Source organism: Pseudoalteromonas sp. SG41-2, from assembly GCF_014164535.1.
Taxonomy (GTDB): Bacteria; Pseudomonadota; Gammaproteobacteria; order Enterobacterales; family Alteromonadaceae; genus Pseudoalteromonas; species Pseudoalteromonas rhizosphaerae.
The window spans coordinates 1-57,671 of the sequence record NZ_JACJFK010000023.1; the positions used below are offsets into that span (position 1 = coordinate 1).

General features: G+C 40.5%; 56 protein-coding genes and 1 riboswitch (1 of these 57 running past the window's edge). Of the genes, 20 read left to right on the forward strand and 36 right to left on the reverse strand.

The genetic code is table 11. The features are described from left to right. Positions 1-30: 30 nt before the first annotated feature. Positions 31-543 (forward strand): DUF2931 family protein, encoded by a 513-nt coding sequence (locus H5186_RS16755; protein ID WP_182739887.1) that lies wholly within the window; start codon positions 31-33, stop codon positions 541-543. A 182-nt stretch (positions 544-725) separates the two neighbouring features. After that, positions 726-1,238 carry a DUF2931 family protein gene (locus H5186_RS16760; protein ID WP_182794707.1) on the forward strand — a complete coding sequence of 171 codons (513 nt, stop codon included), beginning with the start codon at positions 726-728 and terminating at the stop codon, positions 1,236-1,238. A 215-nt stretch (positions 1,239-1,453) separates the two neighbouring features. Here the strand turns inward: H5186_RS16760 and H5186_RS16765 are convergent, their stop codons facing one another. Continuing rightward, positions 1,454-1,936 (reverse strand): winged helix-turn-helix transcriptional regulator, encoded by a 483-nt coding sequence (locus H5186_RS16765; protein ID WP_145235173.1) that lies wholly within the window; start codon positions 1,934-1,936, stop codon positions 1,454-1,456. Positions 1,937-2,106: 170 nt separating this feature from the next. Between H5186_RS16765 and putA the strand changes: the two genes are divergently transcribed. Together putA and H5186_RS16775 are read left to right on the forward strand one after the other, a co-directional pair. Further along, positions 2,107-5,910, forward strand: coding sequence for a bifunctional proline dehydrogenase/L-glutamate gamma-semialdehyde dehydrogenase PutA (gene putA, locus H5186_RS16770; RefSeq protein WP_182718365.1), 3,804 nt, complete (start codon positions 2,107-2,109; stop codon positions 5,908-5,910). Positions 5,911-6,018: 108 nt separating this feature from the next. Beyond that, positions 6,019-7,215: an HD-GYP domain-containing protein gene (locus tag H5186_RS16775; RefSeq protein ID WP_182739885.1), complete on the forward strand. Its 1,197-nt coding sequence runs from the start codon at positions 6,019-6,021 to the stop codon at positions 7,213-7,215. A gap of 47 nt (positions 7,216-7,262) precedes the next feature. On the opposite strand, the gene H5186_RS16780 is transcribed toward H5186_RS16775, so the two are convergent. Beyond that, positions 7,263-8,288, reverse strand: coding sequence for a general secretion pathway protein GspB (locus H5186_RS16780; protein ID WP_182718367.1), 1,026 nt, complete (start codon positions 8,286-8,288; stop codon positions 7,263-7,265). Between the two features lie 13 nt (positions 8,289-8,301). Next, on the reverse strand, positions 8,302-9,219 hold the full coding sequence (locus H5186_RS16785; RefSeq protein WP_145235164.1) for an ExeA family protein: 918 nt from the start codon (positions 9,217-9,219) through the stop codon (positions 8,302-8,304). Positions 9,220-9,347: 128 nt separating this feature from the next. Here H5186_RS16785 and H5186_RS16790 point away from each other — a divergent pair, with 128 nt between their 5' ends. Then, positions 9,348-10,454, forward strand: coding sequence for a tRNA nucleotidyltransferase (locus H5186_RS16790; RefSeq protein WP_182739884.1), 1,107 nt, complete (start codon positions 9,348-9,350; stop codon positions 10,452-10,454). 9 nt (positions 10,455-10,463) lie between these two features. Here the strand turns inward: H5186_RS16790 and H5186_RS16795 are convergent, their stop codons facing one another. From H5186_RS16795 to H5186_RS16810, 4 genes are all read right to left on the reverse strand, one after another. Next, a complete protein-coding gene (locus H5186_RS16795; RefSeq protein ID WP_182718369.1) occupies positions 10,464-10,973 on the reverse strand; it encodes a DUF1566 domain-containing protein in 510 nt (169 codons plus the stop codon). After that, complete coding sequence (locus H5186_RS16800) at positions 10,970-12,643, reverse strand: DUF1566 domain-containing protein (protein WP_149981363.1); 1,674 nt, start codon at positions 12,641-12,643, stop codon at positions 10,970-10,972. Before H5186_RS16800 ends, H5186_RS16795 begins: the two co-directional genes overlap by 4 nt. Before the next feature lie 103 nt (positions 12,644-12,746). Then, positions 12,747-13,079 carry a hypothetical protein gene (locus H5186_RS16805; RefSeq protein WP_149981364.1) on the reverse strand — a complete coding sequence of 111 codons (333 nt, stop codon included), beginning with the start codon at positions 13,077-13,079 and terminating at the stop codon, positions 12,747-12,749. A gap of 16 nt (positions 13,080-13,095) precedes the next feature. Continuing rightward, positions 13,096-13,824 carry a DUF2982 domain-containing protein gene (locus H5186_RS16810; RefSeq protein WP_149981365.1) on the reverse strand — a complete coding sequence of 243 codons (729 nt, stop codon included), beginning with the start codon at positions 13,822-13,824 and terminating at the stop codon, positions 13,096-13,098. 246 nt (positions 13,825-14,070) lie between these two features. Here H5186_RS16810 and H5186_RS16815 point away from each other — a divergent pair, with 246 nt between their 5' ends. The 3 genes from H5186_RS16815 to msrA all read left to right on the forward strand — a co-directional run bounded on the left by H5186_RS16815 (position 14,071) and on the right by msrA (position 18,911). After that, a complete protein-coding gene (locus tag H5186_RS16815; protein WP_182794708.1) occupies positions 14,071-15,123 on the forward strand; it encodes an efflux RND transporter periplasmic adaptor subunit in 1,053 nt (350 codons plus the stop codon). A gap of 3 nt (positions 15,124-15,126) precedes the next feature. Continuing rightward, entirely contained in the window at positions 15,127-18,225 is a 3,099-nt protein-coding gene (locus H5186_RS16820; RefSeq protein ID WP_182794709.1) for an efflux RND transporter permease subunit, read from the forward strand. 149 nt (positions 18,226-18,374) lie between these two features. Then, complete coding sequence (gene msrA / locus H5186_RS16825) at positions 18,375-18,911, forward strand: peptide-methionine (S)-S-oxide reductase MsrA (RefSeq protein ID WP_182761524.1); 537 nt, start codon at positions 18,375-18,377, stop codon at positions 18,909-18,911. Positions 18,912-18,999: 88 nt separating this feature from the next. On the opposite strand, the gene H5186_RS16830 is transcribed toward msrA, so the two are convergent. Together H5186_RS16830 and H5186_RS16835 are read right to left on the reverse strand one after the other, a co-directional pair. Beyond that, positions 19,000-20,844, reverse strand: a complete 1,845-nt coding sequence (locus H5186_RS16830; RefSeq protein ID WP_182794710.1) for a TonB-dependent receptor domain-containing protein — start codon at positions 20,842-20,844, stop codon at positions 19,000-19,002. A gap of 33 nt (positions 20,845-20,877) precedes the next feature. Continuing rightward, a riboswitch (cobalamin riboswitch) is annotated at positions 20,878-21,056 on the reverse strand. Between the two features lie 173 nt (positions 21,057-21,229). Next, complete coding sequence (locus H5186_RS16835; RefSeq protein WP_145235145.1) at positions 21,230-21,712, reverse strand: YajQ family cyclic di-GMP-binding protein; 483 nt, start codon at positions 21,710-21,712, stop codon at positions 21,230-21,232. Positions 21,713-21,873: 161 nt separating this feature from the next. On the opposite strand from H5186_RS16835, the gene H5186_RS16840 reads away from it, so the two are divergent. Together H5186_RS16840 and H5186_RS16845 are read left to right on the forward strand one after the other, a co-directional pair. Continuing rightward, positions 21,874-22,227 carry a VanZ family protein gene (locus H5186_RS16840; protein WP_149981373.1) on the forward strand — a complete coding sequence of 118 codons (354 nt, stop codon included), beginning with the start codon at positions 21,874-21,876 and terminating at the stop codon, positions 22,225-22,227. Continuing rightward, positions 22,220-23,122, forward strand: a complete 903-nt coding sequence (locus H5186_RS16845) for a ketopantoate reductase family protein (protein ID WP_182761522.1) — start codon at positions 22,220-22,222, stop codon at positions 23,120-23,122. The genes H5186_RS16840 and H5186_RS16845 overlap by 8 nt, the downstream gene beginning before the upstream one ends. A 29-nt stretch (positions 23,123-23,151) precedes the next feature. Here the strand turns inward: H5186_RS16845 and thiI are convergent, their stop codons facing one another. Next, complete coding sequence (gene thiI / locus H5186_RS16850; protein ID WP_182794711.1) at positions 23,152-24,609, reverse strand: tRNA uracil 4-sulfurtransferase ThiI; 1,458 nt, start codon at positions 24,607-24,609, stop codon at positions 23,152-23,154. A 104-nt stretch (positions 24,610-24,713) separates the two neighbouring features. Then, a complete protein-coding gene (locus H5186_RS16855) occupies positions 24,714-25,364 on the reverse strand; it encodes a TetR/AcrR family transcriptional regulator (RefSeq protein WP_149981376.1) in 651 nt (216 codons plus the stop codon). 250 nt (positions 25,365-25,614) lie between these two features. Here H5186_RS16855 and coaD point away from each other — a divergent pair, with 250 nt between their 5' ends. Both coaD and H5186_RS16865 read left to right on the forward strand, forming a co-directional pair. Then, positions 25,615-26,097, forward strand: a complete 483-nt coding sequence (gene coaD, locus H5186_RS16860; RefSeq protein WP_145235133.1) for a pantetheine-phosphate adenylyltransferase — start codon at positions 25,615-25,617, stop codon at positions 26,095-26,097. Continuing rightward, positions 26,094-27,488 (forward strand): capsule assembly Wzi family protein, encoded by a 1,395-nt coding sequence (locus tag H5186_RS16865; protein ID WP_182784754.1) that lies wholly within the window; start codon positions 26,094-26,096, stop codon positions 27,486-27,488. The genes coaD and H5186_RS16865 overlap by 4 nt, the downstream gene beginning before the upstream one ends. Positions 27,489-28,012: 524 nt before the next feature. Here the strand turns inward: H5186_RS16865 and H5186_RS16870 are convergent. The 7 genes from H5186_RS16870 to argC all read right to left on the reverse strand — a co-directional run bounded on the left by H5186_RS16870 (position 28,013) and on the right by argC (position 34,874). Continuing rightward, entirely contained in the window at positions 28,013-28,546 is a 534-nt protein-coding gene (locus H5186_RS16870; RefSeq protein ID WP_182794712.1) for a hypothetical protein, read from the reverse strand. A gap of 7 nt (positions 28,547-28,553) precedes the next feature. Beyond that, on the reverse strand, positions 28,554-28,763 hold the full coding sequence (locus H5186_RS16875) for a hypothetical protein (RefSeq protein WP_149981379.1): 210 nt from the start codon (positions 28,761-28,763) through the stop codon (positions 28,554-28,556). 274 nt (positions 28,764-29,037) lie between these two features. Continuing rightward, positions 29,038-30,903, reverse strand: coding sequence for an argininosuccinate lyase (argH, locus tag H5186_RS16880; protein ID WP_149981380.1), 1,866 nt, complete (start codon positions 30,901-30,903; stop codon positions 29,038-29,040). A 57-nt stretch (positions 30,904-30,960) separates the two neighbouring features. Beyond that, positions 30,961-32,163 (reverse strand): argininosuccinate synthase, encoded by a 1,203-nt coding sequence (locus H5186_RS16885; RefSeq protein ID WP_182735354.1) that lies wholly within the window; start codon positions 32,161-32,163, stop codon positions 30,961-30,963. Positions 32,164-32,173: 10 nt separating this feature from the next. After that, on the reverse strand, positions 32,174-33,094 hold the full coding sequence (locus tag H5186_RS16890) for an ornithine carbamoyltransferase (protein WP_145235120.1): 921 nt from the start codon (positions 33,092-33,094) through the stop codon (positions 32,174-32,176). Between the two features lie 7 nt (positions 33,095-33,101). After that, positions 33,102-33,863 carry an acetylglutamate kinase gene (gene argB / locus H5186_RS16895; protein WP_182794713.1) on the reverse strand — a complete coding sequence of 254 codons (762 nt, stop codon included), beginning with the start codon at positions 33,861-33,863 and terminating at the stop codon, positions 33,102-33,104. A 6-nt stretch (positions 33,864-33,869) separates the two neighbouring features. Next, positions 33,870-34,874, reverse strand: a complete 1,005-nt coding sequence (argC, locus tag H5186_RS16900) for an N-acetyl-gamma-glutamyl-phosphate reductase (RefSeq protein WP_182758416.1) — start codon at positions 34,872-34,874, stop codon at positions 33,870-33,872. A gap of 214 nt (positions 34,875-35,088) precedes the next feature. On the opposite strand from argC, the gene argE reads away from it, so the two are divergent. Then, positions 35,089-36,237, forward strand: coding sequence for an acetylornithine deacetylase (gene argE / locus H5186_RS16905; protein WP_145235114.1), 1,149 nt, complete (start codon positions 35,089-35,091; stop codon positions 36,235-36,237). Between the two features lie 60 nt (positions 36,238-36,297). On the opposite strand, the gene panP is transcribed toward argE, so the two are convergent. Further along, complete coding sequence (gene panP / locus H5186_RS16910) at positions 36,298-37,926, reverse strand: pyridoxal-dependent aspartate 1-decarboxylase PanP (RefSeq protein WP_182735357.1); 1,629 nt, start codon at positions 37,924-37,926, stop codon at positions 36,298-36,300. Between the two features lie 273 nt (positions 37,927-38,199). Between panP and H5186_RS16915 the strand changes: the two genes are divergently transcribed. Further along, on the forward strand, positions 38,200-40,083 hold the full coding sequence (locus tag H5186_RS16915) for a bifunctional diguanylate cyclase/phosphodiesterase (RefSeq protein ID WP_182718379.1): 1,884 nt from the start codon (positions 38,200-38,202) through the stop codon (positions 40,081-40,083). 55 nt (positions 40,084-40,138) lie between these two features. Here the strand turns inward: H5186_RS16915 and H5186_RS16920 are convergent, their stop codons facing one another. From H5186_RS16920 to folB, 8 genes are all read right to left on the reverse strand, one after another. Beyond that, positions 40,139-40,819, reverse strand: a complete 681-nt coding sequence (locus H5186_RS16920; RefSeq protein ID WP_182718380.1) for a tRNA (guanosine(46)-N(7))-methyltransferase TrmB — start codon at positions 40,817-40,819, stop codon at positions 40,139-40,141. Next, complete coding sequence (locus H5186_RS16925) at positions 40,819-41,586, reverse strand: ABC transporter permease (protein WP_145235106.1); 768 nt, start codon at positions 41,584-41,586, stop codon at positions 40,819-40,821. Before H5186_RS16925 ends, H5186_RS16920 begins: the two co-directional genes overlap by 1 nt. Beyond that, positions 41,587-42,519: an ABC transporter ATP-binding protein gene (locus H5186_RS16930; protein WP_145235104.1), complete on the reverse strand. Its 933-nt coding sequence runs from the start codon at positions 42,517-42,519 to the stop codon at positions 41,587-41,589. Continuing rightward, positions 42,516-43,139, reverse strand: coding sequence for a flavin prenyltransferase UbiX (locus tag H5186_RS16935; protein ID WP_182718381.1), 624 nt, complete (start codon positions 43,137-43,139; stop codon positions 42,516-42,518). Before H5186_RS16935 ends, H5186_RS16930 begins: the two co-directional genes overlap by 4 nt. A 12-nt stretch (positions 43,140-43,151) precedes the next feature. Continuing rightward, a complete protein-coding gene (gene mpl, locus H5186_RS16940; RefSeq protein WP_182739877.1) occupies positions 43,152-44,507 on the reverse strand; it encodes a UDP-N-acetylmuramate:L-alanyl-gamma-D-glutamyl-meso-diaminopimelate ligase in 1,356 nt (451 codons plus the stop codon). A gap of 328 nt (positions 44,508-44,835) precedes the next feature. After that, positions 44,836-45,636 carry an undecaprenyl-diphosphate phosphatase gene (locus H5186_RS16945; RefSeq protein ID WP_182739876.1) on the reverse strand — a complete coding sequence of 267 codons (801 nt, stop codon included), beginning with the start codon at positions 45,634-45,636 and terminating at the stop codon, positions 44,836-44,838. Further along, the gene (gene folK, locus H5186_RS16950) at positions 45,633-46,121 is read right to left on the reverse strand and encodes a 2-amino-4-hydroxy-6-hydroxymethyldihydropteridine diphosphokinase (RefSeq protein WP_182794714.1); all 489 of its coding nucleotides are present in this window, start codon (positions 46,119-46,121) and stop codon (positions 45,633-45,635) included. Before folK ends, H5186_RS16945 begins: the two co-directional genes overlap by 4 nt. Position 46,122: 1 nt before the next feature. After that, the gene (folB, locus tag H5186_RS16955; protein WP_145235093.1) at positions 46,123-46,479 is read right to left on the reverse strand and encodes a dihydroneopterin aldolase; all 357 of its coding nucleotides are present in this window, start codon (positions 46,477-46,479) and stop codon (positions 46,123-46,125) included. Positions 46,480-46,748: 269 nt separating this feature from the next. On the opposite strand from folB, the gene plsY reads away from it, so the two are divergent. Next, complete coding sequence (plsY, locus tag H5186_RS16960; RefSeq protein WP_145235091.1) at positions 46,749-47,363, forward strand: glycerol-3-phosphate 1-O-acyltransferase PlsY; 615 nt, start codon at positions 46,749-46,751, stop codon at positions 47,361-47,363. A 2-nt stretch (positions 47,364-47,365) separates the two neighbouring features. On the opposite strand, the gene tsaD is transcribed toward plsY, so the two are convergent. The 3 genes from tsaD to H5186_RS16975 all read right to left on the reverse strand — a co-directional run bounded on the left by tsaD (position 47,366) and on the right by H5186_RS16975 (position 49,391). Next, positions 47,366-48,379, reverse strand: a complete 1,014-nt coding sequence (gene tsaD, locus H5186_RS16965; RefSeq protein ID WP_145235089.1) for a tRNA (adenosine(37)-N6)-threonylcarbamoyltransferase complex transferase subunit TsaD — start codon at positions 48,377-48,379, stop codon at positions 47,366-47,368. A gap of 72 nt (positions 48,380-48,451) precedes the next feature. Next, positions 48,452-49,042: a YjaG family protein gene (locus H5186_RS16970; RefSeq protein ID WP_145235087.1), complete on the reverse strand. Its 591-nt coding sequence runs from the start codon at positions 49,040-49,042 to the stop codon at positions 48,452-48,454. Next, positions 49,035-49,391: a DUF2007 domain-containing protein gene (locus H5186_RS16975; protein ID WP_182739875.1), complete on the reverse strand. Its 357-nt coding sequence runs from the start codon at positions 49,389-49,391 to the stop codon at positions 49,035-49,037. Before H5186_RS16975 ends, H5186_RS16970 begins: the two co-directional genes overlap by 8 nt. Before the next feature lie 76 nt (positions 49,392-49,467). Here H5186_RS16975 and H5186_RS16980 point away from each other — a divergent pair, with 76 nt between their 5' ends. The 4 genes from H5186_RS16980 to H5186_RS16995 all read left to right on the forward strand — a co-directional run bounded on the left by H5186_RS16980 (position 49,468) and on the right by H5186_RS16995 (position 53,196). Continuing rightward, the gene (locus tag H5186_RS16980; protein WP_149981394.1) at positions 49,468-49,875 is read left to right on the forward strand and encodes a DUF2721 domain-containing protein; all 408 of its coding nucleotides are present in this window, start codon (positions 49,468-49,470) and stop codon (positions 49,873-49,875) included. A 50-nt stretch (positions 49,876-49,925) separates the two neighbouring features. After that, positions 49,926-51,449 carry a DUF3369 domain-containing protein gene (locus tag H5186_RS16985; protein WP_182794715.1) on the forward strand — a complete coding sequence of 508 codons (1,524 nt, stop codon included), beginning with the start codon at positions 49,926-49,928 and terminating at the stop codon, positions 51,447-51,449. A 120-nt stretch (positions 51,450-51,569) separates the two neighbouring features. Further along, positions 51,570-52,457, forward strand: a complete 888-nt coding sequence (locus H5186_RS16990; protein ID WP_149981396.1) for a LysR family transcriptional regulator — start codon at positions 51,570-51,572, stop codon at positions 52,455-52,457. Between the two features lie 118 nt (positions 52,458-52,575). Then, a complete protein-coding gene (locus tag H5186_RS16995) occupies positions 52,576-53,196 on the forward strand; it encodes a 2OG-Fe(II) oxygenase (RefSeq protein WP_149981397.1) in 621 nt (206 codons plus the stop codon). Between the two features lie 2 nt (positions 53,197-53,198). Here H5186_RS16995 and ubiA read toward each other — a convergent pair whose 3' ends face one another. Further along, positions 53,199-54,077 carry a 4-hydroxybenzoate octaprenyltransferase gene (gene ubiA / locus H5186_RS17000; RefSeq protein WP_145235074.1) on the reverse strand — a complete coding sequence of 293 codons (879 nt, stop codon included), beginning with the start codon at positions 54,075-54,077 and terminating at the stop codon, positions 53,199-53,201. Next, on the reverse strand, positions 54,074-54,619 hold the full coding sequence (locus H5186_RS17005) for a chorismate lyase (protein WP_182794716.1): 546 nt from the start codon (positions 54,617-54,619) through the stop codon (positions 54,074-54,076). Before H5186_RS17005 ends, ubiA begins: the two co-directional genes overlap by 4 nt. A 154-nt stretch (positions 54,620-54,773) precedes the next feature. Here H5186_RS17005 and H5186_RS17010 point away from each other — a divergent pair, with 154 nt between their 5' ends. Then, on the forward strand, positions 54,774-55,181 hold the full coding sequence (locus H5186_RS17010) for a flagellar basal body-associated protein FliL (protein WP_145235070.1): 408 nt from the start codon (positions 54,774-54,776) through the stop codon (positions 55,179-55,181). A 21-nt stretch (positions 55,182-55,202) separates the two neighbouring features. Here H5186_RS17010 and glpG read toward each other — a convergent pair whose 3' ends face one another. The 4 genes from glpG to H5186_RS17030 all read right to left on the reverse strand — a co-directional run. Then, positions 55,203-56,024 (reverse strand): rhomboid family intramembrane serine protease GlpG, encoded by an 822-nt coding sequence (glpG, locus tag H5186_RS17015; RefSeq protein WP_182739873.1) that lies wholly within the window; start codon positions 56,022-56,024, stop codon positions 55,203-55,205. Continuing rightward, positions 56,021-56,338: a thiosulfate sulfurtransferase GlpE gene (gene glpE, locus H5186_RS17020; protein WP_182739872.1), complete on the reverse strand. Its 318-nt coding sequence runs from the start codon at positions 56,336-56,338 to the stop codon at positions 56,021-56,023. The genes glpG and glpE overlap by 4 nt, the downstream gene beginning before the upstream one ends. Before the next feature lie 66 nt (positions 56,339-56,404). Continuing rightward, the gene (tdh, locus tag H5186_RS17025) at positions 56,405-57,430 is read right to left on the reverse strand and encodes an L-threonine 3-dehydrogenase (protein WP_145235065.1); all 1,026 of its coding nucleotides are present in this window, start codon (positions 57,428-57,430) and stop codon (positions 56,405-56,407) included. 54 nt (positions 57,431-57,484) lie between these two features. Further along, positions 57,485-57,671, reverse strand: the 3' portion of a protein-coding gene (locus H5186_RS17030) for a glycine C-acetyltransferase (protein ID WP_182794717.1). It continues 1,010 nt past the right edge of the window; 187 of the gene's 1,197 nt are visible here — the last part of the coding sequence; the start codon falls outside the window, past its right edge; the stop codon is at positions 57,485-57,487.

Consider the following 57,671-nt stretch of genomic DNA (forward strand, 5'->3'; position numbering starts at 1 on the left):
GCAATCACAATTAATAAATGGATATAGATTATGGACAAGCTCATAAAATCACTCATCACACTTGCTTTAACATTATTTGTAATAGGTTGCTCGTCAACAGGAACAATTGATTACATGGTTGCAGGTGTCGGCACCAAAAATGGCAATGCAATTTGGGGCCGCTCAATAGTATTTGATGATGAGTGGGGGATCCCTTCCGGTGCAATAGAATGCTGTTACGCACAAGCTGGTGGTACGGTAAGTGTTTACGATAAAAAATTCCCAGAAAAAGTAGCCGTTGAATGGTTAGATAAGTCAGAAAATAGAATTTACTTTGGTGAAGTGGCAATAGATAAAAATGGTTATAGGTTAGCTAAAAATTTACCTTCATACACAGCGCATACAGGTAAGGTTTTTAAAGATGTAAAACCATATTTAATAGTCGGTATGGGTGAATCAGGTGAGATAAAGGTTTGGATTTCAAATACACCATCAGCGGGGTTTACAGGTCGCGTATTACACGAGCTTGGTTCAGGACAAGCCCAATGGCGTGAGAATAAGTAGTAAAGCCACTACCCTAAGCTTATGTTCTATAAAGTATTCGCAGAGGCAGCCCGTAGCTCATGACCCAGAAGAAGACGCTGAATTCACCACTAAAAACCACAGCTCGCGCTTTGTTATAATCAGCCTGCGCAAGCAGAGCTCAGCACACAATGGCAATCACAATTAATAAATGGATATAGACTATGGACAAACTCATAAAATTACTTATCACACTCGCTTTAATATTATTCGCTGTAGGATGTTCGTCAACAGGTAAAATTGATTACATGGTCGCAGGTGTCGGCACCGAAAATGGCAATGCAATTTGGGGGCGCTCTGTGGTATTTGATGATGAATGGGGAATACCGTCAGGGGCAATTGGGTGCTGCTATGGTGAAACTAGAGCGACGGTAAGTGTTTACGATCAAAAATTCCCAGAAAAAGTCGCGGTTGAATGGTTAGATAAGTCAGAAAATAGAATTTACTTTGGTGAAGTGGCAATAGATAAAAATGGTTATAGGTTAGCTAAAAATTTACCTTCATACACAGCGCATACAGGTAAGGTTTTTAAAGATGTAAAACCATATTTAATAGTCGGTATGGGTGAATCAGGTGAGATAAAGGTTTGGGTTTCAAATACACCATCCGCTGGGTTTACAGGTCGCGTATTACACGAGCTTGGCTCAGGGCAAGCCCAGTGGCGTGAGAATAAGTAGCAGAGCCACAGCCCTAACATTCTCTAAATTATGAGTAGAGGCGGCCCGTAGCTTTGGCCCACAAAGTGATGCGAGACAAGCTTTATAAAAAGATTATAAGCATCATAGGTGCTTAATATCAGGCATTACTTTGCAACAATGCCTTTTCTGAATCGATTTTAATTTCAACACCACTCCCATTTTAAGATAATCGGATATATAAATAACTTTTAAATTTAAGTATCGAGTCTGAGCCCTGTGTCTTGTTTAATTTTTTCGATCACCATATAAGTGTGGTGCGTACCAACACCCGGTATATCGACTAAATCACCAAGCACTTGACGGTATTCATCCATATCCGAAACCCGAATCTTTAATAGGTAATCATAGCCACCAGCAACCATGTCGCACTCAACCACTTGCTTTATTTTTAAAATATGTTCACGGAACACTTTAAATACCGCAGTATTTGACGTCACTAACGACACTTGCACATGCGCGACTAAGCTTTGATTAAGTTTGGCTTCGCTCAACTTGGCAAAGTAACCTTCGATGTAACCTTCTTGTTCAAGCCGTTTTACTCGATCAAGACACGGGCTGGGACTTAAGTTAACCTGCTTTGCGAGGTTAACATTAGATATTCTGCCGTTTTTTTGCAGAACGTCTAAAATTGCTAAATCGATACGATCGAGCATGCGTAATCTATTCGGACTTGTCATAACAGAATTTTATGCGGATAAGTTTAAGGTATGCCCTGTAAATTATCGTAAAACGCTAAATTTAACCAGCATATTCTGCTGGATTTTAATTAGAATGCACGCATTACGTACATAAAAATCGGGCAGCGAAATTTTTTAGCTGCAAGACTCCATACACCAGAGGGTTGCTTATGTTATTTGACGGCGATTTGACAACAACGTGTCCAATCAGACAAAAAATCCGTGACTTTTATCGCATTGACGAAAATGCTGTAATTGATCATATTTTACCGCTTGCTGAAGTTGGCGTAAAAGCCCGCAGCCGTGCTTGGGAACGTGCTCGCCAGATAGTTCACACTATTCGTCGCGATCAAGATGGTCAAAGCGGTGTTGATGCGCTACTTAATGAGTTCTCTCTCTCTAGTGAAGAAGGCGTGGTATTGATGTGCTTAGCTGAAGCATTACTTCGCGTGCCAGATAAAGCCACTCAAGACACGCTAATTCGCGATAAGTTAGCCAAAGGCGACTGGAGCTCTCACTTAGGCAGCAGCGACTCACTATTCGTTAATGCGTCATCTTGGGGTCTATTAGTGACCGGTAAAATGGTTAACTACACTGATAAAACCAAAGAACAGCAGTTTGGTGTACTGAAAAAAACCATTGGTCGTTTAGGCGAGCCGGTTATTCGTAAGTCAGTAAACTTTGCCATGAAGATCATGGGTAAGCAGTTTGTTATGGGTCGTACAATTAACGAAGCCATCGAACGCGCTGCAGAAAAAGAGCAAAAAGGCTATGTATATTCATACGATATGCTTGGCGAAGGCGCTCGCACCATGAAAGATGCACAGCGTTATTTCAATAGCTATATGAATGCGATTCATGCTATCGGTAAAGCGGCAAATGGCCGTGGCCCAATTAAGAGCCCTGGTATTTCAGTGAAGCTGTCTGCGATTCATCCTCGCTATGAGTTTACTCATAAAGAACGTGTCATGAACGAAATTGTGCCTAAGCTTAAAGAGCTGGCCATGGCAGCTAAAAGCTACGATATTGGCTTTACTGTTGATGCTGAAGAAGCGGATCGTCTTGATATTTCACTTGATGTAATCGAAGCAGTATTTAGTGATGATGACCTAGCTGGTTGGCATGGTTTTGGTTTAGCTGTGCAAGCGTATCAAAAACGCGCAATTTTTGTGATTGAATGGTTAACTGAGCTTGCCAGCCGTGTTGGTCGTAAAATGATGGTGCGTTTAGTTAAAGGTGCCTACTGGGATACCGAAATCAAAACCACACAACAAGATGGTTTAGAGCACTTCCCAGTATTTACTCGTAAGGCAACCACCGACGTATCTTACAAAGCATGTGCTATCAAAATGCTAGAAGCGCGTGATGTACTTTATCCACAGTTTGCAACCCACAATGCCTACACTGCGGCAACAATTTTAGAAGTTGCTAAAGGTGATAACCAAGGTTTTGAATTCCAACGCCTGCACGGTATGGGTGAATCATTATTCGACCAAATCGTAACTGAAGAAAAAATTCAGTGTCGTGTTTATGCCCCTGTAGGTCAGCACGAAGATTTATTGGCTTATCTAGTGCGTCGTTTACTTGAAAACGGTGCTAACTCATCGTTTGTTAACGCCATTGTAGATACCACGAAACCTGTTGAATCGTTATTACCGGATCCGGTAGAAACACTGCAAGGTTTGCGTAACAAGTACAACACGCAAATTAAGATGCCGATTGATTTATACGGCGCTGAACGTGCTAACTCAAAAGGTATGGATTTAACCGATATCAATGTGATCACGCCATTCAAGGAAAATCTTGATAACTGGTTTGCAGAGCACCGTATTAGTGAAAGCGATATTCCTGAAGGTTCAATTGCAGTTAAAAACCCAGCCAATCATCAAGAGATCATCGGTCATATCAAGCTACAAAATAGCGATGATATGCTCACTCTACTAAGCAATGCAGAAACCGCCTTTGAATCGTGGTCACAAACGCCAGTTAAAGAGCGCGCAAACCTATTACGCCGTATTGCTGATATTCTAGAACGTCATCACGACGAGCTTGTGGCTATCTGTATCAAAGAAGCCGGCAAAGTAGCACAAGATGGTATTGACGAAGTACGTGAAGCGGTTGATTTTTGTCGTTACTACGCAGCTCGCGCCGAAGAGCTAAGTGAAGATGAGCGCTTTGAAGCCCGTGGTGTGATTTTATGTATCAGTCCATGGAACTTCCCATTAGCAATCTTCTTAGGTCAAGTTGCTGCAGCAATCGTAACTGGTAACACTGTTATTGCTAAACCAGCTGAACAAACTAGCTATATTGCGCTGCGCACTATTGAGCTTATGTTATCTGTTGGTTTACCAGAGCATGTGGTACAGCCTGTTATTGCGCGCGGTAGTGAAGTAGGTAAAACTATTGTTCCTGATGAGCGCATTCAAGCGGTTATGTTCACAGGCTCAACTGAGACCGGTACCATCATTTCACAAACACTTGCTGCACGTAATGATATTCAAGTACCGTTGATTGCCGAAACCGGCGGTCAGAACTGTATGATCGTAGATTCAACAGCATTGCCTGAGCAAGTCGTTGACGATGTGATTAGCTCTGGTTTCCAAAGTGCTGGTCAACGTTGTTCTGCACTGCGTGTATTGTTCATTCAAGAAGATATCGCAGATAGCGTAATTGAAATGATCAAAGGCGCGTTAAAAGAGCTACACATTGGCGATCCATCATTACTATCAACCGATATCGGCCCTGTAATTGATGAAAAAGCCTTGAAGAACTTAAACGAACACGTTGAGTACTTAAAAGGCAACGCAACACTGCATTATGAGTGTGATATTCCAGATAATAGCGAAAACGGAGCGTATTTCTTTGCGCCACGTTTATATGAAATCAAAGATCTATCTGTACTGAAACGTGAAGTATTTGGCCCATGTGTACATATCATTCGCTTTAAAGGCACAGAACTTGATAACGTGATTGACCAAATAAATAACACTGGGTTTGGTTTAACCATGGGTATCCATTCACGCATCGAAGAGCGTTGTGAATACTTAGCAAAAATGTCGCGTGCCGGGAACGTCTACGTTAACCGTAATATGATTGGCGCGATTGTTGGCGTACAACCGTTTGGTGGTCGTGGTTTATCTGGCACCGGACCTAAAGCAGGTGGTCCTAACTACTTAACTCGTTTAGTTAAAGAAAAAGCATCACCTGAAAACGTGCAAATGACTAACTTAACACCAGACGAGCTTGACACTCACCACTATTCAGGTGCTGCTGAGCAAGTCGAGAAGTTAATGGCAAACTCAATGCGTGATGAAAAAATTTGGCGCGCAACCCCACTGAACGATCGTGTTTCAGCGGTACGTCAGTTATTAGCTAAAGTTGCCACAGTCGATATTATTGACGAGTTAGCCGACGATTTAGCATTAACACTTGCCGATGCTCGTGCCCAACTTAATCGCCTTGAAAAGCACATGCGTAAGTTTACTACTTTGCCGGGGCCAACAGGTGAATCAAACACCCTTCACCTTGAAGCGCGTGGCTGTGTTGTATGTTATGCCGATAAGAGTACCTCGTTTAACTTCTGGGCTATTTCGATCATCACCGCACTTGCTGCAGGTAATACCGTGATCACCGTAGCGTCGGAGTTATTTTATGACGAAGCGGTGGCCTTTAAAGATAAGTTTATCTCAACAGGTATTGCTGAAGGGGTATTCCAAGTAGCTAAACCGAATCAGTTACAAGCTATTTTGGCGCACCCTCATTTAGCAGGTGCTGTTGTTGCATCGCGCTCATCACGCTTAGGCTACTTCAGTCAACAGCTAGCGCAACGTAAAGGAGCTATCTTGCCAGTGATCAGTGCTGAGTACTACGACACGCTAATCAAGCGCTTATTAACAGAAAAGACCATTAGTATTGATACAACTGCTTCAGGCGGTAATACATCACTAATGACTTTAGTTGAAGATGACGAGTAGAGTTTAAGTAGATATTAACAAAGGGCGCTAATTAGCGCCCTTTTTACTACTTATCCAGTAAGAATTTTGCTAACTTTGTAGTATGTTATTTATTATGAAGTAAACACATTGAAAATTATCCCAATCGATCAGCTTATACCAGGTATGTTTGTACATAGCGTAACTAAACAAACGGGTAAAATTAAAATCAAAAACCAAGGTTGGGTAAAAACGCAAGCTGGCGTACAGCAACTTATAAAAGCCGGTATCTTAGAAGTTGAAATTGATCCTGATAAAACCATCGTTGAACTCACTCCTACTGCCACAACAAACGATATAAAGGTTGAACCGCCTAAACAACGTGATCCTTGGTCTACAACACATAGTGTTGAGCAAGAGATGGACAAAGCATTTAAGCTCTACAGCGAAGCAAAACAACTGCAAAGCAAAGCATTTACCGATATAAAAGCCGGTAACACTATAGATATTACCCCCTTTAAGGAATTAGCTAGCGGCTTTATTGATTCGGTATTTCGTAATCAAGATGCGCTAGCATGCATCACCCGTATGCGTGAAAAAGACGCCTACCTACTAGAACACTCGATCAACGTCTCGATCTTAATCAGTATTTTTGCCAAACACTTAGGTTTTGAACGAGCGCTTATTGAAGAACTTGCCACCGGTGCGCTGTTACATGATATTGGTAAAATTCAGATACCGGATGACATTCTTAATAAGCCGGGTAAGTTAACCGATCAAGAATATAAAGTGATTCAGGATCATGCGCGTTTTAGTAAAGAAATTTTAGAAAAAGCGGGCCTTAAAGGCATTGCCGTCGATATTGCAGGCTTTCATCATGAGCGACTAGATGGCACGGGTTACCCGTTTGGCAAGCGAGCTGATGAAATAAGCCAGTACGTGCGTATGGCATCGATTGTTGATGTCTATGATGCACTTACCGCTGAGCGTGTTTATAAGGCCGGCATGGAGCCAATCAAGGCCTTTAAAATACTCAAAGATGGTTGTCCAGATAGCTTTGATGGCGAGTTACTGACTAAATTTATTCAGTGTATTGGCGTTCATCCAGTTGGCACGTTAGTTAAACTGTCGAGTCAAAAAGTCGGCCTAGTGACCAAAAGCAACCCTAGCAGCCCTCTTAAACCTCAAGTGAAAACTTTTTACAATGCAAAACACGCTCACTATACGCAAGTTCAAGATATAGATCTGGCGCATAACCGAAATCAAGATTCGTTAGAATCCGCCATTAAACCAGCGGATTTCAACATTGATTTAATTAGATTTTTCAAAAATTCAATTTTGCCGTAATGATCACCGAAAACAAAATAGGCCTGCGCGAAGTAGCTATATAATCGTCACTCGGGCCAATCTTGCAGCGCTTTTAAGCTAAATTCATAATCATCAAAACTCAGCACCGTTTGCTCTGGAGTGATCTCTAATACTCTTAAGTCCCCAATGCTATCTCCCTCATATAACTCCCGATTATTGAGCTTTACCCAACGTTTATCAGGTGATGATGAGTAAATATGCGCTTGGTATTTAATTTCTGGCATCAATGCCAACAAAGCATCAGGTAGTAACTCAATCGGCTCAGCATAAGATGAATTTTTAGTGCCTTGCGTTACTTGATGAGATTGGGTGCTTTGAGTATCTTCGATAGCGCGAGCAAAGGCGTTTTTAAGCGCCGTTGGCACAGTTTCAAGTTCTTCATCGCTGACAGTTGCCTCCGGCTTTGATTTCTCACTAGTCGGTTCGCCAATAGGCTTCCCCAATACTTTGTATTTACTCATATCGATATTGCTAGCGCTATTGTTAATCATTGGCTGCATTTGCACTGCATTAGGATTATATTGCTGCTGAGGCGCTGCATATACTTGCTGATAACCATTAGGTGTTTGCACCAGCATTGGCTGACCTTGCGGATAAGCTGGTGCAGTATTTACTGGCACTTGCACCCACTGATATTGCCCTGCTGCTTGTTGGTATTGCTGAGGTTGAACAAATTGCGGCTGAGACATCGGCTGCGTGCTGGCAACTTGGGCTGGGCTAGTTTGTACTGGATTTGTTTGCACCGGTATCGATTGCTCAGGCTTCACTGTGGCAGGTACAGGTGTTTTGTCATCAGCAGGCTCCACTGATTGATCCTGAACAGTCGTTACCACTTGTTCAGGGGTATTAAAATGATTTTTTTGTAACCATTTACCAATTGAAAACCCTGCCATTAAGGTCAGTAAAAAAGCAACCAACAAGCCAAGCGAAATCGCAATAAAACGATAGCGCTGCAGTTCTTGCTGCTGTTTTAATTGCTCAGCGTTTCTGTCATGTGCTGACGCTTCATCATGTTGTTCTGATTGTTTTAAGGCATCTAATAAATACGACATATATGACCATTAATTAAAGAATAAACGACAAACCAATACCCAGACTGAGCACAGTTAAAAATGCCAACGGATAGAGCCAATTAAACGACGACTGCTGCTCTATACTAACGGAACTTAATGCACTCGGCGGTAACGCTTCTTGTGCTGAGCGCATTACTATATCACTATCAATCATCGTTAGCTGCTTAGAAAAAGCGCCCATTAAACAGCGTTCACATAATAAGTTTACTAAACGCGGAATACCTGCAGTAACTAAGTGAATCGTTTTTAACGCATCATTTGAGAATAGTCCCCGATCACAACCTGCAACATACAAACGATGCTTAACGTAAGCAAAAGTTTGTCCTTCAGTTAACGGTAGTAAATGATAACGAGCAGTGATCCGCTGTGCTAACTGACGCAACTCATTACGCTTTAATAAAGCCTGTAATTCTGGCTGACCAACCAATACTATTTGTAGTAATTTTTTATGGTTTGTTTCTATGTTAGTTAATAAACGAAGCTGTTCTAGCACGTCAGGGGCTAAAAGCTGAGCTTCATCAATAATCAAAATAGTGTGGCCACCTGCTTGATGATTCGCTTCAAGATGCTTTTTAATTGCATCTGTTAAGGTTTTTAACGTCGCATTTTGCTCGTCATAAACAATATGAAATTCATCGCAAATACTCGCTAACAGTTCCAATTGTGACAGTGCTGGATTATGGATCAACGCCACTTGTGTGTTTTCAGGTAACTGCTCTTGCAAACTGCGGGTTAAGGTCGTTTTCCCTGTTCCCACCTCACCGGTTAACAATACAAACCCACCGGCTTCACCTAAGCCATAAGTTAAATGCGCCAACGCTTCTTTATGGCGTTCGCTTAAAAATAAGTACTGTGGATTTGGCGCGATTGAAAACGGTTTCTCTGACAAGCCAAAATAGCTTAAATACACCCTAAATTTCCTTACTGATTAAATCACGGCCTATAATGGCAAAAAAACAGCGTAAGTGAAAACCTTGTTAGCGTTTTATTAGTTAAATAACGTAAAATAGTTTGCACAGTTAATATTCAGGGGAAATTATGCAAGTTTATTTGGTCGGTGGAGCAGTTCGTGATGAGCTATTAGGGCGAATCATCAAAGAACGCGATTATGTGGTGGTCGGTGCAACTCCTGAGCAACTGATCAAACAAGGCTATCAACAAGTTGGTAAAGACTTTCCCGTTTTTTTACACCCAAAAACTAAAGAAGAATACGCACTAGCTCGTACCGAGCGAAAACAAGGCCAAGGTTACACGGGCTTTGTCTGCGAGTTTTCAGCAGATGTTACCTTAGAAGACGACTTACGCCGCCGCGATTTAACCGTTAACGCTATTGCAAAAGCACAAGATGGCAACTTAATTGACCCTTATGGCGGCAAGCAAGATTTAGACAACCGCATTTTGCGCCATGTATCTGACGCATTTAGCGAGGATCCACTACGCATATTACGCGTTGCCCGTTTTGCAGCTCGTTATCATTATCTTGGTTTTACGATTGCCGAAGAAACCCAGCAATTGCTAACACAGATGATCAACCAAGGAGAGTTACAAACACTCACCGCAGAACGCATTTGGCTAGAATGTGAAAAATCATTAACGGATGGCGCATTTGCTGAGTTCTTGAATATTTTAGCGCAGTTAGGCGCGCTTAGTGCAATCAGCCCTGCCTTAGCAGGTAACTGGAGCGATGAGTTATATCAACAACTAAAAAACCGTTACGCTTACGCACAAAGCCAAAATATAACCGATCAGGCATTATTGTTTGTACAAGCCACTGCATCATTGACGCAAGAAGAGATTAAAATTCTCAGTCAAACTATTCGTTTACCAAATGACGTACGCGACTTAGCATTACAACTTAATACCCACCAAGCAACCTTAACTAGCCAAACAATCACCGCAGAGCAACTACTCAGTTGCTGCAATCAACTCGATTTATGGCGCCGCCCTGAACGGTTCGAGGCAGTTCTAAAAGCCGTTGAGATTAACCAAGCAGCATCACTGGCTAATCAAAAATTATTATTAACAGCAACCAAAGCAGCTAAAGCAATTAACCCGCAGCAATTTATTACGCAAGGCATTAAGGGCGCAGCAATAAAAACCGCGCTAGAACAAGCGCGGTTAGAGGTATTTCAGCAGTATTTTTAAACGGCGATGTTACTTTTCATAGCGCACTAAGCGTAAATAAACGAACGACTCTTTATCGTGCAAACTGTTAAGACCTCTGTCAAAGGTGTATACCCAAGCTGAAGTTTTATCGCCAATACCTGATGTACTAGTCCAATAGTTCTCACTTAAATTGCCCAAAAACACGGTCTCATTAATACTAGGGGTTACACAGCTATGTTCTAAAATACTGGCAAGCTCTTTATTATTAGGTACTTGCCAATCTTTATAAGCACCTGTGCGGTCGTTTACCGCAGCTCTTAATGCTTCTTGCCAATTAACTTTCACAATGCTGTTTAAACAGCTATTGGTTGTTAGGTCATAGCTTTGTCCATAACTACAGGTTTGCCACATAAGTCCGGTGATATTATCACTCACCGTACCATCGGTGTGCATTGTAAAACGCGCTGTAGCCGTTGTTTGTGTTACACCTTCATAACAGGTCTGCACAGCCATTGCTGCAGGGCTTGCTAACAATAAGCCAATTAATAATGATTTCATTGTGTTGCTCCTGCGGTTCTGACTAAGCGCACAAACGCGGTATCACTTTTAGGATATGCCAAATCATTGCCGTCGCTCATATCAAAAATATACGCTTGTGATAAGCTAGTCCCATCTACCGCAGTTTGTGAGGTCCAATAAATTAGTCCATCCGCTAATAAGTTACTATTAGGCGTATTAGGAAAGTAATTCTCATCGAGCAATATTGATTGTCCATGCTTGCCATAATTAAGTAGCGTTAATAGCTCTGTGTAGCTAGGTACTCGCCAGTTAGTACCGCCACAGTAATCAAGAGCATTTACTTCATTAACATACACTTGTAAGTTACAATTATTATTACTTGGGCAAGTGCTGTTTGGCGTGCCAAGGCTACTCCCCGTTTGCACACCATCTTCACTAGTTAAATACCAAGTATAATGATTTTGTCCTTCACGCAACGCCGTATTTGGTAAAGTGCCTGTATTAGGGCTTTTTACTTCCCAAATCAAACCCGTAACGTTATCGCGAATACAACTAAAATTAGCGGCGCTATCTAATAATTCATCGGCAAACTGGTTAAGTTTTGTAAAATCAAAAGCCTGCTCACCTTTACCCACTTTCTCGATATGCGAGCCAACCCCACTATCGCGGCCAACAGAAGCATCTTGACGCGGAAAATCAGGACTTGTACAGGCTATTTCTTGGGTGTTGTTGTAGCATTTGCTCATCCCAGTATCATTGATAAGACCAAGCGGTTTAGAATTAACCACAATATCAACACTATCTTTATCAGTGCGACCTTTACTATCAGTCACGGTTACTTCAAAAGTATGGGTGTTGACCGCTTCGGTTGCCGGTGCTGTGAAAGAAGTAATACATTGCTGCTGGTTATCAAGCACCGCTGTGCCAGCTGTTTGCTGCCAGTAGCATTTAAAGGTGTCTGTTACTGTTTCGGAATCTGTAGCATCTAAGGTCACTTTTTCCAGCTCAATAACACTTTGATCAATACCAGCATTAGCAATAATGACTTCACTGGTTTTGTTTAAGGTATGAGAATACTGCGAGCTCGACTCGCCCCCCTCATCATCGACAACCGTTAACAGCCAAGTGATCTGCGTGTTGGTATCAAGTAACGGATGAGTGAAACTAATTGTTGCATTGCTATTACTATCTACAGCGAGCGTTGGCCCTGTAATTTGTTGCCAGTTATAGCTATTAATTTGGCCATTTTCATCCGGATCAACTGAACTGGCGCCACTTAAGGTAATTATATCTTTATAATCTGAAGGCAATGTTTCGGGTGCAGTTTGAGTGACAATGACTTGAGGAAGCTGATTATTTGACTCAATTTCGATCAGTAAGTCATCACTAACTAATTGGCCATCGGTGGTTTGATAACTAACACGCAGTAATAGCTCGCTGTTTGCTTTAATATCAGGGGCAGTAATGGTTTGTAGTGCACCAGTGAGGGGAAAGCCGGCAATAATTGGTCCACTTACTCGCTGCCAGGTAAAGGTACCATCAGCAGGCGACCCTTTGGCCTCAATAGTAAATTCACTTTTTTCAATAATGCGCTGATCATCGCCAGCAAATACGGATGCTGCGACTACGGGATTATCGTTGCCGCCTCCGCCACCACCGCATGCTGTCAATACAGCAAACAACGGTAAAACCATTAAAGGGGATTTCATGCACTGATTCCTCATTTAAAACTGAAATTACGTAGCTTTTATATTAATAGCCACGCCAATCAATAAATTAAGCAACAACAATGCCAGATACAAAAAGAGGATGTTATAAATAGCTATCTTGGTGAATACGGACAAATAACTTTGTGCCTATTTTACTATAATCGACCTTATACTCACGACCATCTAACGCCTGAATGAACAGTAAGCGCTTCTCTTCTCCAAATACGTCAGCACTACCTATGTAAACCATTTCTAAATAGCGCTCTTTAGCTTCACGACGATTTTTTGGCAACTCTTCCTTAAATGGCTCTAAACCATGTTGAGTTACCTTGATTTTTGGGTGTATTTCAGAATTCACGATCACTAAATCGAGTTTTTTATCTTTATGGATTATGGTATTTCTGCCACTTTTAATAAAAGATCTATCTTGACTCATCGCTTCATCCTACTAACTAACGCCTATTTTCAGGCGTCTGTCTCTCTAATTGAGATTCTATAAATACGACTGGGTTATTCCGCCATGCATTTAAGCTATGGCTAAAATCCCAAATACTTCTATCTAATACACTTGCGGGTAACAGTAAATCATATCCTGTTAATTGCCGTAGATGTCGCATCCTATTAGCAAACATGGCTATCAAGCCATTAAAACTGCGACCATTCACAGAAGTGTAATGATTATCTTCAACTAACCATTCTGATGGGCAATTGCCATTTTTGCAATGTTTTTGAATTACTTGCATAAATAAATGCCGTTGTTCGATCAATAATTTACCAGCAATTCTTGGTGCTAATTGTAATAAAAATTCATCAGTGTCATTAAGTTTAATACCTACAGCATTTAACTCAAGCGGTTCAAGTTCTTGTTCTACTTTAGGAATACCACTGCGATTTAGATTTTCTTGCTTCAGACTCCAATAGCCATATTTATGTTGATAAGTAAGTTCTTGTTCTGTAATAACTAAACTGTAATATGGCTCTTGAGTTTTTAAAAAACCAACAAAAATAGCAGCCAAACATAAACTCACTAAAAAAGTTTCGAAAATGCTAATTTCGTCGGGCCGCAGTAAATTAAACAGCATTATAAATATCAGCCCCACCGCACCGACAGTGAGAATTTCGATACCATTGCGCGCACCTTGCGCACGCAATTTTAAAACAGTATTTTTGCGTTTAACCATAACGATAAAAAATAATATAAAAAACGTACATAATTATAGTCCAAATAATCAATTTTCGTATTTTCATACAACGCGGACATTTGCTCGTTAACTTCATAACTCTCTCATATACAAACACAAAACAGGAACAAACAAAAAAATAACTTAACTTTTACGCCTAACCGACAGATTTATGAGATACGCGGCCGCCAATTCACGCTGTAATTTTGTACACTAGAGGCAATTAAATTTCCGGTATTTTTAACAATGTATGCAAAGCAATCTGGCAAAGCGCTATTTCCATTTATTATTACTCTACTTCTGGGGCTATGTGTTTATCTTTATTTACCAAGTAGCCAAGGTGAGCAATCCGACTTCACAGCAAGTGCTACCCAAGTAACCGCTCACACTGTAGCAAGTGAAGAAAATGCAGTCCTCATTGAGGCTATCGGCAGTGCCCGCGCTAATCAAGCAATTTATATAAAAAGCGCACAAAATGATTACGTAACTGACATTTATTTTAAAGACGGTGATTTAGTCAATAAAGGTCAAAAGCTCGTACAATTGCAATCGCAGCAAGAAGAACTCACCGTTAAAGAACTGGCAATTAACTTACGTGAAGAAAAACGTCAACTTGAACGCTTAACTGAGCTTTCTCGCTCTCAAGCAACCGCAAAGTCATTGCTCGAAGAGCAACTTTCTCGCGTTGATGCAACCGAAGCGCAGTTTGAAAATGCTAAAACTAAATTGGCTGAAATGACTATTTTCGCGCCTTTTTCAGGCATTTTAGGTAAGCGTCAAATCTCCGTAGGTGCTTATGTAAATAACAGCACAATTATTACAAGTTTAGATGACATAAGCATAATTAAAGTCGATTTCAAAGTCCCAGAAAAATACCTTGCGCAATTAAACGTTGGCATGAAAGTAATGACCCAAAATGATGCTTACCCTGAAAAAACCTTTACCGGTAAAGTAACACACGTTAGTGCACGAATTGATTCAATCACCCGCAGTGTTGAAGTCACAGCCAGCTTCGCGAATAAAAGTGGTTTATTACGCCCAGGCATGTTGCTCAATACAGCATTACAACTGAGCTCAAATCAAGCGATGATGGTGCCAGAAAAAGCGGTGATCCCACAACAAGATAAACATTATGTTTTTCAAATTGAAGACGGAATAGCCACCAAAGTAGAGGTTCACGTTGCAGGTCGTCACAATGGCTGGGTTGCCATTGATGAAGGTATTAGTAATGGGCAGCAAATTGTTACTGAAGGAATTATTAAAATTCGCTCAGGCAGCAAAGTTACAGTGAAGGGGTAAACTGTGAAAATTACTGATACCAGTGTCAAACGCCCCGTTTTTGCAATTGTAATTAACCTACTGTTACTAACCTTTGGTTTAGTGGCTTTTTCGATGTTACCGCTGCGCGAATATCCTGATATTGAATCACCAATAGTCAGTGTAAGCACTGAATATACGGGTGCCTCAGCCGAGATCATAGAAACAAAAATAACCCAAGTACTGGAAAACCGTATTTCCGGTATCGAAGGTATTAAAAGCATTAATTCATCAAGTAGAAATGGTCGCTCAAATATTACCATTGAATTTAATATCAGCCGTGATATTGATGCCGCATCAAACGATGTCCGCGAACGTGTAGCGCGCGCACTAGATAGCCTCCCTGAGCAAGTACGCCCGCCAGAAGTATCTAAATCTAACAGTGATGAAAGCCCTATTGCTTGGTTTTTACTCAATAGCGACACGATGGATTCATTGCAACTGTCTGATTATGCACAGCGCTTTATTGTCGACCGTTTAGCTGTGGTAGATGGTGTTTCCAATGTGCGTGTTGGTGGTGAACGTAAATATGCCATGAAAATTTGGCTCAATCGCCAAGCAATGGCTGCTCGTGGCATAACCAGTAGTGACATAGAAAACACCCTACGAACTGAAAATGTTGAGCTACCAGCTGGTGAAATTGAATCTATCGACCGTGATTTTACCGTACGAACAGCGCGTAGTTATAAAGAGCAGCGAGACTTTAAAAACTTGGTAATTAAACGTGGTGACGATGGTTACTTAGTTCGTCTTGGTGAAGTTGCTGATGTAAACTTAGAAGCCGCTGACGATGAAAGCTTATTCCGTGGTAATGGCCGCAACATGGTTGGCCTTGGTATTGTTAAACAAGCTAAGGCCAATACACTTACCGTGGTCGATAATGCCCGTGCTGAACTTGAAAAAATCAAACGTAATCTGCCAGAAGGCACCACTATTCAAGACAGCTATGACTCGTCAATATTTATTAAAGAATCGATTAACGAGGTTTACAGTACCTTGGCTATTTCAATGGCTTTGGTGGTATTAATTATCTTCTTATTTTTAGGGAACATTCGCGCTACCTTGATCCCAGCGGTAACAGTCCCAGTTGCGTTGGTTGGTAGCTTTATGTTCTTACTGGCGATGGGTTATTCAATTAACTTATTGACACTACTGGCGCTGGTGCTAGCAATTGGCTTGGTTGTTGATGACGCGATTGTAATGCTAGAAAACATTCACCGGCGTATCGAACTGGGCGAACCGGCCCTACTAGCCGCCTATCGTGGCGCCCGTGAGGTTGGCTTTGCAATTATTGCCACCACCTTAGTGCTGATCTCGGTGTTTGTGCCTTTGGTATTTATGGATGGCCATATCGGCGCATTATTTACCGAGTTTGCGATGGCCGTCAGCGCTGCGGTATTCTTCTCTAGTATTACCGCATTAACACTCTCGCCAGCGTTGTGTTCATTAGTACTTAAACCATCCTCAAAAGAGAGTAAATTCAGCCAATGGATGGACCGTATCTTTAGTAAGATTGAGCAAAGTTATAAAAACTCTTTACGCTCAAATATGACGCGTTCAGGTGGTTTAACGATCACCTTACTGCTGGCTGGTTTTGTTAGTTATTTACTGTTCCAACAAATTCCTTCAGAACTTACGCCAAAAGAAGACCGTGGTACTTTCTTTATCATGATGAGTGGCCCTGAAGGGGCTAGTTATGAAAATAACGCCGCCAACATGGCAAAAATTGAAGAACGTTTAATGCCTTATTCCGAAGCGGGCGAACTAAGTCGAGTGCTGGTACGCGTACCTGGCTGGGGTGGCAGCGGTGGTGTAGCAATTGTTGGTATGGCTGACTGGGATGAACGTAAACGTTCAACTTGGGAAGTAATGGATGAGATCAGTGCAAAAATGACTGAAGTCACCGATGTGCGCGCTTTTGCTATTATGCGCCGTGGTATTGGTGGCGGTGGCTCATCACGGCCCATTGAGTTTGTCCTGCAAGGTAATGATTATGCACAATTAGCTGATTGGCGAGACCGGATCATTGAACGTGCAGAGAAAAACCCAGGACTGGTGCGTATTGACCATGACTACAAAGAAACCTTCCCGCAGTTTTTGATCAGTATCGATAAAAACAAAGCGGCGGATTTAGGGATTTCAGTTTCGGATGTTGGCCGCACCCTTGAAACCATGTTAGGCCAACGCCGTGTTACCACCTTTATTGACCGTGGTGAAGAATACGATGTGATCTTAAAAGGCACCAAAGCTGACTTTGCTGATCCTACTGATATATCAAATATTTACTTAAAATCACGCAGTGATGAACTGGTTCCTCTAGATAGCTTAATTAGCTTGAAAGAAGAAGCCACTGCATCAAGGCTAAATCGTTACAACCGAATGCGTGCTATTACTTTGAGCGCTAACCTCGCCGATGGTTATACCCTTGAAGAAGCGCTTAACTTTTTAAATAAAGTGGCAATGGAAGAAAACGAAATTGATGGCGCCATTGATTATAAAGGTGAATCGCAATTATATTATGAAGGTGCCTCAGCGATGACGTATGTTTTCATTCTAGCGCTTACTGTTACCTTCTTAGTTTTAGCCGCTCAGTTTGAAAGCTTTATGCACCCCTTTGTGATCATGCTCACTGTGCCACTGGGTTTGATGGGCGCAATGTTTGGTTTATGGGTTGCAGGACTAACCATAAACATTTACAGCCAAATAGGCATTGTAATGCTGATTGGTCTTAGTGCTAAGAACGGTATATTGATTGTCGAATTTACCAATCAATTGCGCGATAAAGGCGTAGAGTTTAGTGAAGCTATTTTACAAGCAGCAACCCAAAGATTGCGACCAATTATTATGACCTCTTTGACTACGGTAATGAGTGCGGTGCCACTAGTGCTAGCCTCAGGCCCTGGTGCAGAGAGCCGTATGGTAATTGGTGTAGTGGTGTTTACTGGCGTTATTGTCGCAACCATACTTACGCTATTTGTTGTTCCTGCGGCGTACTATGCGCTGGCTCGCAATACTCAGTCTCCTGAGTTTTTACAACAAAAGCTCAACCAACAAGAAGCTGAAAGGCCGCTAAAAGAGCTTTAATCTCATCGTAGCGTTGCAAACCCATAGCAACGCTACTTTTCACTTCCACACACTTCCCTGCTGTAATTAAATGAAATAATAAACCACCTTGCTCGTTCTTCTGATACGCTAGATCATCCGTGTAATTTAACAGCTTTAAGGAACAACTAATGAGTATAACAAATGAAACAGCAACATTTGGTGGTGGCTGCTTTTGGTGTATTGATGCCGCGTTTAGGCGCGTGAAAGGCGTTTTACAAGTAAGCTCTGGCTATACTGGCGGCAAAACAACTAAGCCTACGTATAAACAAATTTGCACTGGCCTCACCGGCCACGCAGAGGTTGTACAGATTAAGTTTGACAGTAGCCTGATAAGCTACGAAACCTTACTGGCGATGTTTTTTACCCTGCATGATGCCACTCAGCTAAACCGCCAAGGTAATGATATAGGTACCCAATATCGAAGTGTGATTTATTATCATGATAGCGAGCAGCAAGCGCAAACTAATCAATATATTGCAAAATTACAAAGCCAAATACGCGAAGATATCGTCACTGAAGTTAGCCCTGCAACCACTTACTACCCTGCAGAGCAGTATCACCAAGACTACTACAACGAAAACCCTGAGCAACGCTATTGCAGTTTATTGATAGCACCAAAGCTGAAAAAGTTTGAAAAAGACTATAAACAGTTTTTAGTAAACTAAGCAAAGTGCTAAATAAGCATTTTCATCTAAATATAAAAAAGCCCGACAAACAAAGGTGTCGGGCTTTTTTATTTAAGCTAGAACGAGATCAGAACTGGTAGCTTGCGCCAACAAAGAAGCGACGGTCAACTGTATTGTAGTAAAACACTTCGCCAGTTGCATAATCCATACTTGAGTCAACCGCGTTGTATTGCTTATCAAATAAGTTTTCAACACGAGCAGAAAATGAAAGCGCACTGTTAAATTGATAATTTGCAGTTAAGTTCCATAACGTATAAGAACTAAGCTCTGTTACTTTACCTTGACGATCACTACGGTACTGCATATCAAAACCGGCATCAAAATCGCCCCACTGCTTCGCAACAGACCAGTTCACAGTACGTGGTGAAACATAAGTTTGTGCTACACCCGTTTCAGTATTTTCAGCATTTAAATAAGTAAAATTAAACTGATTATCAAAACCAAGTACTGTATTGGCAAAGCTAAACTCAACACCCTCATGGCGTGCTTCATTTATATTTTCTGGCTGCCATTTACCTGCTGCATTAGGTGCCCATGCAATTAGGTTTTCAATATTATTTCTGAATATTGATATATCAAGCTTTGCCTGAGAAAAGTCTAAACTCAAACCTAACTCTTGGTTAGTTGATGTCTCTGGTGCTAAATTTGGATTACCTGGAGATAAAGGGTCAGGAAAATAAAGATCATTAAATGTTGGCGCTTTAAAGCCCGTGCTTTGGCTCAATCTAAGTGTTGCACGCTTATTTAAGTGATAACCAACAGCTGCGGCGTAAGTTGTTTCATTACCAAACTGCTCATCATCATCTAAACGCAATGCTAAATTTGCAATGACTTTATTGTCATCAAAATAGCCCCCAAGAAATGCAGCTTTAGCTACTTTGCTATCCGCTAGATAAGCCTTACCATTGGTATATATTTCATCTTTATACCAATTAAGCCCGCCATTAACGGTTAAAACTTGGCTTGCATTATAACTGCCGTGGTAATCAAATTGTTTACGTTTTGTTTTATAACTATTAGTAACAATCGCACCAGTGTAATCATAGCCTTTGTTGTCAGAATCATCGGTTGCAATAGCAACATTAATTGAGTGCTTATGATCGGTAAAGGATTTATCCCAACCCAGCCCTAGCTGATAATTTTCAAATTCATTATTTTCTACGATACTATCAATAGGCGAGAAAGCATTGTCGTATTGTGCATTACCTTCACTGTATTGACCCAGCGCTTTAAGCTCACCTAACAGCTCATCTGCATAGTGAATATTAAATCCTAAATTTTTGTTCTCATAACCATCTTCATCCGGCGCTACGCCTTGCAATACGTCAAAGCCATCCGTTTTTTCAAACCCAGCATTAAACGACGCTTTAACATCATCAACTACCGTTGTACCTGCAACTTGATAATTTTGATAAGCATCAGTACCAAATGTTGCATCTAGGCTGACGGATTCCTTTGTACGAGTAATAATATTGATCACACCAGCGAGCGCATCAGACCCATAAACTGCAGCACGAGAGCCTTTAACAATTTCAATGCGCTCTATTGAATTAAGAGGAATATTACTAATTGATTTATAACCAAGGGTTGCAGAGCCCGTACGTACGCCATCAACCAAAATAAGTGTATGTCGCGAGCTTGAACCGCGAAGTGACACGCCAGAACTTTGTCCAAAGCCACCATTGGAATTTATTTGAAAACCAACTTGGGTTGCTAGTAAACTCGGTAAATCACGGACATTACTTGTTTCAATATCACTGCGCTCAATAACAGTTACACTGGCAAGTACATCAGTAATTGATTGCTCAAATTTATTAGCGGTAACCGTCAGGCGTTCAATTGATTGCTCTGCAGACACAGAAAAAGACAACGCAGCGGCAATTGCTACGCCTAGAGTAGATTTGTTTAACATGATATCCCCTGACCCGCGCCCACCGCACAAGTGATAGTAAATTGGCTTCAAGGCCGGTCTCCGGACTTAACATAACTCGCTAATAAATTTAGCTAAAAGTATGTATCACCGTTGCGGGGGCAGTGTTGGACTTCGTTTATATCCTATAAACGCCACCAACTTCCCGATTATCTTGCCGTACTTAATCAACAACCTTGAAAAGTAACCACAAGCACCTTGAAAATAGGCCGCTATTGTGATTATTTTAAGCACAAAAGTCAATGGACGGCTATACATCTAAATACTCTAGGTTCTAGGAATAATCATAAGTTCTAAACTAAAAAAGCCAAACTACATTGCTGCAATTTGGCTTTTTCTAGCACCTAGAAACCTAGCTCCTAGCTTTCTAATCTCTAAAGTTTTTAAACTGAAATGGTTGCCCTAAATCAGCACTGCGTACTACTTGCATGGCTTCTTGTAGGTCATCACGTTTTTTGCCCGTTACACGTACTTCTTCGCCTTGGATCGCGGCTTGTACTTTCACTTTAGAGTCTTTAATGGCTTTAACTACTTTTTTAGCCATATCTTTTTCGATACCTTGCTTTAGCGCAACATTACGGTAAACATTTTTTCCCGCACGTGAAATATCTTGCAGCTCTAAACTTGATACGTCCATACCGCGTTTTGATATTTTGCTCGCTAAAATATCAAACAACTGCATAACCTGTGAATCAGCTTCTGCTTTTAGTTTAATGGTTTTATCATTAAGCTCTATTGACGCATCAACGCCTCTAAAATCAAAGCGAGTTTCTAGCTCACGGTTGGCATTATCAACAGCATTTTTTGCTTCGTTCATTTCGACTTCCGAAACAATGTCAAATGAAGGCATAAGTCTCTCCTAGCAAGATATTTTTAATTCAAATTTATATTGTCGATAATTATACTATATAAATTTTATAAATCTTTACACTTTTCTATGCTTTGTTCAGCTGCGATACGAAATTTGTTTGATATACTACGGCTCTATTTTTAAACGATTTAGGATTTTTCGTGACTCGGCGTGTTTATCAAACCCTATTTTTAATCAGTATTCTGGTATTTACCTTTTTGTTTGCCCGCGATTTTAGGGGCGTTGGGGTATCGTCACTGCCTCACCTAGATAAGTTAGTACATTTTACTATTTTCTTTGTTCTGGCAGCCGTCATGGTCAGAGCATTCAAGCTACCTGTATTCGTTCACCTCGTGTTATTAGCATTTTATGGCATTGCTATTGAGCTAATGCAAAGCACAATCCCTTATCGTAGCGCCTCTGTTGCTGATGTTGTTGCTGACTTTTCTGGGGCTGCTAGTTTCTTTTTGTTGTTCGGTATTTATTCTCGTTTTAAAAAGAATCAAAATGGCTAATATATTCGTCGTTGGCGATGGTGCCATTGGGCTGCTCTATAGCCATTATTTGAGTCAACAGCACAGGGTCACCCTACTTACCAAGCATGCTATTGACGAACCTCGTTTTTATCAACAAGCAAACGCGCCAAAACAAACAATTAATTGCCAACTGACAAACCTGACTCAATTATCCGAGCACGGCCAAGTCGATGTTATTATTTTTACTGTTAAAGCATATCAAGTTGCCACCGCATTTAGGCAACTAAAGCCTTTTTTAAGCGCTCAATGCCAATTGATTTTATCTCACAATGGCATGGGTAATGTAGATGAAATAAATAGCGAACTTACAAAACAACAAGGACTATATTTTTTAACAACACGTTTAGCGGGCTACAAAGATACACCTTTTAGTGTGTTGCATACTGGTATCGGGAGCAGCATTTTAGGTGATTGTAACCAGCAAGCAAAAACACAACTCGCTGAAGTTAAAAATCTACTAAACGCTATTCCTGAATTAACAACCACAAATAATATACAACAATTACGCTTTGAAAAATTACTCGTTAATATTGCCATTAATCCACTCAGTGCGCTGCACAATGTGAAAAATGGCGCACTGACTGCACCGCAGTTTAGTGGCATAATTTTAAATATCTTAAACGAAGCGTGTACCGTAGCAAATAAACTAGGTATTAATGTGCGACTTGCTGAAGCATTAGCGAACGCCTATCAAGTGATGAGTGATACCAAAAACAATTACTCATCAATGCATCAAGATATCGCCCATAATCGCATCACAGAAATTGACGCGATGTGCGGTTATATTTGCCAAAAAGGTAATCAACTCGGTATTAATACCCCTCACAATCAATCTTTACTCGATGCTATCAGACATAAAAAAAGCGCGATTTAACTCGCGCTTGTTATTAATAACTATCAACCTTACGGGCGATAAACTTTAACATTAGCAAAGCCATTTTCATGTAAAATAAGCGCCTGTAGCTGACTCATTACACCTTTAGTGCAATATAAGTAGTAGTCTTTGTCTTGCGGTAGGTCTGCAAATTTGGTCGCTAAGCGGAAAAATGGCAAATGCACAACTTCTATCCCATCAATTTCAAGCGGTGCTGCATCTTCTTCTTCCGGCGAGCGAATATCAACAACAACTGCATCAGCTGGTAAATCAGAAACTGACTCGGCCTCTTTTAGCTCTTGTTTAGCTTCAACGTCAATGTCACGAATATCCATAATACGTGCGTTTTCAATAACAGTATTGAGCACATCAAAATCAAACTTTTGCTCTTCAGCTTCTACTACGGCAATTTTAGCTTTAACTGTAGGCTTTTTAGAAATCACACCACAGTATTCCGGCATAGTTTCGGCCATTTCTGCGGTGCCAATTTTACGAGCGATGTTTATAATTTCTTGTTTGTCGTGTTGGATCAGCGGGCGTAATATAAGCGTTTCGGTAACACGGTCAATCACACTTAAGTTGGCTAATGTTTGACTTGAAACTTGGCCTAGACTCTCACCGGTAACGAGCGCTTGAATCCCCATTTTTTCAGCTATTTGGCTGCCTGCACGCATCATCATACGTTTGAGGACTACACCCATTTGACTGTTTTCAACATTTTCTAAAATTTCGGCAACAACGGGGTCAAAGTCAACACTGATAAATTTAACTTTATGGGTTGAGCTAAACTGCTTCCAAATATAATAGCTGGCTTGTTTAACACCAATCTCGTGCGCCGCACCGCCTAAATTGAAGAACAAAAAGTGCGTACGAGCGCCTTTGCGGATCATTTGATAACTAGCAACGCCCGAGTCAAATCCACCTGACATTAACGACAAGACATCTTCTTGCGTTGGTAATGGGAAACCGGCCATACCATGATGGGTGTGCGTTACGACGTAAGCTTTATCATCTTTAATTTCAAGACGAATAGTTACTTCAGGATTTTTCAGTCTTACGCTGGCACCATCGACGTGCTGATTTAAACCACCACCCACATAACGCTCTACATCGGTAGAGGTGAAATCATGCTTACCTTGGCGCTTACAACGTACACAGAATGTTTTGCCCACGACGGTGTGGCCAACCATATCTAACGCTTTTTCGTAAATATCGTGCAGGTTTTCGTAGTTAGTTTCGGTCACTTCAATAAACTGCACAATACCAGGGATCCGTTGTAAGCCATCGATAAAATCAAGGCGCTTTTGTGCGTCATCTGATTTAGTTACGACGGATATATTGTCCCAGTTATTTTGTACTTGTACTTTTTCGTCAAGCTTGCGTAACACAATTTTAATGTTGTTTTCTAACAACTTAGTAAAGCGTTTACGCACAGAGCGGCTTTTAATGGCTATTTCAGGATGGAGTTTGACGATAAATTTAAGCATAGTTTACTCGTTAGACAATATTTAGGATTCACGCACCCACGTGTTGGGCGCGCGATTATAACAAAAAATCTAACGTCTAGGAAATAAACAACCGCTGCGTTTAATTAAACAGGCTCTGCTTGTGCCGCTAATTTACTGTATTTTTCGCGTAACAAGTTAATTTTTGGGATACTTTGCTCGGTACCAAATGCTTTAAAAAGCGCTAACACTTTTAAAATACCATTATAAATATCTTGCTGCATTAACTCACCGCTTAACCGTCTGGCTTTAATGTAAGGAGTCCAAAAACTGACGGTGATTTTTAGCATATGAGCAAGTTCAACGGTATCTTCATCATCAATTGCGATCATCCCACCTTCACGCAGGCCAATCACAATTTCGCGCACTTGACTTAACAAAGCCTCTTGAAACTCAATATAATCTTTTTTCAGTACTTCGTCGCGAGATAAAATGTCACCCAAATTGTCATAGAAAAAATGAAAACGCCACATCAACTCAAACAAAGCATCAAGATACCCAGTTAAGTGTGTTAGTGCTTCATCCTGCTTTTCCATTGGCACAAATTGAGTGTGTAAATGCTTACTATATAATGCAAAAATATGGCGAATAATGTCTTCTTTATTTTTAAAGTGATAATAAAGATTACCGGGACTGATGCCCATATGTGAAGCGATATGGTTGGTTGTGACCGCACGCTCGCCATGTTGGTTAAATAGCATTATGCTGGTTGTAATTATTTTATCCTTGGTACTCATATCCTGCTACTCTGATTATTTTTATTAGAGTAAATGCCCATAATTCACTCAGTATTATTAGCCGCGCAGTATATACAAATATAATCCAATAAAATACCACCTTGAAAATTTCTAATCCATAATTCGTAGTTATTGTTTCTTATTGAAATAAACTCATTTACAAATGAAAATATGCAGCCGCAATTTGCAGGCTGATCTGGACAACAAAGACTGTTAATATAACCCTCAAAATAACACTAAGATGATATTTATGAAAGTCACCGCAATTTATCCTGGCACCTTTGATCCATTAACCAATGGACACACAGATCTGATCCAGCGGGCAGCTAAAATGTTTGATACTGTAATTGTTGCAGTTGCTCACAATCCTAGTAAAAAACCCTGCTTTAGCCTGGATGAGCGGGTAGCAATTGCCAATAGTTTACTCACTCATTTAGATAACGTCAGTGTTATTGGCTTTTCTGGATTACTAGCTGATTTAGCACGCGATCATAGTGCGAATGTACTGATCCGCGGTATTCGTGCGGTGTCTGACTTTGATTATGAGTTTCAGCTTGCCAATATGAATCGTCGTTTAAATCCTGATTTAGAGAGTGTTTTTTTAACCCCAGCTGAAAAGAACTCATTTATCTCTTCAACCCTAGTTAAAGAAGTCGCGCGTCATAAAGGCGATGTCAGTGAGTTTGTACACCCTATTGTAGTAAAAGCATTACAGGAAAAGTTACACGGATGAAGTTAAATATCTATTTAAGCACCCTTGTTGTGATTGCCACACCCGCGTTTGCATCACCTTGGATTGAAAGTGACGACCCTTTATTACGAGCCTCAATTGAGATGCTCTTTAACCAAGGCGTGATTAAACAACCGATCAATAGTTATCCCTTGATGTGGCAAGGTATTGCCAGAGATTTAAATACAATTGAAAGCAGCAGTTTATCAACACAAAGTCGATTTGCTTATCAACACGTAAAACATGCCTTAGAGAACGCTAAACAAGGCAGTAGCTCTGGTGTGAGGCTTAACTACAATAGTGAGCCGGCTTTGCAACAAAGCTTTGGCAAACGCGATCAACAAAAAAGTGGCATTAATAGCTATGGCTCTATCACTGGCGACCGTGTTAGCGCCAAAGTTAGTGTTAATTACGCTGATCAGCCACTTGATGATGAACACATAAACTATCATGGCAGCTACTTAGCAGTATTAATGGGCAATTGGTCTGTTAGCGCCGAACAAGTAAGCCATTGGTGGGGGCCAGGTAACGACAATGCATTGCTACTGTCGAATAATGCCGCACCAATGAAAGGGCTAAGAATTAACCGTGCTAACACCCAATATGTAGGCCCAAGCTGGCTATCATTCATTGGTAACTGGCAGTTGACTGGTATTTACGCAAAACAAAAACCACATTTAAGTAATGATGAAAAAGGTGACTACTGGGCTATGCGCTTTGCCAGCACACCACTACCAGGGCTTGAGGTTGCATTTAGTACCGCAAGTTCAGACTATTTAACCAGCACAGAAATAGCCCCCAATTCGCTCGAACTAATAACAAATAAGCAACGCTTAACCAGTTTAGATGCTAAGTACTCAACCAGCATAGCCAATCAACCGATTGCTTTTTATACTGAGCTAATGGGAAAAAATGACAGTGGCTTAACGCCAAGTGATGCTTTTTATACAATTGGCGTTGAGAGCTTTTTTGGCGGCCAAGAGCAATTACTAAAAACCTATTTTGAATATTCAAATACGCAACAAGATTGTACAGCCCAACTTAGTTGTGAAGATACTAATGAAGCATTTATTAATTATGCCCAAGCCTATAATCATAAAGATCGGTTAATTGGCTCTGCAACACCACAGCAAAGTAAATCAGCAGTATTAGGTGCGCATTATCATACTATGAACGGTTATGGCGGCTATGCGAAGTTACGTTGGTTTAAAACTGACATCACCAACTTAACCCAAGTCACCGAAACGTTTGAACGCTTACAATTAGAGCTTGGTTATCAGCAGGCTATTTTTAGTGGTTTATGGAAGATCAGCGGCTCAGTGTATAAAGACGAACTTGCTAACGAGTCTGATACCAACAGCGCATTAAAAACCAGCTGGGAATACCGGTTTTAAGTTTTCGAAACAAAGGCCTGATTTTTATTTAGGCCCTTGATTATCCTAGCTTTTTGTAATAATTTGCTTAAGCCTAAAAAATCTTTATTTATAGCTAAGGCTGTTATCATTATCACATCGCATATATTGACACCAAAAGAATAAACTGACCAAAGCCACCAAGGCTCAGAATTTAAACGCACATAGATATCGCAATAAATTGCGGCAATTAAAATCGCATTTAAGATAAGCCCACACATAATATAGCAATTAACTGGAGAGGGGCTAATCTTTTGATATCTGATCAACAATCCAATGCATGTAAGAGTAAGCAAATCGTATATAAACCAGTTCAAATAAATTGAATACACTAAATATAAGAGCTCGCTCGTTATATAAGAAACGGCCATTATAAATGAAAGTATTACTATGCTTTTATTGGGGTTATTTATGTACAGTACCCAATTTAATAAAAAGACCATTAAGAATCCCCACTCGATAAATACACCGATGTACGGACCAACTACGTCATTTATAAACATAGGCTAAATGGAGTGTTTTATGTGATGTGTTTTAAATAATGCTTTAATTGCATTTTTAAGCCTAATTAAACCTAAAATGTCACGATCGACAATCAAGGCTACTATCATTGTAAAATCAATGATATTTACACCAAAAGAGTATATGTCCCAAAGAATCCAATAAGTTGAATTTTCATAAACCTGAACATCTAAATACACAGAAACAAACAATAGGATATTTATAGACAAACCGCAGACAAGATAAATAAATGACGGTGTAGAGTTCTTTATAACGAGATAGCATCCCGCCAAACATAGTAATGTCATAAAATCATATAATGCCCAATGCATATATGTGACTGCAGTAGAAGATAGCCATGTAAAGAAATGATCCCCTGCCATATAGGAGATCATCATAATAAATGAACTGATTAACAGCGTAGTTTTTCTTTTAACATCTATAGAGTATATAAAGATATTAAAAAAAAATGCCATTAAAAACCCCCAAGCACTCAATGCAGAAAGGGAGAAAAAACCAAATTGTTCAGTTAAAAACATTTCACTCCTATTGAGGCCTTTTATCTCGAGGAAGCATCACCCCACCACCGCGCTGGATTTCAGCTTCACCTTTAGCCGCTAGTAAGGCTTCATTAGATATAGACACTGTATCAGATTGTAGGGTTTTATTACTAGCGCTTTGTTCAAGTGCTGGCTTTGATTGTTGCATATTATTGTATGCTTGCATTTGTAATTGGCTGTTAGCTGTAACTTGCATAAGATTAATCCTTTCAATAAATGTTGAATAAATGACTTATTAAATAAGCCACTGTTTTTAACGCTCTGATAACTGCTTGGCGCTTTTAAAGATGAACTCACGCTGAGCCATCTTACATCTAGTAATAAGCAATTACTGATCCAACATTTAAAAAAAACGATCTTTTTTGATCTTTTATTTGCTACAGCGCATCCCACACAACAGGTCATACCAGATATGATAAGGCATAAAAAAACGCACAGGGATAACCGTACGTTTTTTATATCCAGGGATTTTAAGCTACATTTTTACACGGGATCTCCGCGTTCCGACTTTGCTTCAAAATAAATTCCATCGCGACTTCGTCACAATTGTCTCTGCGCAAACACAGTTCACAATCTTTCATCACCTTTTCCGGTAAGCTGTCTTTAGTACAGAATGTGAAACCTTGTTTTTCAAAGAAATCAGGTACTCGCGTCAAAACAATGATGCGATTGAGTGCCAATTTTTTGGCTTTAACTAATAAATGTTCAACTAACTGACGACCTTGCCCAGTAATACCGGTTTCAGGATCTATCCCTAAAGAACGAATTTCAGCAAGACCAGTATCATAAATATACAGTGATGCGCAGCCCGCGACTTCTCCAGCAACTTCGGTAACCGCAAACTCATTGATTGAATGTACCATGTCGCTTTTAGCACGCGGTAAATTTTCACCTACCGTAGCCCAGTGCTGGATCAATTTCGCAATTGACTCTACATCGTCAAGATTAGCGTCACGAACTGTTATTTGCTGTTTTTTTTTGGCATCTTTAACTGCAACTGTAACTTGCTCTAAAGATGTACCACCTAGTGCTTGGCGCGCTTTTATACATGCGTCTATCTCTAGTACAGCATATACGTCCTGTGCAAAAATACTATGCACCGATTGGAATTGTTCTAAACTTAAATCTTCTAAGTTATTCCCTTGTGCGATAGCCATTTGTACCAACACACCAACAATATGATGACCTTCCCTAAAAGGGATCCCTTTGGCGACTAAATAGTCAGCAAGCTCTGTAGCGTTGGAGTGCCCGCCTTTCGCAGCAGCTAGCGTTCGCTCGCCATTTACTTTTATACCTTTGATACACGCTTGCGCCATATGAATACAAGCTAGCCACGTTGGCATGGCATCAAATAAGCCTTCTTTATCTTCTTGCATATCTTTATTATAAGCAAGTGGCAGTGCTTTTAACGTCATCATCATGGCACTAAAGGCACCAAATACACGCCCTGTTTTGCCGCGAATAAGCTCTAGCGCATCGGGATTCTTCTTTTGTGGCATCAATGATGAACCAGAGGTGACATTATCTGCTAACTCAATGAAACCCGCTTCACCCGAATTATAAAAGATCAAATCTTCTGACATACGCGATAAATGGATCATAGAGATTGATGCACAGCTTAATAGCTCAACCACAAAGTCACGATCTGATACGGCATCTAAACTATTTTTAGTCGCAGCGGTAAAACCTAACCCCACGGCAAGTGCTTGCCGATCAATTGGGTACGCAGTACCGGCAAGTGCCCCACTGCCCAAAGGGCAAAAATTCATTCGCGCTTTAGCATCTGCTAAACGGCTTTCATCACGTTCGATCATTTCCACGTAAGCCATACACCAATGACTAAACAACAATGGCTGAGCACGTTGTAAATGGGTATAACCAGGTAAGATAGTGCCCAGCTCACGTTCAGCTAAAGCGATAAACTCACCTTTTAACTGACCAAGCGCCGTAAGTATGTGAGCGGCGGTATCACGACACCATAAGCGAAAGTCAGTAGCGACCTGATCGTTACGACTACGTCCGGTGTGTAATTTTTTAGCTAAGTCCCCCACTTTTTCGATCAATGCAGCTTCAACATGTGAGTGAATATCTTCAGCTCCTGACGTTGCCACTGCTTGTGGATCAGCTTTTACTTCGTCGAGTAATTCATATAATGCAGCGACTAACTTTTTGTGTTCGTCACTACTTAATACGTCAACCTGCTTAAGGGCACCTGCCCACGCTACAGAGCCAACTATATCTTGCTCTGCGAGTTGATAATCGAAGGGAAGTGAGTCGTTAAATTGTTTAAACGCCTCATCTGGACCCGTAGAAAAACGTCCGCCCCATAATGCCATGAAATCTCTCCAAACCCTGAAACTGCCCCGCCTTATTGTTACGGGGCTGTAGTAAAATTACTTCTTCGCTAGTGCTGAAATTCTGCTTGAAAGCGAGAATAAACGAATAAAGCCTTCAGCATGCGATTGGTCGTAAACATCATCTGCACCAAACGTTGCAAAATCTTCGCTGTATAAGCTATTAGGTGATTTTTTCTGAACCGCTGTTACCTGGCCTTTATAAAGCTTAAGAATAACTTCGCCAGTAGCAACTGTTGATAACGCTTCTGCGCCCGCTAAGATTGAATCTTTAAGTGGTGTAAACCAACGACCGTCATAGACTAAATGTGAAAACTCGCCGCCCAGTACTTCTTTCCATTTGCGGCTTGCTTTATCAAGTACTAACTCATCAATCGCTTGTAATGCCGCCATGATTACTGTGCCACCAGGGGTTTCATAACAACCACGGGATTTCATGCCCACTAAACGGTTTTCAACGATATCAACCCGACCAACACCATGTGGGGATGCAATATCATTAAGTTTAACTAGACAATCATACGGTTTAAGCTGCTCGCCATTGACAGCAACAACTTCACCTTCAACCACGTTTAAGGTAACAAATTCAGGCTCATTGGGTGCTTGCTCTGGTGAGTTAGTCCAAGTCCACACTTGCTCACTTGGTTGGCACCACGGATCTTCAAGCTCGCCACCTTCATGAGAAATATGCCATGCGTTTGCATCACGGCTGTAGATTTTAGTTGCCGATGCAGAACATGGAATATTACGCTCTGCCAAGTAATCAAGTAATGACTCACGGCTTGATAAGTCCCACTCACGCCATGGCGCAATAACTTGAAGATCAGGCGCAAGGGCCGCAAAACAAGATTCAAAGCGCACTTGGTCATTACCTTTACCAGTACAACCATGAGAAAGTGCATCAGCACCTACTTTACGAGCAATCTCAACTTGCGCTTTAGCAATAATAGGACGTGCCATTGACGTACCTAATAAATAAGTACCTTCGTAAATTGAACCGGTTTTTAACGTTGGGTAAATATAATCACTTACCATTTCGTCTTTTAAGTCAACTACATAACATTCAGACGCACCAGATGCGATCGCTTTTGCTTCAACGCCTTCAAGTTCTTCAGCACCTTGACCTACATCGGCAACAAACGCGATAACTTCACAACCGTAGTTTTCTTTTAACCATGGCACGATGGCTGACGTATCTAAACCACCAGAATAGGCTAATACAACTTTTTTAATAGAACTCATTGGTGATACCTTACACAAAATTTGGATTTAATAATGAAACAAGCAATGCGTTTTGCGCATGCATACGGTTTTCTGCTTGTTGTATAATTTTTGACGCCGGACCATCCATTACCTCAGAAGTAATTTCAAATTCACGGTGTGCTGGCTGGCAATGCAGTACAGTGTCAGCCCCAGTCTGTTTAAGCAACGCCGCATTTAATTGATACGGCATGTACTTTTCTTTTACTTGTTCAAGTGGCGTATCATCGCCCATTGATACCCATGTATCGGCATACACTGCGTTAGCGCCTACAGCCGCTTCAACACGATCACTCACCATCACTGATGCACCATTCATTGCGGCAATTTGCTCAGCCTGCTTTAAAATTTGCGAGTCTGGTGAACTGCCTTTAGGGCATACGGCAACAAAATCTGTGCCTAAAGTAGCCGCAAGTAACATCAGCGAATGCGTTACGTTGTTGCCTTCACCTAAATAAGCTAATTTTAGCTGGCTTACATCGCCATATACTTCTTGCAGTGTTAGAAAGTCAGCAAGTGCTTGGCATGGATGATATAAATCGCACAAACTGTTGACCACAGGTACGCTTGAAAATTCAGCAAGTGTGGTTAATGTTTTATGCTGATATACCCGCGCCACAATACCGTCAGCCCAACTGGCAATGTTCAATGCAAAGTCTTTTACTGATTCACGTGCGCCCATGGCGCCATTTTGTGAATCAAGATACACCGCATGTCCACCTAACTTATTAATACCTATATCAAATGATAAACGCGTACGTAAGCTTGGTTTTTCAAATAAAGTAACCACCGATTTGCCAGCCAGTGCTTGACTAAAATCAGCTGGGTTAGCTTTAATTTTTTGCGCTAAGTTAAGTAATTTAAGTGCGCCTTGTTGGTCTAACTCTAGACCCGATAAAAAATGATTAAACATATAAAACCTATGGTGTAATTTTTGTTCCGACGTGCTTACCCGCGAGTAGAGCAATTAAGTTTTCTGGCTTTTGCCAGCTCGAAATGTAAACGCCACGTCGTAAGTGCTGGGCAGCAAGAAGGCTGGTCTTTACTTTGACCTCCATCCCACCCAAAATTACTCCTTCTGCAATTAAAGTATTGATCTGGTTTGTGTCAAGTTGATGTAACGGCTGTTTATTTGCATCAAGTACAGCTTCTACATCAGTCATAAAAATAATTTCCGCATTAAGCTCTTTAGCTATTGCCGCCGCCGCTTCATCAGCGTTTACGTTATACCAAAGGCCATCTTCACCAAAGCCGATAGAGCTGACCAGAGGTAAACGACCAAGTTTTAATAACTCCGGTATCACACTTTGCACACCGCCGTCACAATTACCAACTTGACCAAGCGCTTTGAGTTTTTGTGACGAAATAATGCCCGCTTCGTATAAACTAAGCCCGACGGGTTTATGACCTGCGATAATTGCTTGGCTCATTAATTGTTTATTAGCACACCCAGCAAGCGCGCCAACAATATAAGGCATTTGCTCTTTTGGACTGATGCGTAAACCTTGATGTTTCGCACTAGCAAAACCAGCCTCAGTCAACCAATTATCAACTAGTGAACCGCCACCATGAACGATGACAAATTGTGCTTGAGTTTGCGATGCAAGCGCCTCAAATAACGCTTTAGCCGCGTCTTCTGTATTGAGTACTGCACCACCGAGTTTAATGACCCATGTTTGCATTACTAACTACCCTTTTAAACCTGTATTATGGGCAATACCCATGGCTAAATTAATGCACTGCAATGCTTGCCCTGCAGCACCTTTTAATAAGTTATCAATAGCTGCCATCACAATTAGCTGCGTACCTTGCTGCTGCCATGCAATATCAACGTAAGGCTGCTTTGCAACTCCTTTTATTGATGGCATCTTATTACCAAGCAATCTGATCAGTGGCTCATCAGCAAGCACTTGATAAGCTTGTGTAACTTGCTCTGGTGTAACTCCAGGTTTCAATTGCACATAAATAGTTTCTAAAATACCGCGTGGAAAATTACCTAAATGCGGCGTAAATAGCACCTTGTGACCTAAATGCTGCTCAATCTCAGGACTGTGTCTATGATTAAACAATCCATAAGGTGCTAACGACACTTCACAAAAATGCGTGGCTACACTAGCTTTACGCCCCGCACCGGTTACACCCGATACAGCATTAATAATAATGGTTTGCTCGGCTAATAAGCCGGCTTGTTGCAATGGTTTTAACGCATTCAGCGCTGCTGTTGGATAGCAACCAGCCACAGCGACTAACTGCGCCTTGGCGATTGCTTCACTATTCCATTCAGCCAATCCGTAAGCCGCTTCACTTAGTAATTCCGTATGTTGATGCGCAAAACCATAATAGGTTTGATAATCTTCATTACTGCTTAAACGGTAGCCACCCGATAAATCAAATACTTTTTTGCCCATGCTTAAAAAACGTGGCGCTAAGTCAACACTCACTTTATGATCAGTACACAAACATACAAAATCGGCCGACTTTTCAATATCGTTATAAGCGCTATCACTAAGAGGCAATAAAGGAGAATCAAGCAAACCTAAATGCTCAGGATACAAGTCACTTAATAATTTACCCTTATCTAAGCTTTGCTCAGATACATAGCAACCAGCTAAGGTTAATTGCGGGTGTTTTACTACCAAACTTGCTAATTCTGCGCCGCTATAGCCACTTGCGCCAATAATCACTACTTTCATTCGTTACTCTTTTTGGTTTTTTGTTACTACATATATATTCAAATCGGGTTTAACAGTGCATAAAACACTATTTTATGAATGAAATCTGGTTATCGTCGTTTTATATTCATTGCGTCGCTTTAATATATTTATGCTTAAAAAGTGAATTGATATTCATCATAAATACTTTTATATTGTTATGCAATTAGATTGAATACTTATTTTGGATTTTTTTATGTCATTACCGTCTTTTTTATCTATGTATCAGCAATTGATTGCTGCACCTTCAATTAGTGCCATGGATGAGTCATTGTCTATGAGCAATAAAGGGGTGATTGATTTATTAGCTACTTGGTGTACAAGTCTTGGATTTGAATGTGAAATTACTGAGTTGTCGGGCCCTAAAGGTCGTTTTAACTTACTCGCAAAACGTGGCCAGGGAGATGGTGGTTTAATGCTTGCCGGTCATACCGATACAGTCCCATTTGATGATAGTCGTTGGAACTATAATCCGTTTAAATTAAGTGAAGATAACAATAAATTATATGGTTTAGGTAGTATTGATATGAAAGGGTTTTTCGCTTTTGTATTGCAATCAATCAGTGAACTAGATGAGAATATTCAAACACAGCCAATTTTGATTCTAGCTACTGCCGACGAAGAAACCACCATGGCCGGTGCACAGCAAGTTTGTCAGCATAAAAACTTAAAGCCAGCTCGGTGTATTATTGGTGAACCTACTGATATGACACCTGTTTTCACACATAAAGGACATATGAGCAGCGCGATTCGCGTAGTCGGTCGTTCCGGACATAGCTCTGATCCTGAACGTGGTTTAAATGCCATTGAAGTGATGCATAAAGTTATTGCAAAACTGTTAACTTTAAAAGAGCAATTAAAGAATAAATATGCAGTTGAGCATTTTGTTATTCCTTACCCTACTTTAAATCTAGGACACATTCATGGTGGCGATAATGCAAATCGCATATGTGGCTGCTGTGAAATGCATATTGATATGCGCCCTTTACCGGGTCTAAGTGTGCAAGAACTGCAAATGATGCTGTTAAAAATAGCTACAGAGATCAATAACCAATATCCAGATTCAGTCAGTGTAATGGATATGCACGAGCCAATCCCCGCATTTACCGGCAGTACTGATTCGGCATTAGTTAAACTGGCAGAAAAAATATCAGGAGAGCAAGCAGTTGCAGTGAACTACTGTACTGAAGCGCCATTTATTCAACAATTGGGTTGTGAAACGATTGTGATGGGACCGGGTTCAATTAATCAGGCTCACCAACCCGATGAATTTTTGGCGATGGAAAAAATTAAACCATCTCAACATATTATCACTGAAATGATCAGAACATCGTGTTTTAGCTAACAAAGAAAGTGCTGCTTGCGTTATCCCCACGCAACCTGGGAATAACGCAACTGTTACTGCTCAGTCCATGTATTTCTTAAGATATTTCTTAAATACAGGATCTGTTTTAGCCAGCTCTTTTTGCTCAGCAAGTATATCTTTTAAAATACTCTCTGATGTCAGCGGATTTGCAAGTACGACTCGAAATACCACTGTAGGTTGATGATCATACTGCGCGGGAGTTAAACGGGTACGGGACACAAATGAACGACCGGCTTCACGTTGGCGTTTTTGCATACTGGCAGTAAAACGATTTAACGAGGCAAAGATATCCAAACGCGTTTGTTCATCTGCTTGAGCTATTTTTTGTTTTATCTGTTTTGGCACATAACGGTATGTCAGTAAACATAACTCAGGTTCTGAGATCAGCTCAAAGTCATCATCTGCTTTCACTAAATCAGCAAAGTAACGGGCTTTTTCAATTCCTTTATCTATTAAGATTTCGTAGCCTTTACGGCCAATAACGCGTAAGCAAGCATGCACTAACATAGCCATACCAGGACGACTACCTTCAAGTGTGTGGCTGCCTAAATCTTTAGAGCCTTTACGTAAAATATATTCTGCATGATGTTCTATAGCATCCGTAGCTGTAGGATCTTTAAATAGCACTAACCCAGCGCCCATTGGCACATACATTTGTTTATGAGCATCGATGGTAATTGAATCTGCTCGCTCAATACCTTTTAGTAACGAGCGGTATGTACTAGAAAGCAGCGTAGCTCCTCCCCATGCTGCATCTACATGAAAATGGCAGTTGAGTTCAGCGCTTAAATCAGCCATAGCATCAAGAGGATCAATATTGCCAGTTTCAGTCGTGCCGGCTACCCCAACAATCGCCATCACTTTTATACCTTGCGCTGCTAGCTCATGGGCTTTGGCGCGCATTGCATCAACATCAACCTTATTGTTATCTGCAGTTTTAATGGCAATAAAGTTATCACGACCAATGCCAAGTAAATCAGCTGATTTTCCTAGCGAGTAATGGCCACGTTCAGAAATAAGTACTGCAAGGCCTTTATATCCATAATGCAACATGGCACTGATCAAACCTTGTGAACCAATCCCTTTAAATTCGCCGTCCGCTTTCAGTAAGCGATTACGAGCAATCCACAATGCGGTAATATTGGCGATTGTGCCACCCGAACAAAACGCACCTAGCGACGTTTTCGCACTGTGCATCCATTTGCTATAAAAACTGTCATCTTGCCCGTATGCCAAATGATGCATCATACCAAGCACTTGGCGCTCAAGTGGAGTAAATGCTTTGGAGGTTTCTATTTTTACTAAGTTTTGATTAAGACCAACCATCAACTTAGAAAGTGGCAATACAAAATGCGGTAATGCTGACGTCATGTGCCCAATAAAGCTTGGCGCAGCGGTATGCACTGAATGAGCGACAAGTTGCTCCATAATATCTTGCGCATAAGCAGATACAAAAGTCGGATCTTCTGGGATTGCTGCCGATTGAAAATCTTTTTCAATCTCATGCAATGGCTTTTCAATTGCCGCTATGTTCTCATTCAAAAAACCTGCTAAATTGCTCGAGATCTCAAGTTCGATTTTACTCAAAGTTGAGTCTGGTGCTTCAGGCACAGTAAATATACGCATCAGAGTTTCTTTAGAGGCGACGGCACAACGCTTTTGATCCATCTTTATACCCAGTAAATGTAGCTTTGTTTAGCTGAAGATCCATCTCTAGGAACTCCATTACTAATAACGCCAAAACTACAATGATTCCACGAAATGCGTTAACTCTACTGTAATAGAGTTGAAATGTCTCGTATAAAGCCACAAAAGTAGCCAATTGCATGACAAATTAATGATAATTTGATTAATATTTATCATTCAAATAACTAACTATATTTTTATAGGCGATACAGCCTTTTTTTGTATAATAGAAGGGCTAATAAATCAAGGAAGAGCATGATAAATACAAATTTACGGACAAATTGGATAATCGCGGGTTTCATGCTGTTTTTTATCAGTTTATTGAGCTACATCTATTACACCTACAACAGCACTCGTAACGATATTATGCACAGCGTTGATACTCGATTACTCAATGCGGCATTAAGCGTTAAGCATATGCTTGGTGATGAATACCATCAAAAAATCAATGCAGGCCAATATATATCATCAACCGAATACCAACAAAAAAGCCGGCAACTTTCAGAGTTTGCTAATGCGTTAAATATCGCTTATGTATATGCCATGGTTTTAAAAGACGGTAATGTACATTTTAGTGCATCGAGTTACACTCAGAACGATCAAAATACCGGTAAAATCACCCAATTACTCGATCTATACCCTGAAGCAACTGCCGCTAATATTGGCGCGTTTTATTCAACAGAGCCAGTGTTTGAAATTTCAAAAGATCAATGGGGGCATTTTAAAACAATTTTTGTCCCTTTTGTCGATGCCAATGGAGTCACCTATTTAACTGGGGCCGATATCACCATATACGATCTCAATCAGCGATTAGCGCAAAGTGTATCTAAAGCTGCGGGCATGGCTATGTTTTTCTTTTTTATTGCTCTGTTGGTTGCCGGTATTTATGTGTATTTATTGAAACGTGCGATTTCAACCGATACCAGTAGTGGCTTTGCCAATCATATTGCACTTGAATATTATATTAAAAACTCCCCTAATCATCATCTGCAACTTGCTGTTATTTGGGTAAATGAAGTTGAAGATATAAGCAGTTTTTATGGTACAGAAGTAGGCGACCGCGTTATGAAAAACTTGTTGCAACACTTCAAAAAGCGCCGCCCTGCGGGTAGCCAGATGTTTCGTCTAACGACCAACAAAATAGTCCTCATCGCTCCTTTTGGTAAAGATAATGCAGGTTTTCTCGAGGTGATCCAAGCTTATAATTGCAGTACCCCATTACTTACCGACCCTTTTATATACATCACCTTGTGCGCAGGCATCGCCAGTGGCAATAAATCAATGTTACTTGAAAATGCTCATATTGCCGCATTACAAGCCAAACAAGGTCGCCGCACTGTGATTAATTACTCAAGCGCACTCCATGATGTAAAAAACCAATATCAGTACAATGTAGCAATGGCAAAAGAAGTGCGTGAAGCATTTGAGAACAATAGAATTGTGCCTTATTTTCAGGCAATTTATGATAATGAAACGAATGCCATTATTCAGTATGAATGTTTGGCTCGCATGATCACCTGTCACGGGGAAGTCCTAAAACCAGAATCATTCTTAGATGTCGTTAATCGCTCTCGCATGGATGGAATGCTCACCCGCACAATGCTCACACAATGCTTTGCACGATTTAGAAAAACCAGTACGTGCTGGAGCATCAATATCACAGCCCAAGATATGCTTGACCCAAGCCTTGCTGAATTTTTAGAAAACGAATTTAAACGCTATCCACTACCGAGTAATATCACCCTAGAACTATTGGAAACCGAAGCTATCGCAAATTTTTCTGAGGTAAAAGCATTTATAACCATGGTTAAAAATCGTGGTGTACGGGTAATAATTGATGATTTTGGTACAGGTTATTCGAATATATCTAATGTACTAAAATTAGAAGTAGATGGCATTAAGCTTGATGGTAGTTTGATCAAGCAAATTATCAACGATAAAGATATTTATTTATATATTGAGCATATTGCCAGCTTTGCTAAGCAACTCAACTTACAGCTAATTGCTGAGCATGTAGAGAGTAAGCCTATCGCCAACGCGCTTAAAAAAGCTAATGTGACACTAATGCAAGGCTATTACTTTGCCGAGCCTGTGCCACATATTACTGCAAATAAAAACCAACCGTATCCAATCTCTTAACCTAAACTCAGGTTAAGAGATTTACGAAAACATTAAGTTATAAAATACTTAATTTTTATTTCGAGCCAGGATCTAAATTAATTACTAAACGGTGACTTTGTTGACCACTTGCCCAATATTTACGTTCAAATGGCGTAACTGCCAAATCATTTTGATAAAGCTCTACTGTGCAGTCATGTCCGGTGAGTTTGAGTGCTTGAGCAAACTCTTTCACATAAATATCCCAATTGCTGCGAACTTCTAACAGCCCACCTAATTTAACGATAAATGGAAAAATAGCAGCGCCATGCCAGCGACGTTGAATATGCTTCGCTTTTGGCCACGGATTTGGATACAGCAAATAATGATGTGTGGGTTGCCAATTAGCCGCCACTGCGAGTCGCCAAAAGTCATTTAAATCGGCTTGCACTAAAATGTACTGACCTGAATCGGTTTGTTTATATTCAATGTCATGCTTATCTAAACGATGCGATGACTTATCAATACCTATAACTAACGCATCAGGATGTCGTTTCGCTAAATTAGCGGTGCTTTCACCTACCCCACAACACGAATCTAAAATAATGGGCCCATTAAAAGCCTGCACTTTTTCATTTACTTGATCAAACGCCGTTTGCGTATGAGCTGCAATGGGTTTTTTAAACTGGGCAGCTAAATGCTTATTAACTATATCATCCAGCTTTTCATGTAAGCCTTGTTGATTCGATACAATACTTCGTGAATTTGCATCACTCATTAGTGTCTTAACCCCACACCTTTTTTAATTAACGTTAAAGCTAATATAAATAAGGCTGTAATAAATAATAACAACACGCCAAATGCGACCGTTAAATCAACATCCGACACGCCTAAGAAACCATACCTAAAGGCATTAACCATATAAATAATTGGATTAACCTGCGATACGCCTTGCCAAAACTCTGGCAATAAAGTGATTGAGTAAAACACACCACCTAGATAGGTCAATGGCGTTAAAATAAAGGTCGGAATTATACTGATATCGTCAAAGCTATTAGCATAAATAGCATTGATCAAACCGCCTAAAGCAAATACCGCAGAAGTTAAAATTACTGTCGCGATGATCACAAAAATATTATGGATTTGAATATCCACAAATAATAACGACACACACGTAACAATTAATCCCACCAGCATGCCACGGGTCATACCACCGCCCATATAGCCAAGCACAATGATATAATTAGGCACGGGTGCAACTAACAGCTCTTCAATACTTTTTTGAAACTTGGTTGAATAAAAGCTTGATGCCACATTAGAATACGAATTAGTGATCACCGACATCATGATAAGACCCGGCACAATAAACTCCATATAACTAAAGCCCCCCATATCACCAATACGAGAGCCTATAAGATTACCGAAAATCACAAAGTACAAACTCATAGTGATTGCCGGTGGTACGAGTGTTTGTACCCAGATACGCAAAAATCGAATGCACTCTTTAAACCATAAACTCTTTAAGGCTACGCCATATTTAAACATCTACTTGCCCCGCCCTTGCTCTAGTAAACCTACAAACAACTCTTCTAATCGGTTAGCTTTATTACGCATGCTAAGCACGGTATTGCCCTGCTCGGTTAATGCTGTAAATACTGCATTCAAGCCCTGTGATTTGGCTACTTCAACCTCAATAGTATGATCATCAGCCATAGTAAACTTATAACCATCAAGCGTAACGGTAACCGGCTGGACAGGCTGTTTTAAATCAAGAATAAAGGTTTCTTTATCTAGTTTGGCAAGCAGTGCTTTAATGGTGGTGTTTTCAACGATAATGCCGGAATCAATAATCGCGATATTTTTACACAGCAGTTCGGCTTCTTCTAAGTAATGGGTGGTGAGAATAATCGTCACCCCCTGCTCATTAATTTGTCTTAAAAAATCCCACATCGAACGGCGTAATTCAATATCTACACCGGCGGTTGGCTCATCTAAAATTAGCAGTTTTGGTTCATGCATTAACGCGCGAGCAATCATTAAACGACGTTTCATGCCACCTGATAGTGTTCGTGCTTGTTTGTCTTTCTTTTCAAGTAAGCCTAATTGCGCTAAATATTTATCCGCTCGTTGATGCGCCACCTTACGGGGAACTCCGTAATAACCCGCTTGATTTACCAGTATTTGCGTCAACGTTTCAAACTGGCTAAAGTTAAACTCTTGTGGCACTAAGCCTAGTTGTGATTTAGCGGCTTCTAAATCTGAATCTATGTTGTGACCAAACACCTCTACTAAGCCTTTGGTTTTATTAACCAATGATGAGATCACCCCAATGGTAGTTGACTTACCCGCGCCATTTGGGCCTAACAAGGCAAAAAAATCACCTTCATATACTTTTAGATCAACGCCTTTAACGGCTTCAACACCATTTTTATATACTTTGGTAAGGCCTTCAATATTCAAAGCCAATGCTTTACTCATGATTTACCCTCCCCATAACCCCAACGTTTAGTTAGTGTGTGTGCAATATTTAAATGATCTAAAATACGTGCAACCATAAAATCAACTAAGTCGTTAATGGTTTGCGGTTGATGATAAAACCCCGGTGCAGCTGGCATAATTGTTACCCCGAGCTTTGCGAGCTTTAGCATGTTTTCTAGATGGATTTCACTAAATGGCGTTTCTCGTGGCACTAAAATTAACTGACCACGCTCTTTAATCACGACATCAGCGGCGCGCTCTAATAAATTATCAGAGGCCCCCATCGCTATTGCAGAGACCGAGCCTGCACTACACGGGCACACGACCATTTTTTTCGGCGCTGCAGAGCCAGACGCCACAGGGCTAAACCAGTTATCTTTACCAAATACTTGTAACTGCCCTGGCTGTGATTTAAATAAGCTACTTAATTGTTCGGTGGCTTTATCTTCATTGGCTGATAATTTAATGTTTGATTCAGTATCTAGCACTACACGCGCCGCGCTTGAGATCAATACATACACGCGAAACTGCTGCGCGAGCAATACTTCAAGTAATCGTAAGCCATATGGCGCGCCTGACGCACCACTAAAGGCCAGCGTTATGGTTTCTTTATATTGCACTGTCGCTCCGGTTTATTGCTGGATAAATTTATGCTGCAAAGCTGTTATCAATGTGTTGTGGAGACCATTAAAGCCACCATTACTCATGATCAAAATATGTTGTTGCGGTTGCGCTTGGGAGACCACTTGTTCAACGATCTCATCGGTATTACTCAAGCATAACATACCAGCCTGTTTGGCCTGCTCACTTAATGACCAGGTTAAATTATCTGGCTCGAATAAATACACATCATCAGCATCAGCTAATGACGCCAATAACGTATGTTGATGTACACCCATTTTCATAGTGTTTGAGCGCGGCTCTAATATCGCAATAATTTTTTCATTGCCTACTTTTGCACGCAACCCAGCAAGCGTTGTAGTGATAGCTGTTGGGTGATGAGCAAAGTCGTCATACACTTTAATATTGGCAATATCGGCTTTTAGCTCCATCCTACGTTTAGGACTAATAAATTCCCCTAACCCTGCAATGCTATGTTCAATTGCAATCCCGACATGGCGCGCGGCAGCAATAGCCATAATAGCGTTTTTAACATTGTGCCCACCAAACGCTTGCCATTTTACTGAGCCTTGGTATTCATCATTGAGTAACACTGCAAATTCACTGCCATCGGCATTAATCAGCTCATATCCCCAATCAGCGCCCAGTGTTTCACTTTCGCTCCAACAGCCTTGGTTAATTACATCTTGCAGAGCATCGTCTTGTTGTGGCCAAATAACTTTGCCGCTACTTGGTAGTGTACGCATCAAATGATGAAATTGTTTTTTAATAGCGTTTAAATCTTCAAAAATATCAGCATGATCAAACTCAAGATTGTTTAAAATCAGTGTGCGCGGTAAGTAATGAACAAACTTACTGCGTTTATCAAAAAATGCAGTGTCGTATTCATCAGCTTCAATTACAAAAAATGGCGTTTCGCCAACCCGTGCCGACAAACCAAAATTTTGCACAATACCGCCAATCAAAAACCCTGGCTTTAAACCCGCGTATTCTAAAATCCATGCCAGCATGCTTGCAGTGGTAGTTTTACCATGAGTTCCAGCAACCGCCAGTACCCAGGAGTTTTGCAATAAATTATGCTTTAACCATTCAGGGCCAGAAGTATACGCTAAGCCCTTGTCCAATACATATTCAACACATGGGTTACCACGACTCATTGCATTGCCAATAATCACCATATCTGGTGCAGGTTCTAACTGAGAGACATCATAGCCTTGGGTTAATTTAATACCAAGCTCTTCGAGTTGCGTGCTCATTGGCGGATATACGTTTAGATCAGAGCCCGTGACTGTATGACCTAGCGACTTAGCTATCGCTGCAATACCACCCATAAAGGTGCCGCAAATGCCTAAAATATGAATATGCATATTATTCCTTTGCCGCCACACATAGCTTACGCAGCGCTAAAAAATAGATAATAAATGAGATGCCATAATGCCAAAAATAGCGCTCAGTTACCATTGCCATCTAACACAACACTTGTGCTAAATAACAACGAATAAGTATATAAGTTAAATAATTCCCTTACTTATGCTTAACCGCTCAAATGTAGATGTAATTGCAGAGCCTCGCTGGAAAGGTCGCTTATCGATGGGTGCAAAATACACTTTCTAATTTAAGGTGCATTTGGCTTATAAAAAAACGCCTTAGCTCATTGAGTTAAGGCGTTTTTATTGATCTTTTATAAACCTAGCGTTACATCATCAAAAAAACAATTAAACCCACACCCAATAATAATCGATAGATAACAAATGGCATCATCCCCATACGTTCGATTATTTTTAAGAACAGGAAAATACACGCATACGCAGAGAGAAACGATAAACCAGCGCCTAAAATTAATGTTGTCCAATCAACTATATGATCCCCTAATGCCAGCTCAATGGTGTAATACAAGCCCATCATTGAGATCACTGGAATTGCGAGTAAAAATGAAAAACGCGCAGCGCTTTGTTTATTCATCCCCAGCATTAAACCGGCGGTCATCGTAATACCCGAGCGTGATGTACCTGGGATCATCGCCATCGCTTGCGCCATACCGATCATCAGTGCTGATTTCCAAGTTAATTGATAAATTGTTTTAGTTTGCTTACCTTTTACGTCGGCATACCAAAGTAATAAACCAAACAAAATAGTGGTGATTGCAATTACCCACGCACTGCGTAAATAGAGCTCGATTAAGTCTTTAAAAATTAAACCCAGTACAGCGGCTGGTATAGTGCCTAAAATAATCCACCAGCCAAGTTTACTATCATCTGTTGTACCTTGTGCACCAAATGATTTAAACCATGCAGCAAGTATTTCGACAACTTCTTTTCTGAAGTAAATTATTACGGCAATCAGCGTGCCTACATGCACAGCAACATCAAAGGCAAGGCCTTGATCTTGCCAGCCAAGAATTTGTGAAGGGAGAATGAGGTGAGCTGAGCTTGAAATAGGTAAAAACTCAGTTAATCCCTGGATCAGGGCTAAAACAATAATTTCGATAATACTCATGGGTTAGTAAACTCCACCTTCCATAGTTTTTGCTTGGGGTTGTTGTAAGTATCCCACAACTGAGCGATTGTTTGCTTTGCTGTAGGATGATAAAAATCGGGAGCTATTTCTGCCAATGGCTGCAGGACAAAGGCATTTTTGGTGATTTCATCACGGGGTAACTGTGCAGGAGAATCACACACTACATCATCGTAAAACAGTAAATCTAGATCGAGTGTACGCGGGCTAAATTTTTTATCGTTATTTGTACGACCATTATCTCGTTCAATCTGTTTGAGTAACTGACATAACTGGGGAAGCGGTATCTGTGTTTGTGCACCAATGACTGAGTTGTAAAAGTTATTACCTGCAAAGCCAACTGCTTCGCTTTCAAAGACACTGGAATGCTCGAATTCTACAAGGTGTGTTTTTAGGGCGATTAACGCTTGGCGGATATAATGTTCTTTATCAACATTAGAGCCAAGGCTAATATAAATTTGCGCCATCTTAACGTGCCTTGAGTCGGGTAATTTCAACACCTACAGTGCGTGCTTGCGCGACGGCTGCGGGTTTACTAACTCGAATGGTAACTTGTGTTGTAGCAAACTCGGTTAAAATGATAGCCGCTAGTTGCTCTACTAAGGTCTCCAATAACTCAACAGGCTTTGCTGTCGTGTGCGCGATTACTCTCTCACTTACCTTTGCGTAATCAAGTGCTAAGGCAATGTCATCGGTTTTTGCTGCGGGTTTAATATCACACAGCATCTCGATATCAAAATACAAACTCTGTTTAGTTTCTTTTTCAAAATCGTACACGCCTATGATAGTGTCAACATGTAGTTGCGATATAAAAACCTTATCCATAACTGCTCCAACTGGCAAAAACTTAAAACTCATTGACTTGAGTCTACATCGGCTATAATTTGCATTTATAGCCTTTATACACTTTAACTGTGTTTTATTATGTAAAAATTACCCATACAATAGCCTATAGGTACATCATGTAAAAATTACCCATATGATATAAGCGTATAGATACATTATGTATCTGCTATTTGAACCACGAAAAGTATGAATGCAATTTTTGCGGCCAATGATAGCCGAAAAACTGCGATTAAAAAATAAGGAAGCGCGTGATAGCCGTTTTAATGTTAGTTTTAGCCTATTTACTCGGGTCGATTTCATCAGCCATTCTAGTGTCTCGGCTGTTTAAACTACCCGATCCTCGCAGCAATGGCTCAAACAACCCTGGCGCAACTAATGTTTATCGTCTTGGTGGCGCTGTTCCAGCCTGCTTAGTCTTAGTGTTTGATATTCTCAAAGGGACTATTCCTGTCTGGGGCGCTTATTTTTTACAACTTGAACCACTAATGCTGGGATTGATAGGGGTTGCTGCGTGTTTAGGACATATGTTTCCGGTATTCTTTCACTTTAAAGGCGGTAAAGCAGTTGCAACTGCATTTGGAACATTGCTTCCCATTGGCTTGTTGTTAGGCGGGTTATTAATTTCAACCTGGGTGGCTGTTGTTGCTATTACACGCTATTCGTCACTTGGGGCATTAGTTGCCGTTTCTTTAGCGCCATTATACACTTGGTGGATCAAACCGCTTTATACCTTACCAGTAACATTTTTAACTATTTTGATTATCTTTCGCCACCACGCCAATATTAAACGTTTATTTAGTGGCAAAGAACCTAAAATTGGTGACAAAAAAACGCCACCAACTAAAGATGATAACAATACTTAAATTTAAATAGCCTCTAAACTATCTATCGGCCAACGTGGTTTCGTTTTCATATCAAGGCTGGCAAACTGCCCAGCCTTTAAGCGCTGCATACCCGCATAGGCGATCATGGCACCATTGTCAGTACAAAACTCTGTGCGCGGATAATAAACCTGTCCTTTCATGCCTTGCATTACACGCTCTAGTTGCGCACGTAGCTGTATATTGGCGCTTACACCACCGGCAATTACTAAGCGATTTATACCCGTTTGCTTTAAAGCACGCTTACATTTAATAACTAATGTATCAATAACTGCGGTTTGAAACGCATGAGCGATATCTGCTTTGGTTTGCTGATCATCGTCATTATTACGAATAGTAATTGCAGCCGCCGTTTTCAAGCCGCTAAAACTAAAGTCAAGGCCCGGTTTATCTGTCATTGGTCGTGGGAAAATAAAGCGCTTAGGAACACCTTGCTCAGCAAGTTTAGCTAACCGTGGCCCACCAGGGTAATCTAAACCAAGTAACTTAGCTGTTTTATCAAATGCTTCACCTGCGGCATCATCTACCGATTCACCCAATACTTCATACTGACCAATCCCAGCGACTTTAACCATCATGGTGTGTCCACCTGATACGAGTAAAGCAATAAACGGAAATTCAGGCACGTTTTCTTCAAGCATTGGCGCCAGTAGATGGCCCTCCATATGATGAACAGCCACTGCTGGAATATTCCACCCATAGGCAAGTGAGCGTCCAATTGAAGTACCCACTAATAATGCTCCCACCAGTCCTGGGCCTGCAGTGTAAGCAATACCATCGATATCTTCAGGTCCGCAACCGGCCTGTGCAAAAGCAGCATCGATTAATGGCAAGGTTTTACGAACATGATCTCGAGATGCAAGTTCAGGCACTACACCGCCATAATCTGCATGCACTTTTACTTGGCTATAGAGTTGATGAGCAAGTAGACCTTGTTCATCATCATAGATTGCAATTCCCGTTTCATCACACGACGATTCAATGCCTAAAATTCGCACTGCAGTTTTCTCCCATGCCCTTTGGCACTTTTAAATTCTTAAAATAAATCTCTTAATCAGAGTTTTGGTTACTTAAAGTGTAATACCAATGTTTGTTTGTCCATCAGCTATAGCGTGTTGCTTTAACGCTTTAACATTTTCAGCTGTTACTCTGCCCATCTGCTCAACAAAATCAATTAACTCGCCTAACACTTCAATTTCGTATTGCATTAACGGATGTTCACGTACCGCTGTATTATCAGCCAGTTCACCTTCAACCGTTAATTGATATTCAATAAAACGCGCAACAGTCGCCTGAGAGATTTTACTAATGCTGATAAATTCTTGCTCATCTTTGGCAATTAAACCATGCATTAAACCTAATAAGGCAGTGGCGGCATCTATCGCTGGATAAGTACCGAACATATCAAAATCAGCGAGTTCTGGAACATTAGGCTCTATTTTCTCAATTTGCTTTTCAAGACTTATCTTACTTTTCGGCAGTAAGATTTTTTCCCAACACAAATTAAGTGCACTACGCAAAATAGCTTCGTCACCAAATCCTGTTGCTTCACTAAATAAACCATAATTAGGTAGCATGCGTTCAATTAATGCTGCTGCCAGTACCGCTTGTTGCAAATAGTTAAGCTCTCTTATACGCTGAAAATTATTCGCTTTAGTCATTATTTGGTGTCCTGCAAGACCAACAAATTTCAAATGTTGGCCCATTATGCTCGTTACAGTTGGGGCATACCCAATCAGGAGCGGATTGTTGTACTTGAGTGTAGTTTACCAATATTTGCCGCGCCTGGCGCTCTTTAATCACAAAAACCTGTACTCTCACTTGGGTTTGATCTAAAGGTATTTCGCCAACGGCTCCTTGTAAGGACTCACCGAGTAACTGACACTCAATATTGCTGTTAAGTAATAACCCTTTGACAATGTTTGCCTCTACCGCATTTGCAGCGCAATAGATTGTTAACCATTGAAATGGGGGTTGCTCTGTACTGTTGTTATTTATTTTATTTTGCAATGACAACCTCTTTTACTTTGCGATTAAATTACCCTAAGCTACTCTAAGCGAAGTAATTGTTATATAGGAAATAATCATGACCCTCACGACACCTGGACTGCTGTTCCCTGCAATTTCTTTATTGTTATTAGCATATACCAATCGTTTTTTAGTGCTAGCACAATTAATTCGTGAACTTAATGCCCGTGAAGGTGACACTATTCGACCATTAGTCGTTGCACAAATTACTAACCTAAGGAAACGTATTAGACTCATTCGAACTATGCAAGTCTATGGCGTTGCTTCTTTTTTAATGTGTACATTCTCAATGTTTGCATTATTTATTGAGTTTAAAACCACTGGCGTAATTTTATTTGGTATTAGCTTAGCCAGCCTTGCGCTATCGTTGCTAACCTCTTTATATGAAATACATATTTCATGTGATGCGATTGAAATTGAGCTTAAAAACATTGAAAAAAAACCACTGAGCAACAAGGCAGACTAAAAAACAAGCACTATACTCTTTAGCAGGATGATTAAACTAAAGGTGTAAACGTGAACGACTTTTTATTTTCAGAAAATGTCATTGAAGAGTCAGAAGCTCAGTCACCACAAGCGTTCTGGAATATCCTTGTGGTTGATGATGAGGATGATATTCACCAAGTCACTAAACTTGTACTATCTGGCTTTACCTTTGAAGATAAAGCTTTGTGTTTACATCATGCCTATTCAGCGAAAGCCGCAAAAGAATTATTGCAACAAAATCTCGATTTTTCGGTTGGTTTAATCGACGTGGTAATGGAAACTAGCCATGCAGGTTTAGACTTAATAAAATTTATCCGTGATGATATCAATAACCACGACATCCGCCTTATTCTTCGAACGGGTCAACCTGGCGAAGCCCCTGAAGAAGCGGTGATCCGTGAATACGATATTAACGATTACAAAAATAAAACCGAGCTGACGGCAATAAAAATGAAAACATTATTGTATTCAGCTCTGCGTTCACATCGTGATATTCAAATTATTGAGCGTCATAGAAAAGGCCTTGAAAAAATAATCAACGCTTCTAGCTCATTTTTAAAATGTGATAGTGTCCATGAATTTGCATCAACAATTTTATCCCATGTAACCAATGTTATGGGCTTAGATGACACTGAAATTTATTGTGCCGCAGCTGTTAACCAACAAACATCCCCAGCCACTGATTTTAAGCTACTGGCAGCTTCAGGTGTTGAGCCTGAACCTAATGCCGATATGATCCCCGAAGATGTAAAGCAATTATTTGTTGAAGCACACAATCGCAAATCATCTCAAAAAACCATGCATGACTACATTGGCTACTTTCCAACTCAGGCAGGCCTCGAAACAATGCTGTATGTGCGCAAAGGCTCGTTATTAGGAACCACCGATTATCAGCTTTTGGAGTTTTTTGCCAACAATATTGCTCTGGCTTACGATAACTTGAAATTACGCGACATGATGAAAGATTCGCAAAAAGAGCTATCGTATATTCTCGGTGAAGCCGTTGAAAAACGCTCAAAAGAAACCGGTTCACATGTCAAAAGAGTTGCACACTATAGTGAACTGTTAGGTAAGTTATATGGCTTAAATAACTTTGAGTGTGAAGTAATAAAACTCGCCTCCCCCTTGCACGATATTGGAAAAATAAGTATTCCAGATCATATTCTCAATAAACCCGGTAAGCTTGATGATCAAGAGTGGGCGATTATGCAAACTCACGCCGAAGTTGGTTATGATATTCTAAAGAATTCGAATAACGAAATATTAAAATGTGGTTCAATCATTGCACATACACATCATGAGAAATGGGACGGCTCAGGCTATCCTAATCAACTTGCAGGTAAAGATATTCACATTGTTGGTCGTATTACAGCTCTAGCGGATGTTTTTGATGCCCTTGGCAGTGATCGTTGCTATAAAAAAGCTTGGCCACTTGAAGAAGTACTCGATTTGCTCAAGAAACAGAGTGGCAAACAGTTTGAGCCAAAACTTGTGGACATATTTATTAACAATTTAACACTTTTTTTGGAGATAAAAGAGCGTTACCCTAACTGATACTTGTAACAATTGTGTGAAATGCGCTTTTCAAATTGGGTACAATGGATTACTATCTATTAAAATAATATCAATTATGTTCGCCAGTAGTGCGGCTTACTTATACAAAGGACTATAAAAGTGAGATTTGAACAATTAGAGCAATTTGTAGCTTTAGGCCAGCTACGACATTTTCGCCAAGCGGCCGAAACAACAAAAATTAGTACCTCAGCATTGACGCGCAGTATTCAGACTTTAGAAGATGAAGTTGGCTATGAATTAGTCAAACGCTCGACTCGCTCCGTGAAGCTAACAACTGAAGGTGAGCTTTTTTTAGAGTACGCACAAGACACTCTAAGCAAGCTCGAAGAAACTAAAAAGCGTTTATTTAAATCCGTTAATGGCTGTGCAAGTGAAAAGCTGGTGATTGGCTATACCAATAATGCTAGTGCCATAGTGCCTATTTCATGTGGCCAATTTTTAGCACAATACCCTCATGTAAAAATCGAAATGCAACTACAAGAACAAAGTGAGTTGGTTCGTAAACTGCAATTAGGTGAAATTGATATTAGCGTTTGTTCGCAAGCAGTTAATAGTATTGGCAATGACATACACTTACCTGATCAACTTATTTTATTCGTTGCAAAAAGCCATCCTCTTGCGAATAAGAACAATCTTTGCAAACAAGATTTAAATGATTACCCTATGTATAGTTGTTTTTCACAATCAAAACAAATTCAAACTATGTTGAATGAGGCTGTCGATAGCTTAAACAAGACCAGCAGTATAAAAGTTGGCAGTATTGAGCAAGTAATGGACGGGTTGTGTAAATCAAACCATGTTGCAATTAGCAGTATTGAACATGCAAGTTCGGTCGCAGAGAATAATAATCTGCTCCAGTTAAAAACCAATAAGAACTTAGCTCATGAGCAATTGATTGTACAAACCAGCCAGCAAGTTACTGCTGACGACCCAATAAACCAGCTCCTGTCATTAATAGAAAAGACAGCGTTATCAATTAATTCTTAAGTAACAGCATGAAAACCAAGCCTAAAGCAGAACTCAGGCTTGGTTTCTAAATCTTCAGTAGTACCTTTGCATCATTTTAAGCTAAACTACGCGCCTTCCCTGCTATATAGTACAATTAATGAGCCTTAACCTGATCCCTGGACGTTATTTAACTGACATAGAAACTCATGGCTACGCCGTGATCGAAAATATGTTTGCTGAAACACTGACTAACGCGTTGATAGAAGATTGTTATCGTATCAACCCCAATTTCAAATCAGCAGGTATTGGCCGTCAGCAGGATTTACAAATAGACAAGAGCATACGCACCGACAAGACCTTTTGGTTTGATGGTAGTAGCCAAGCTCAAATTGATTATCAAAATGCGCTTGAAGATATCAGAGTAAACTTGAATCGTTATTTCTTTTTGGGTTTATTTGATTATGAGTGTCACTATGCGAAATACCAGCATGGCGACTTTTATAAAAAGCATTACGACGCATTTAAAGGGCGTTCGAACCGTGTATTTACTACTGTATTTTACTTAAATACAGTGCAATCTGGTGGTGAGTTAGTGATTTACAAACCTAAAAGTAAAGACGTTGAAATCACTATTCAGCCCAAAGCTGGCACGTTCGTGATGTTTGAAAGCGAACGCTTTATGCATGAAGTACTGCCGACAATTGATAATCGCTATTCAGTTGCGGGTTGGTTTAGGAAAAACACTTCAATCAGTGGCGTTATTGATCCACCTCGCTAACACTATAGATTAAATGGCAAGGACGCCACTAAGCCAATAAAAACGACCATACCGACATAATGATTATTTAAAAAAGCTTTAAAACAATGCTCTCTATTACGACTATGAATTAGAAATTGTTGGTAAACCAAAAAGCCACATGCCACACATAGACCAAGCCAATACGGCATTGCTAATTGACTCGTATAACCAATTAAAGCCAACAAACCTATAAATACACCATTTAGCGCAAAAATAATGATTCGATCGGCACTACCAAACAATATCGCTGTAGACTTTACGCCAATTTTCAAATCATCATCTCTGTCTACCATGGCATACATAGTATCGTATGCCGTAGTCCACGCAATATTAGCGATAAATAACAACCAGCCAAGCAGTGGGATAGTACCTGTTGCAGCCATAAAAGCCATCGGAATAGCCCAACCAAAAGCTGCACCTAGCACTATTTGCGGTAAATTAGTGTAACGTTTCATAAATGGGTAGCTAAATGCCAATAGCAATGCCCCGACTGACAATAATATGGTTTGCCAACTGAGTAACAACACCAGTATGAAAGCAATTATGATAAGCAACAAAAATAAGCTTAATGCTTCGCCACTACTCACCAAGCCAGAAGCTAAGGGTCTTTGTGCTGTGCGTTTTACCGCGCCATCAATTTTACGATCTGCGTAATCATTAATAACACAACCTGCGCTGCGCATAACAAATACACCAAAGCTAAATACCACAAAATTAAGTAGGCTTGGCATACCATCACTTGCAAGCCACAATGCCCAGTATGTAGGCCATAACAGCAATAAAGTACCGATAGGCTTATCGGTGCGCATTAACTGCTTATAATACGGTATATGAGCAATGTGTAAGGCAGCAAATTTCATAAATATAGATAAGCCTCTGGTAAAAATATTTCAGCTACTAAAAAACGGCTTTGCGCCAACGAAAAAATACTGCGTCGCCCCCACAAGGGTTTTGTAGCTGCAGAGTATTGGCTAACAAGCTGCTGTACTGGGTGCTGACAATCAAAACGTGCTATTTCAATTTCGGTACGTTTTAAGTCCGGATGTTGAAAAATAACATCACCTAAAGGCCGATTACCCAGTGCCAATAATTGCTGTTGTTGCATATCATCGGTGGCAGGTAGCCAGCTTTGTGCGTATACCATAGGGATGCCATCACAAAGCAGCAAAACTTCACGATTAATACCAATACGCTTTGAACAATCTAATAATTGTTGTTGTGAAATACTCAGTTCAAACTCTTTCTCACTAAGCACTTTTACAGAGAATTCACCACACTGTGTTTTTAATTTCGCCGTCAGTGAGTTGGGCTCAAGTAGCCAGTCTTGCTCGTTACAAGACAAATAATTGATTGATGTACCTAACTGCCAATCCGCAGTTACAGAAACAGGAAATGTGATCACGATAACTCTATTTAATAATAACCCTTTAAATGATACCACTGCCCGCCTCGGGGAAAAAGTGATGATTAATGAATATAATAGCTGCATCAGCCTGTATCTTAGCCATTATTACGTATAGACTAATAACAATTAATTACAGGGCTCTCTACTGAATATGAAAAAAACGCTTTACGCTGGCATATTAATTAGCACTTTCTTTATTAGCTTGTTTAGCAGCTTTGCAAGCAAAGCTGAATCAACTGTGGGCTACTTTGGTTTCGAACCCGATATCATTACCAACTATATTGGTCAGAGTAATAAAAAGTTAGGTTATGTGCGTATTACTGTAGATTTAATGCTCAGTGATATGTCAAACATTGCTATTGTTGAGCATCACACCCCGTTACTTAGAGATGCATTGGTAGAAATTTTATCAAAAGAGCCTGAAGAAAAAATTAAATCACTCACCGGCCGTGAAGAGATCAGAAAGCGTTGTGCCGAAAAACTCAAAACCCTGTTAAAACAAGAAACAGGGCAAGAGATCATTCGCGAAGTATTATTTACTAAATATTTATATCACTAAGTACTTATATAACTGAGTATCTTAAGCTGTTTTTTTAGTAAACAATTGAGCGGTAAACGCGTAAGCCATACCGCTTAATAGCCCACCTAAGTGCGCCCAGTTAGCCATACTTACAAACAACATGTCAGCAAAGCCTAGTACCAGCCAAATCAGCATAAAACCAATAATACCATTAGTTACTAAAGCCGGTTGTTGCGGGTTCAATGCCCGATGGATCCAACAAAACCCAAGTAAACCATAAACAACGCCACTTAAGCCGCCAAAGTTAGGGCCAACCATAATAAACTCAGCCCAATTACTAAATAGCGCGGTCACTAAAAAAAGACCTACTAAAGTACTTTTACCACTGAGCTTTTCAATACCATCGCCTAGCATGATCCACCACATAATATTAAACACTAAGTGCACAGCAGTAAAATGCACAATTGCAGGTGTAAGCCAAGTTAATGGTTGATTGGGTTTAAACTGTAATACGCTATAAATTGACTCAAAGCCACCGAGTAAGAAGGCAATGTAAATACCTACACATAATAAAGTGACCGTTTGGTTTAACCAGCTCAATGCTTTAAAGCGTGCTTTTAAATTTAAGTCATGGCCTTGATAGCTCAACGGTGATTGCGTACTTCCTACTTGCCAAGATGCCTCTTGATAACGGGCATGATTGGGGTTTTCTACAAACGCTTGCCATAATGGCTGAGCTTGATGGAAATGCTCTGGGGCAACACAAATAATTACCGTTTTTCCATCTTGCGATCGAAGCTCGCCCTGTAAGCCTTGGCTTTTTATATAATCAATAAAGCCTTGTGCTGCACGTGGATTATTTATACTACCCAGTTCGATCATCGTTCCACTTGCTCCGGAAATTGGGTTTCCCACTGGGTAAAACCACCATCCATACTGTATACATCTTCAAAGCCTTGCTCAGCTAAGTAGTTGGCTGCGCCTTGTGAGCTCATACCATGATAACAAACAATAATAATTGGCTGATCAAACTCTTTGTTCATCATAAATTCGCCAATATTGGCATTTGATAAATGCTCTGAACCCGGAATATGCCCTGCTTGATACGAATTAGGATCGCGAATATCAGCAATCACGACATCATCTTTATTAAGTAGTGCTTGAGTTTCGGTAATTGAAATATGCTTAAATGCCATAGTACTCTCTTATAATTACAAAAAAGGCGACAAATGCCGCCTTTAATTCTCTTAACAAGTGGATAATTAATTCCAGTTAAGAATTACTTTCCCCGATTGGCCTGAAATCATCATATCAAAGCCAGCTTGGAAGTCATCTATTGAATATTGATGAGTGATGATTGGATTTAGATCGAGCCCTGACTGAATAAGACTGGCCATTTTGTACCAGGTCTCAAACATTTCACGGCCATAAATCCCTTTGATCACTAAGCCTTTAAAAATCACTTGGTTCCAATCAACCGCCATATCAGATGGTGGAATACCTAGCATGGCAATTTTACCACCGTGATTCATGTTATTTAACATGCTATTAAATGCAACCGGTACGCCTGACATTTCTAGACCAATATCAAAGCCTTCTGTCATACCAAGCTCTTTAATAATATCTTCAAGCTTTTCATTAGCCACATTAACTGCACGCGTTGCGCCCATTTTACGTGCAAGGTCTAATCGGTATTCATTGACATCGGTGATCACTACATGACGTGCGCCAACATGTTTTGCAACTGCAGCAGCCATAATACCAATTGGGCCTGCACCTGTGATCAACACATCTTCACCCACTAAATCGAATGACAGTGCTGTGTGTACTGCATTACCGAATGGGTCAAAAATAGAAGCTAACTCATCACTGATATTGTCTGGAATTTTAAATGCATTAAACGCTGGGATCACTAAATACTCGGCAAAAGCCCCCTCGCGGTTAACACCTACACCAGTGGTGTTACGGCATAAATGAACACGCCCAGCGCGACAGTTACGACAATGGCCACAGGTAATATGCCCTTCGCCCGATACTCGGTCACCAACACTAAAACCGCGAACTTCTTGACCCATATCAACCACTTCACCGACATATTCATGACCTACTACCATAGGCGTAGGAATGGTGTTTTGCGCCCACTCATCCCACTTATAAATATGTACGTCAGTACCACAAATAGCGGTTTTACGAATTTTGATTAATAAATCGTTATGCCCAACTTCAGGTTTTGGCGCATCCGTCATCCAAATACCTGGTTCTGCTTTTAATTTAGATAATGCTTTCATGAATCACACTCAATAAAAAAACCGCTGCGAAGGCAACGGTTTAAAATAAATTAATTAGATAATGCCCATTTCTTTACCAATACGGGTAAAGGCGTCAATTGCGGTATCTAATTGCTCAATGCTGTGCGCAGCAGAAATTTGTGTACGAATACGCGCTTGGCCTTTTGGCACCACTGGGAATGAAAAACCAGTGACGTAAATGCCTTCTGCTAATAACTTATCAGCCATTGCCGACGCAACT

Coding starts and splice junctions, on each gene's coding strand:
- H5186_RS16755 (WP_182739887.1), top strand. CDS start 31: ATGGACAAGCTCATAAAATCACTCATCACACTTGCTTTAACATTATTT.
- H5186_RS16760 (WP_182794707.1), top strand. CDS start 726: ATGGACAAACTCATAAAATTACTTATCACACTCGCTTTAATATTATTC.
- H5186_RS16765 (WP_145235173.1), bottom strand. CDS start 1,936: ATGACAAGTCCGAATAGATTACGCATGCTCGATCGTATCGATTTAGCA.
- putA (WP_182718365.1), top strand. CDS start 2,107: ATGTTATTTGACGGCGATTTGACAACAACGTGTCCAATCAGACAAAAA.
- H5186_RS16780 (WP_182718367.1), bottom strand. CDS start 8,288: ATGTCGTATTTATTAGATGCCTTAAAACAATCAGAACAACATGATGAA.
- H5186_RS16790 (WP_182739884.1), top strand. CDS start 9,348: ATGCAAGTTTATTTGGTCGGTGGAGCAGTTCGTGATGAGCTATTAGGG.
- H5186_RS16795 (WP_182718369.1), bottom strand. CDS start 10,973: ATGAAATCATTATTAATTGGCTTATTGTTAGCAAGCCCTGCAGCAATG.
- H5186_RS16800 (WP_149981363.1), bottom strand. CDS start 12,643: ATGAAATCCCCTTTAATGGTTTTACCGTTGTTTGCTGTATTGACAGCA.
- H5186_RS16805 (WP_149981364.1), bottom strand. CDS start 13,079: ATGAGTCAAGATAGATCTTTTATTAAAAGTGGCAGAAATACCATAATC.
- H5186_RS16810 (WP_149981365.1), bottom strand. CDS start 13,824: ATGGTTAAACGCAAAAATACTGTTTTAAAATTGCGTGCGCAAGGTGCG.
- H5186_RS16815 (WP_182794708.1), top strand. CDS start 14,071: ATGTATGCAAAGCAATCTGGCAAAGCGCTATTTCCATTTATTATTACT.
- msrA (WP_182761524.1), top strand. CDS start 18,375: ATGAGTATAACAAATGAAACAGCAACATTTGGTGGTGGCTGCTTTTGG.
- H5186_RS16830 (WP_182794710.1), bottom strand. CDS start 20,844: ATGTTAAACAAATCTACTCTAGGCGTAGCAATTGCCGCTGCGTTGTCT.
- H5186_RS16835 (WP_145235145.1), bottom strand. CDS start 21,712: ATGCCTTCATTTGACATTGTTTCGGAAGTCGAAATGAACGAAGCAAAA.
- H5186_RS16845 (WP_182761522.1), top strand. CDS start 22,220: ATGGCTAATATATTCGTCGTTGGCGATGGTGCCATTGGGCTGCTCTAT.
- thiI (WP_182794711.1), bottom strand. CDS start 24,609: ATGCTTAAATTTATCGTCAAACTCCATCCTGAAATAGCCATTAAAAGC.
- H5186_RS16855 (WP_149981376.1), bottom strand. CDS start 25,364: ATGAGTACCAAGGATAAAATAATTACAACCAGCATAATGCTATTTAAC.
- coaD (WP_145235133.1), top strand. CDS start 25,615: ATGAAAGTCACCGCAATTTATCCTGGCACCTTTGATCCATTAACCAAT.
- H5186_RS16865 (WP_182784754.1), top strand. CDS start 26,094: ATGAAGTTAAATATCTATTTAAGCACCCTTGTTGTGATTGCCACACCC.
- H5186_RS16870 (WP_182794712.1), bottom strand. CDS start 28,546: ATGTTTTTAACTGAACAATTTGGTTTTTTCTCCCTTTCTGCATTGAGT.
- H5186_RS16875 (WP_149981379.1), bottom strand. CDS start 28,763: ATGCAAGTTACAGCTAACAGCCAATTACAAATGCAAGCATACAATAAT.
- argH (WP_149981380.1), bottom strand. CDS start 30,903: ATGGCATTATGGGGCGGACGTTTTTCTACGGGTCCAGATGAGGCGTTT.
- H5186_RS16885 (WP_182735354.1), bottom strand. CDS start 32,163: ATGAGTTCTATTAAAAAAGTTGTATTAGCCTATTCTGGTGGTTTAGAT.
- H5186_RS16890 (WP_145235120.1), bottom strand. CDS start 33,094: ATGTTTAATCATTTTTTATCGGGTCTAGAGTTAGACCAACAAGGCGCA.
- argB (WP_182794713.1), bottom strand. CDS start 33,863: ATGCAAACATGGGTCATTAAACTCGGTGGTGCAGTACTCAATACAGAA.
- argC (WP_182758416.1), bottom strand. CDS start 34,874: ATGAAAGTAGTGATTATTGGCGCAAGTGGCTATAGCGGCGCAGAATTA.
- argE (WP_145235114.1), top strand. CDS start 35,089: ATGTCATTACCGTCTTTTTTATCTATGTATCAGCAATTGATTGCTGCA.
- panP (WP_182735357.1), bottom strand. CDS start 37,926: ATGGATCAAAAGCGTTGTGCCGTCGCCTCTAAAGAAACTCTGATGCGT.
- H5186_RS16915 (WP_182718379.1), top strand. CDS start 38,200: ATGATAAATACAAATTTACGGACAAATTGGATAATCGCGGGTTTCATG.
- H5186_RS16920 (WP_182718380.1), bottom strand. CDS start 40,819: ATGAGTGATGCAAATTCACGAAGTATTGTATCGAATCAACAAGGCTTA.
- H5186_RS16925 (WP_145235106.1), bottom strand. CDS start 41,586: ATGTTTAAATATGGCGTAGCCTTAAAGAGTTTATGGTTTAAAGAGTGC.
- H5186_RS16930 (WP_145235104.1), bottom strand. CDS start 42,519: ATGAGTAAAGCATTGGCTTTGAATATTGAAGGCCTTACCAAAGTATAT.
- mpl (WP_182739877.1), bottom strand. CDS start 44,507: ATGCATATTCATATTTTAGGCATTTGCGGCACCTTTATGGGTGGTATT.
- H5186_RS16945 (WP_182739876.1), bottom strand. CDS start 45,636: ATGAGTATTATCGAAATTATTGTTTTAGCCCTGATCCAGGGATTAACT.
- folK (WP_182794714.1), bottom strand. CDS start 46,121: ATGGCGCAAATTTATATTAGCCTTGGCTCTAATGTTGATAAAGAACAT.
- folB (WP_145235093.1), bottom strand. CDS start 46,479: ATGGATAAGGTTTTTATATCGCAACTACATGTTGACACTATCATAGGC.
- H5186_RS16970 (WP_145235087.1), bottom strand. CDS start 49,042: ATGACTAAAGCGAATAATTTTCAGCGTATAAGAGAGCTTAACTATTTG.
- H5186_RS16980 (WP_149981394.1), top strand. CDS start 49,468: ATGACCCTCACGACACCTGGACTGCTGTTCCCTGCAATTTCTTTATTG.
- H5186_RS16995 (WP_149981397.1), top strand. CDS start 52,576: ATGAGCCTTAACCTGATCCCTGGACGTTATTTAACTGACATAGAAACT.
- ubiA (WP_145235074.1), bottom strand. CDS start 54,077: ATGAAATTTGCTGCCTTACACATTGCTCATATACCGTATTATAAGCAG.
- H5186_RS17010 (WP_145235070.1), top strand. CDS start 54,774: ATGAAAAAAACGCTTTACGCTGGCATATTAATTAGCACTTTCTTTATT.
- glpG (WP_182739873.1), bottom strand. CDS start 56,024: ATGATCGAACTGGGTAGTATAAATAATCCACGTGCAGCACAAGGCTTT.
- glpE (WP_182739872.1), bottom strand. CDS start 56,338: ATGGCATTTAAGCATATTTCAATTACCGAAACTCAAGCACTACTTAAT.
- tdh (WP_145235065.1), bottom strand. CDS start 57,430: ATGAAAGCATTATCTAAATTAAAAGCAGAACCAGGTATTTGGATGACG.